Below are 57,671 nucleotides of genomic sequence, written 5' to 3' on the forward strand. Positions count from 1 at the left end.
TCACTAACTCGCAGCGGAGTCAGGCTAACCGTCCCTGGATAGGAGAACCTATCCATTTAGGCTAAACGAATCGCACATCAGAGATAATATCGAATCCGCGATCGACTCCTAAGACAAAAGTGTCGTTGCCCAAACCTCCGATGAGGCTGTCATTCCCTAAATCTCCCGACAAGAAATCATCGCCAACGCAGCCGAGTAAGGTATCATTATCTTCACCGCCGTCAATTGTATCGTTTCCTTCGCAGCCGTCAATTAAGTCCTTATTCTCGTTGCCGCTTAGGAAGTCATCTCCTGCACCGCCGCACAAAGTATCGTCTTCGAGTTGTCCGAAGAGAGTATCATTGCCTTCGCTGCCTAGAATTAAATCCTGAGCTTTTCCGCCGAATAGGATATCGTTTCCTTTGCCACCGTCGAGAAAATCATTACCTCGATTGCCAAAGATTAAGTCATCATCTTCTTTGCCGTTAATTGAATCGTTGCCCTCATTCCCAAAGATAATATCTTCACCAAAACCACCAATAAGGATGTCGTTTCCTTTGCCACCAAATAAGAGGTCGTCTCCCTTGTTGCCATCAATGAAGTCATTGTCTTCATTGCCGTTGAAGATATCGTTAAATTCGCCACCAAATAGGTTGTCGTTGCCAGTTAAAGCATCAAAGATATTGGGACTGTTGCTGCCAAAATATGCGTCGTTTCTGGGAGTGCCAATTAGAAGACCGGGAAGACCATTGATAATATTATCAATTTGTTCGTTGGGTTTGTTGAGATTGGGATACTCAATTTGATCGCAAATGCACTCTGTATCGGGAATGTTAACAGGTGTTGGTGTGGGTACGGGTTCCGGTGTTGGTGTGGGTACGGGTTCCGGTGTTGGTGTGGGTACGGGTTCCGGTGTTGGTGTGGGTACGGGTTCCGGTGTTGGTGTGGTTACGGGTTCCGGTGTTGGTGTGGGTACGGGTTCCGGTGTTGGTGTGGGTACGGGTTCCGGTGTCGGCGTGGGTACGGGTTCCGGTGTCGGCGTGGGTACGGGTTCCGGTGTCGGCGTTGGAGTTAGAGTTGGAGTTGGTGCGGTTGTTACTGTAGCCGCTATGGGGAAATCAAAGGGATTTTCATCGCTATCATCATTGACAAATTGCAGCGTACCTGATTTATTTCCTGCTGCTGTGGTATCTACTTGAACTTGCAGGTTAGTTGTACCGCCAGCGGCGACAGTTGCAGGTAAGGTTCCGACAATGCTAAATCCAGTTGGTAGGGTAAGGTTGCTGAGGTTTAAAACTGCTGTACCGAGATTTTTGACGGTAAAGGTTTTGTTGAGAGTGGTGCCAACTATGACGCTGCCAAAGTCGATCGCACTTGTAGTACCATCAACTATATCTGTTGTTCCGTCTAATACTTGGATTTCTGGTACAGGAGTTGCTGTGACTGATGCTGAAATCGGGAAATTGAAGGGATTTTCATCGCTGTCATTATTGACAAACTGCAACGTACCTGTTTTATTTCCGGCTGCTGTCGTATCTACTTGAACTTGCACATTTGCACTCGCGCCGGCGGCTACAGTTGCAGGTAAATTTCCAACTAGGCTAAATCCAGTTGGTAGGGTAAGGTTGCTGAGGTTTAAAACTGCTGTACCGAGATTTTTGACGGTAAAGGTTTTGTTGAGAGTGGTGCCAACTATGACGCTGCCAAAGTCGATCGTACTTTCCGTACCATCTACTATATCTGTTGTTCCGTCTAATACTTGGATTTCCGGTAATGGTGTAGCAGTGACTGATGCTGAAATCGGGAAATCAAAGGGATTTTCGTCACTATCATTATTGACAAATTGCAACGTACCTGTTTTATTTCCGGCTGTGGCTGTATCTACTTGAACTTGCACATTTGCACTCGCGCCGGCGGCGACAGTTGCAGGTAAGGTTCCGACAATGCTAAATCCAGTTGGTAGGGTAAGGTTGCTGAGGTTTAAAACTGCTGTACCGAGATTTTTGACGGTAAAGTTTTTGTTGAGAGTTGTGCCGACTATGACGCTGCCAAAGTCGATCGTACTTTCCGTACCATCTACTATATCTGTTGTTCCGTCTAATACTTGGATTTCCGGTAATGGTGTAGCAGTGACTGATGCTGAAATCGGGAAATCAAAGGGATTTTCGTCACTATCATTATTGACAAATTGCAACGTACCTGTTTTATTTCCGGCTGTGGCTGTATCTACTTGAACTTGCACATTTGCACTCGCGCCGGCGGCGACAGTTGCAGGTAAGGTTCCGACAATGCTAAATCCGGTTGGTAAGGTAAGGTTGCTGAGGTTTAAAACTGCTGTACCAAGATTTTTGACGGTAAAGGTTTTGTTGAGGGTGCCGCCAATCGTTGCACTGCCAAAGTCGATCGTACTTGCAGTACCATCAACTATATCTGTTGTTCCGTCTAATACTTGGATTTCCGGTAATGGTGTAGCAGTGACTGATGCTGAAATCGGGAAATCAAAGGGATTTTCATCGCTATCATCATTGACAAATTGCAGCGTACCTGTTTTATTTCCGGCGGTGGCTGTATCTACTTGAACTTGCACATTTGCACTCGCGCCGGCGGCTACAGTTGCAGGTAAGGTTCCGACAATGCTAAATCCGGTTGGTAAGGTAAGGTTGCTGAGGTTTAAAACTGCTGTACCAAGATTTTTGACGGTAAAGGTTTTGTTGAGGGTGCCGCCAATCGTTGCACTGCCAAAGTCGATCGTACTTGCAGTACCATCAACTATATCTGTTGTTCCGTCTAATACTTGGATTTCCGGTAATGGTGTAGCAGTGACTGATGCTGAAATCGGGAAATCAAAGGGATTTTCATCGCTATCATCATTGACAAATTGCAGCGTACCTGTTTTATTTCCGGCGGTGGCTGTATCTACTTGAACTTGCAGGTTAGTTGTACCGCCAGCGGCGACAGTTGCAGGTAAGGTTCCAACTAGGCTAAATCCAGTTGGTAGGGTAAGGTTGCTGAGGTTTAAAACTGCTGTACCGAGATTTTTGACGGTAAAGTTTTTGTTGAGAGTTGTGCCGACTATGACGCTGCCAAAGTCGATCGCACTTGTAGTACCATCAACTATATCTGTTGTTCCGTCTAAAACTTGAATTTCTGGTAATGGTGCGGTTGTGACACTGGCCGCTATGGGGAAATCAAAGGGATTTTCGTCACTATCATTATTGACAAATTGCAGCGTACCTGTTTTATTTCCGGCGGTGGCTGTATCTACTTGAACTTGCAGGTTAGCACTTGCACCTGCTGCGAGAGTTGTCGGTAAGTTTCCAACTAAGCTAAATCCGGTTGGTAGGGTAGGGTTGCTGAGGTTTAAAACTGCTGTACCGAGATTTTTGACGGTAAAGGTTTTGTTGAGAGTGCCGCCGACTGTCACGTTACCAAAATCAATTGTACTTTCCGTACCATCAACTATGTCTGTTGCACCGTCTAATACTTGAATTTCTGGTACAGGAGTTGCTGTGACTGATGCTGAAATCGGGAAATTGAAGGGATTTTCATCGCTGTCATTATTGACAAATTGCAACGTACCTGTTTTATTTCCGGCTGCTGTCGTATCTACTTGAACTTGCACATTTGCACTCGCGTCGGCGGCGAGAGTTGCAGGTAAATTTCCAACTAGGCTAAATCCGGTTGGTAAAGTCAGGTTGCTGAGGTTTAAAACTGCTGTACCGAGATTTTTAACGGTAAAGGTTTTGTTGAGAGTCGCACCGACTGTGACACTACCAAAGTCGATCGCACTTGTTGTACCATCAACTATATCTGTTGTGCCGTCTAATACTTGGATTTCTGGTGCAGGTGCGTTGTATGTGACACTATTATCCGTACTGGTACTAACAAAATTCTGATTGCCTGCTGTATCAGTAACGCCGTTAGCTTTGATGCTAGCAATGACGTTTCCGCTACCTGTGATACCGTTGACTGCAACTGTGTAAACGGGGCCGCTACCTGTGATGGTTGGCGTTAATGTTCCACTTGCTGTACTCGCAGTTAAGTCGATATCGGTAGCGTCAAAACCTGTGACTGGTTCGCTAAATGTGACGGTAAAGTTAATAGGTGAAGTTGTAGTTGGATCGGTTTGTGCTGTTGCTTGGTCGATCGTGACGGTGGGTGCCGTAGTATCAATTACTATGGCTTTATTCGCACCTAATGAATTGGCCGTAGCGGGAGTTGGTAGAGTTAGTGTGGCATTGTTGGTAGCAGCATCTTGAATTGTGCCACCGTTTAGTGCGAGGGCAGCAGTTGAGAGATAATCTAAGTCTGCACTTGTATGACCGGTGGCTACGGTGTAATTAAAAGTGAGGGTGTTAGTACCGCTACCGCTGGCATAGTTGATGGGTGTTCCTGCGCCTCCTGTGGCTAGGGTTAGCTGTGGGATGCCTGTGACGGTGACGGGTTCGCTGAATTGTACGGTGATCGGGATAATCTGACCGACAGTATAGCTGCCGTTGGTTGTATTTGAGGTGATGCTAGTGACTGTGGGTAGAACGCCATCGACCAATACACCAGTGGTTGCACCGACGCTGTTGAGTGTCAAGATGGCGTTGGCAGTGGCAGCATTTTGAATGGTTGCACCGCCGCTGAGGGTTAGGGCTGTGCCGACTGCGATGCCGTTAGTGTCTAGGTTGCCGGATGCAACTGTGTAGCGGAAGGTTTGAGTGGTGTTGCTGGTGCCTGTACCGACGAGGGTGGCGTTGACTGTGCCGCCGGTGTCGAGGGTGATGGGGAGGATTGCACTACCTGTGCCTTGGGTGATGGTGACTGCTTGGCTGAAGGTAACGGTGAAGTCGAGGTTTTGTCCCACTCCGTAGGTGCCGTTGGCGACAGGCGTGACGCTGGTGATGGTGGGTGGGACGTTAACTGTGATATTTGCGGTTTCGGTGGCACTGCTGAAAACGCTGGATGTGGTGTTGGTAGCTAAATCTGCGGTGTAGTTGGCGGTACTGCCATTTGTGCCAACTATTTGATCCCAAGCAGCAAAGGTGATGGCGTTAGCAACGGTTCCGTTATAGGTGGCGTTGGGTACGAAGCGGATGCGGGTGTTGGCATTACTAGCTAATAGTAAGGCGTTGGTGGCAGAAACGGCTGGGGTGTTTGTCCAGGTGGTGCCGCCATTGATGGTGTATTGCCAACTGCCGTTAGCTGTGTCTAAACCGGTGATGGCGATACCTTGGGAGGCGGCGGTGTTGGGATCGGTGATTTTTGTGCCGCCGAGGTTGGCGATGATGGTGCTGACAAGTGTGCCTGTACTGGCGCTGTCGCCTTGGTTTTGGGCAGTGAGGGTGGGTGTGCCGCTGGTGTCTAAAACGGGGGAGTTGTTGACGAGGACGGTGACGGTGATCGGGGTGCTGGGGCCGGTGCTGTCATTGGCGGTGTAGGTGAAGGTGTCGATGCCGTTGAAGTTGGCGTTTGGGGTATAGAGGATCTCTCTACCCGAGTCAAAAGTGATCGCACGGACTGGATTGTTCGCATTTGGGTTGAAGGTAGCATCGGCTGCACCAGTTGTGGGGTTTAATTTGGCGATACGGTTGCGGGTTTGTCCGCCGATGGTGGTGAAACCGCCGCCCACTATGGGGTTGCCGCTGCTGTCTAGGGCGAGCACGAAGACTACACTGTTCGCATTTGGGTTGAAGGTAGCATCGGCTGCACCAGTTGTGGGGTCTAATTTGGCGATACCGTTGCGGGGTTGTCCGCCGATGGTGCTGAAATAGCCGCCTACTATGGGGTTGCCACTGCTGTCTAGGACGATCGCATTGACCTCATTATTCGCATTCGGGTTGAAGGTGCCATCGGCGACACCAGTTGTGGGGTTTAATTTGGCGATATAGTTGCGGGGCTGCCCGCTAATGGTGTCGAAACTGCCGCCCACTATGAGGTTGCCACTGCTGTCTATCGCGATCGCATTGACTCTAGCACTCACACTTGGGTTGAATGTAGCATTTGGGTTGAAGGTGGCATCGGCGACACCAGTTGTAGGATCTAATTTGGCGATCTTGTTGCGGGGTTGTCCACCTATGATCCCGAAACTGCCGCCCACTATGAGGTTGCCACTGCTGTCTATGGCGATCTCCCCGACTTGGGCCTCCGGGGTGAAGGTGGCATCGGCGACACCAGTTGTGGGGTCTAATTTGGCGATACCGTTACGGGTTTGTCCGCCGATGGTGCTGAAAAAGCCGCCCACTATGGGGTTGCCACTGCTGTCTATGGCGATCTCATAGACAGGACCACTCGAATCCGGGTTGAAAGTAGCATCAGCGGCACCAGTTGTGGGGTTTAATTTGGCGATACGGTTGCGGGGTTGCCCGCCGATGCCGATGGTCCTGAAATCGCCGCCCACTATGGGGTTGCCACTACTGTCTATGGCGATCGCCCAGACAGAGAAATCCGGATTTGGGTTGAAGGTGTTATCTACCGTCCCATCGCTATTCAACCGAGCAATATAGTTGCGTGCAAGTCCACCAATGTTGGTGAAATTGCCGCCGACATAAATCCAGTCATTAATAATCGCAGTGCCGTTGGTAGGGGCGGTAACGATGCTTTGGACGTTCAGTCTTCCGATACCGATATCGTTGGCTAAAACATCTATTTTTGTCGAAGTTGGGGTTCCGCTGACGAGTAGGGCTTTGTTATCTGCCGCCCCTGTTGGTGCTAAAGTGTAGCTGTAATTGGGAACGTTAAGGGATTGGATTTCTATTTCCCCTAGTTTTACTTCTAATTCCCAGTCTCCGCCTAATGCTTTATTCCCAGTTTTGTTATTAGAGGCTGCGATATTTGCACCCGTTAATAGATGCAAATTTTCGATGAATTGTAATCCGGTTTCTCCGGCGGCGACTTCGCAGCCGTAGAGGAGGATATCGGCATTTTTAGTTAACGCTTTCCCCCACTGTTGAATTTCGTTGCTAAATTGGGTTAGATTTTGATTGTTTATGGTGTCTGAGCCGAGGCTTAGACTGCCAGGGCTACCGTGAGATAGGATATGAATTGCTTCAATATCACTTTGATTAGCCAAGGCTTGACTAATTTGTTCGATGGCGCTGAAATTTTCATTTTAAATGAAAATTTCAGCGCCATCCGCCCTTTCGATCAGGCTTTGATAATCTTGTACAGAAGAGTCTACGAAAATAATTTGCTTATTCATGGTTGATTACCCGTTGATTTTTGTTCGGTCTTGTCAAGATTAATCAGTTTGCTGTTGCTAGTTTGTAATAAAAATGCTCACAAATTGAGTTAAAGTATCTTTAAGTTTTGTAAGTAGTCTGCATCTGAAAAGAAGAAGGCGATCGCTTTTGCGGTTGCTCGTTGCTGCAATATAGCACCCGATCGACATTTAAATAATCTGTGGAAACAAAACATTGCATCCAGCAGCTACAGTGTCAGATGCTGGAAGCTTGATGTTGGATAACTTTACGGAATTACCGCCTAGTTTTTGGCAAAATCTATCTTGCGATAGATGGCAGTCAACTGATGGCTATGATTACACTGTGGCGAGTTAGATAATAGTGCGTGAAGCGAAGCTATCCCGTAGGGAATCGCGGCGGATAATTATTACCTCGGTCGTTGCTTGTTGTAGCGAAATGTGATCTGAGAATATACAGAAACCAAGGCTGCGTTAAATATAAGGTCGATCGACAATCAGTGCGATCGAACCTATGATAATTTGATATTCCTGCAATTCTCACTTACCGGCCAAACAATCTAATTGTTCTTGCATTTGGGCGGTAACTCGATCGAAACAAGCATCAACATAATCGCGATCGCGCGCCGCCTCCGAACCATACCTCTCAAATACAATCGGTTCGCACACGCGAGTCCGAATTTGCACAGGTAAAGGTAGGTTTGGCAAAGGCCCAATACTCAATCCCCAAGGCAATCCCAAATACACCGGCAATACCACCGGATCGATGCCAAATAGCCACGGCATTCCCAATTCATGCAATTGCTTTGCTTGTTCGTACAAATCTGCCAAAACTATCAAAGTATCGTGAGCACCATGCGATATAATTGGTAAAATTGGCACTTCTTCTCGCAATGCTAATTTGATAAATCCCTTACGTCCCGCAAAGTAGATTTTATCGCGCAAGTGGTGGGGACGAAAAACATCTTGGGCGCCGCCCGGATAGACGAGAACTGGGGCATTTTTGCGTAAAGCTGCGATCGCCATTTTCGGATGCGCCTTGAGGGCTCCACACTGAACCGCCATGCTAGCAACATCAGGAGAAACTTGCCAAACCGTGGGGTGCATCAATCCGTAGGCCAAGCGTTCCGTACCGTACCTGCGGAACCATTCGTATAGGAACATAAACATATCTGGAGCAGCGAGTCCCCCGTTGTGAGAACCGACAACGAGCATTTTTCCGCTCGCCGGGACGTGGTGCCAGCCGTCGCTTTGTACGCGAAAATAGTAGCGGTACAGCCATTCCCAAACTGGCAACAAAAGCTGAATGAATTCGGGATTGCGATCGTCTAAAGATAGACCGTCAAAGGGATATTTAGAGGATTTGCCGTCTTTTTTGTTAGTAGTTTTTGTCACTGGAGAAATATTTAACGCTTTGGTCATTATATAGCAGAAGGAAGAAAGCTTTAACTCTCGAAGAGAGAAGGCTTTAGTTATTTGGGACAGCAGGAAGAAGGGAGGAGATTAGTTGGGCTTTTCCTCTCCTTGTGCGTGCGCTCATCCCGATCGCCCTGCGAAAAAAAGATTTTTCCTATTATCATTAATATGATCCCATTCCGAAGGAATCTACCGCATTAGTTTTAGCAAGTGAAAACATCATAAACATCGAGCGCGGTTGCTATAGCAATATAATTAAATCAGAATTGGCGCAAAAATTTGGTTTCTGATTTGAGCGGGCTGCTTTTGTTCGGAGGTTTTGTGCTGGTTGTCTCCACAGGAACAAAACCGTTTGGAAACAGCTACAGCAACTGTCGCTGATGGCGGGGCGGCTTTAGCCACAAAAACACAACTGTGCCTCAAGCCGATAAGTTTCCGTTTTGGAAGATTTTATCAAGTTGATGCCCGCCATCGGGTCAATGCTAGCGATTGGCGCTGTTTACTTTTCCCCTCTGCCATTCCCAGACTCGGACACTTCCACCTTCTCCCCCTCCCCCACTGTGGCATAATGAGCAATTTATAGGCGTAGCAGCTTTATGTGTCTTCGCTCAACTCACCAAACATTAAATTATATAAATTAAACTTGACTTGCGGTAAAAAAAAGTTACATAAAGCTTTTTTGTGGAAGACAAATCGATTTTTTTGCTATATTGACCTGCAATTAAGATAATGATTGTGGTTAAGTGAGGATTTGAACGGATGAAAAACTTGAATTGCTGGAATAAACCCGCTGCATTGCTGGGCGCGATCGCGATCGCAACCGGAAGTTTGCAAGCGAATGCGATCGTTGTTGCCGCCCCATCAACATCGACTGTCAGTCAAGATGCTGAAAATATTTCCTTTGAAGATAGCGCCACCTTTCAAATAGCCCAGGCTGGCAACCTTTGTCGCAAAGTCACTCCCAAAGAAGGTTTGACCGTTCGCCAGAGCCCAGACCCAAAATCCCCTAGAGTTGGCGGCGTAGGACTTAACACTCAGGTAACGCTGTCCCAAGGCGCTACTTCTGTTAAAGCCTCCGACGGTCGCCTCTGGATTCAAATTACCGCTCCCGTCACAGGGTATGTAGCTAGCGGATATCCCAACGACGAAAGTAATTTAGGTTCGTGCACAATTAGTCAAACTCCTGCACCTGCACCCGCACCTGCACCCGCACCAGCGCCAGCGCCAGCACCCGCACCCGCACCAGCACCCGCACCCGCACCAGCACCCGCACCCGCACCAGCACCAGCGCCAGCGCCAGCACCAGCGCCAGCACCAGCACCAGCACCAGCACCAGCGCCAGCACCCGCACCAGCACCAGCACCAGCACCAGCACCAGCGCCAGCACCAGCGCCAGCACCTGCGCCTGCGCCTGCGCCTGCACCAGCGCCAGCACCTGCGCCTGCGCCTGCGCCTGCACCAGCACCTGCAACGGGCCCCGTAAGTCTGTGCCGCCAAGTAGAACCTCGCGTAGCGCCGAGGGGTCTAGCTATCCGTACTGAGCCTTCAAGGACTGCTGCGGTTAAAGGTGGTGTACCGGCTAACGGTCAAGTAACGCTTGTACCGAATTTCCAGTTAGTGAAAGATAAGAATGGAGAAAACCGGAATTGGGTTGAGATTTCAGCTCCTGCGGCGGGATTCATCTCTGCTGGAAATTTGATCATGTGCAAGTAAACTTGTGAGTTCGATCGCTCTTTTAGTCAAAAAGAGCGATCGACACCGAAAATAGTTTTAAGATTGTCGCGCAGCAAGCGAACAACGCGGAACCCAGATTGCTTCGATGACTTACCCAGGAATAACTTATTTCTGTCGCGAGTCAGAGTTTTGCTGCGATATCTTTGGGGTTGGAGACGGTAATTTTGCGATCGCCCAGGAACTGTTTGACGTTAATTGATTCGTAGTTCGATCGGGCTGTGGGCTGCCCAATTGCTGCGATGGGAATTTGGATGCAGGCGAAAACAGCTAGGAAAAAGAGCGATCGCTTGACAATTGATTGGTTCATGAGACTTCAGTTTCTGCGAGAAATTTTTGTCTCCGAGATGCGAAAGCCGTCAAATCTGCCTCGGTGAATTGAGTTTGCTGCCATGAGGGGCGGGCTAGCAGTCGATCGCACCAAGCTTGAATTTTAGGATAGCCGTCTAGGGACACATCAACCCAAGATAGCAAGGGCACGACGGTGCCGGCAACGCACTCGGCAAAGGTGACAGTGTTGCTAGCGAAAAAAGGGCGATCGTCCAACAAACCTTCAAAAAATGCCAGCACAGTATTGACTTTTTCCTTCGCCTTTGCAATTTCCTGCGGTTGGGGAGTTCCCCATCCCATTTTTTCACTGCTGAGGGGGTAAAGTGCCGGCGCAAGTTCGTTAACCGTGACCAATTCTACCATTTTCACAACTGCCAAATCTTGCGGATCTTTCGGCAGCATTGCCGGTTCTGGATACTTCGCTTCTAGATAGTCAAGAATTGCCAGAGACTCGACGACAGTGAAGTCATTATCGACCAAAACAGGGATGCGATGAAAAGGATTCATTGCGACAAACTCAGGCTGCAAGTGATCGCCGTCCAAGTGGATTTCTACTAATTCAAAGTCGAGGTTTTTTTCGATGAGGGCGATCCAGACGCGGCGGGAGTTAGGGGAAATTGGGGTGTGATAAAGTTTCATAAATGGTGGGGGTAATTATTGAAAGGTAATATAGCAATCCTAAATCAGTTTCAATAACTGGTTAACTGGTTCCCAGGCAGAGCCTGGTAACGAGTATAAAAATTGTCCCAAATTACTTCAGTCCTTAGAGCCGTCAACCCAGTTTAAGTCCCACTTAAAATCTTTATCCATCTCTGAGTGGCCTCTAAAATATTTCTCAATCTTGGTAACTTTAAAAGTCTTGTCATCAACATTCTGAAACAAGGCAATGGCACATCTCGTTATACCATCACTAGGATTCTCCAATTTCACTTCGATATCTGCCTGATAAATTACCCCTGGCAATTTGATTTTGACAACACCAGTAGCATCAGACCATTTAGCTATGCCCTGATAGATCCAAGCGTAAACTAGAATCCGCTTAAATTCAGCAACCTTGTCGCCATTTATCCGCAAAGTCTCACCTTTATCACCCTTACGGTCATCTTCACCCAGATCAATATACGGAGTTTTAGAGAAATCACCAAACGATTCGCCCAGGGCTTGTATACAGCCCTTTTGTCGATCTTTTAGCTCATACAAGCAACCCAGATCAAGATCTATGGCAGTTTTGCTACCATCTTCTCCAGTTCCTTGACTCCAATTCAGTTGAACTATAATTTCACCCAGTCCGCCACTTTGCGTAATTATCGGGGGTTTTACAGCCTCTTCCTTTGGTTTATTAGAAACAGGAACATCTGGCTTTTTATCACTACTTGCTGTAGATGTTACCCCCAAATCATTGCCTACTTCTGACTGTATAGTTCTCTTTCTAGTTCTCCGATTTGAATTTAATTCAAGAGGAGGCGGAGTTGAATTATTAGTGGTAAAATCAGCGCTTTTTTCAGACTTAGTTCGCAACACAATAGACTCTTCGTTTCTCAGAGTAGTGACCGGTGGTGTTTGTGGAGGAGGAAGCTTAACCACAGTTTTCTGCTTGTTCTCAGCCACCCTTTTCTCAGCCTTCTCAATAATTTTTTTCAAAACCTCAATTTCTATTGGTTGCTCTTCAAGGTCATATTCAAGGTCATAGGTGTCACCTTCACGACTTAAGTAATCAAGAGCCGCACTCTTATCGAAAGTAGATTCATCAAAACGATTGATTAATTTTTGGATGGTGTTGGTGTCTTCGATCAAAATTCCCACTTCAAACTCTGGGCTACTTTCCTTAGAGGTGAGAAAGTTATGACTTCCCAGCATGGCAAAGTTGTTATCACACACCAAAAACTTTTCATGGGTACCCAATTCCTTCAAAGAGAGGAACTTAGGATATTCATTTTCGAGTTCACGCAATGTGGGCAATGCTCCATACCAAAATGTATCTGTTTGATCTCTAGCCAGATCCTCCAATTTACCCCAACCAATATCAATCCGAACACCTCGCTTTATGAGTTCTTCGCACTTCTCAATCACTACAGCAGTAGCCCAATAGGTCAGCCAAGGACATACCAGAATCAATCGCTCTTGAACATTTTCCAGCGCATGACTAAGCACTTCTCGACTCTGACCACGGTTAAACACTAGCCGATCTTCATATTGCTTATCACTGGGTTCATCGACCTGACTTGTGATGATATCAGGTCGATTTTCTAACAGAGACTTTAAATCCTCTAGTTTTTGCTCTATTCTCTGGTTTTGCTCAAGCAGGCTGCCATGACTCTCACTCAATTTGTCTAATTGTTGCTGCAACTCTCTCAAGCGTTGATTTTGCCAAATTAGTTTGGGCTTCTGTTTCTGAGAATGGTATTTATTTTCATTAGACATAGACACATTACCTCAAATTTTTTTATACAGCGGTTCCCTAAAGTAGGAGTACCTAAGCTCCTTCTGAGTATATCAGTCAGCAAAAAAAAATAGCTGTCACCAGGTGACAGCTATTTTGTTTATCAAAAAGGCGGGCCCGAAAGCCCGCCCCATCAAACGATCGACTATCGATTAATAATCGAAGTCGCCGCCGCCCATGCCGCCGCCAGCGCCTGCAGCAGCGCCATCCTTCGGTTCAGGCTTGTCAACGACGATGCACTCGGTTGTCAGCACCATACCAGCAATAGATGCGGCATTTTGCAGAGCAGAACGAGTCACCTTCGCAGGGTCAACAATTCCAGCTTCAAACATATCGACAAACTCATTTGTCGCTGCGTTGAAACCAACGTTGAACGGCTTTTCTTTGACGCGCTCAGCAATCACAGCGCCGTTCAAACCAGCATTTTCAGCAATCCGCTTCAGAGGAGCAGCCAGAGCCCGTGCCACAATCAAAGCACCGGTCAATTCTTCGCCCTTCAGGCTGCTGTTAGCCCACTCTTCCAATTGAGGAGTCAGGTGAGCCAAAGTTGTACCGCCACCGGGGACAATTCCTTCTTCTACAGCAGCTTTGGTAGCGTTGATCGCATCTTCAAGACGCAGTTTGCGATCCTTCATTTCTGTTTCGGTAGCCGCGCCGACTTTGATCACTGCGACGCCGCCAGCCAATTTGGCCAAACGTTCTTGCAGCTTCTCTTTGTCGTAGGAAGACTCGGTTTCGTCCATTTGACGGCGAATTTGTTCGCAGCGGGACTTGACGGCGGCTTCGTTACCTTCGGCAACAATTGTGGTGCTGTCTTTGGTGATGGTGATGCGGCGGGCTTTGCCGATCATGTCGAGCTTGGTGTTTTCCAGTTTCAAACCGGCGTCTTCGGTGATTAGTTGACCGCCGGTCAATACGGCGATATCTTCTAACATGGCTTTGCGCCGATCGCCAAAACCGGGTGCTTTAACAGCAGTCACATTCAACACACCGCGCAGTTTGTTGACAACGAGGGTAGCTAGAGCTTCTTTCTCAATGTCTTCTGCAATGATCAACAGCGGGCGGCCGGAACGAGCTACTTGTTCGAGCACAGGTACTAAATCTTGTACCAGAGCAATTTTCTTGTCTGTCAGCAAGATGAACGGTTCTTCGAGAATCGCTTCCATCCGTTCAGTGTCGGTGACGAAGTAGGGAGAGATGTAGCCTTTGTCGAAGCGCATCCCTTCGGTGATTTCCAATTCGGTGGTCATAGACTTCCCTTCTTCCAGGGAAATCACGCCTTCTTTGCCCACCTTGTCCATTGCGTTGGCAATCATTTGGCCGACTTCATCGTCGTTACCAGCAGAGATGGAGCCGACTTGAGCGATGGCTTTGGAATCTTCTACTTGTTTGGCGTGTTCGGCAATTTTTTCTACCAAAAACGTGGTTGCTTTGTCAACACCGCGCTTGAGGGCGATCGCATTTGCGCCGGCTGCTACGTTACGCAGACCTTCTTTGACCATGGCGTGAGCCAAAACGGTAGCAGTTGTGGTACCGTCGCCTGCTGCGTCGTTGGTTTTGGAAGCTGCTTGACGGATCAGGGCAACGCCTGTATTTTCTACGTGGTCTTCTAGTTCGATTTCTTTGGCGATGGTAACACCGTCATTGACGATTTGAGGAGCTCCGAATTTCTTTTCGAGAACCACGTTGCGGCCTTTGGGGCCGAGGGTTACTGCCACTGCTTCGGCCAAAATGTCCATACCGCGTTCGAGGGCGCGACGTGCATTTTCGTTGTAGATGATACGCTTAGCCATAGTTTTTGGGGATGAGAGGGTTTGAGATTTTGGATTGGGGATGATGGATTTTAGTCATTTGTCCCGTGTCATTAGTTGTTTGGCGGCGTTCGCTTTAAACTAATGACTGATGACTAAGGACTGATGACTAATGATTAATTAGTTAACGATCGCCAGAATGTCTTTTTCTGCAAGCAAGACGTATTCGTCTGTGCCGAGTTTGATGTCGGTGCCGGCGTACTTCGAGTAGAGAACTTTGTCGCCGACTTTGACTTCCATTTCAATGCGGGTGCCATCGTCATTGCGCTTGCCGGGGCCCACGGCCGCGACTTCGCCTACTTGGGGCTTTTCCTTAGCTGTGTCGGGCAGAAGGATGCCGCCGGCGGTTTTTTCTTCGCTAGCGCTTACTTTTACGAACACGCGCTCGCCTAACGGTTTAACGGTAGAAACACTCAGTGATACTGCTGCCATAAATAAATCTCCAGATTACAGATTGTCGTGAGTCAGTCGTCAGGGGTCACGATGAAAGCAACAGCGGACTACTTACAACTGACATATTAGCACTCTCGACTCCTGAGTGCTAATTTAGCTCTAGAAAGGGGCGATCGCAACTTAGTTGTCAGTACGGGTTCCCGAACCGACAATGAGTTGGAGAGGGGGAGAGAGAGGGAGAGGGGGAGAGAGCCAGAAGCGAAAAATCCCGGATTTCGACTTGTTATGCCTTTAAAACTTGCCTCTTGTTTGCCCTCAATTTCTGAATTGTAAAAAACCTACCGTTGAGACGGGAGGGAGTGGGGGCTGTGGTGATGACTTTAGACCGCTAACCAATTACTGTTGACGAATGAATAAAATGACAGAAAATAACGAGGAATCTTGCAGCCAAGGCTTGAGCGCTTGCGTCAAAAGCCTGGGAATCGCTCAAATCGAGCGACATATTTTTATCTGTGCCGACCAAACCGTCCCCAAGTGCTGCGATCGGCAAACCAGTCTGGAGGCGTGGAATTACTTAAAAAAACGCTTGCAAGAATTGGGGTTGGACAAGCCAAGTGCCACTCGACCAACCTGCGTCTTTCGCACGAAAGCCAATTGCCTGCGAGTGTGCGCGTCTGGCCCGATTATGGTAGTCTATCCAGACGGAGTGTGGTATCGCGACGTTACTCCACCCGTGATTGAGAGAATTATTCAGGAACATCTCCTAAACTCAAAGGTGGTTCAAGAATACGCTTTCTTGACTCATCCTTTGCCTGTGCCTGCTGAGACCCAGCCAAACATTTAAGTGTAGCGCTGTTTAAAGTACAGGGTTATAGGTAAAGTGTTAAATTTAAGGTTAAGGGTGAAAAATTGAGACAGTTTCGCGTCCGGGCGATCGCACCTGCTACAGCTCAATAAAACTGTAGTTAGGTTCTTGTCTTGCTGGTGCCGCTTCCCGTGTTCCTTGTGTTTCTCAAAAGGTACAGTAAAAAAAATCGATCGCAGGAACTGAGAAATTTTGTGCAAAAAATTCTCAGTGGCAGACACTCAGGAGGTTGCCAAACTACACTAGAAACAGTTAAATACGTAAGTAGGGAGTCTGCTTAAATTTCTCTATATCAGAAGTATCATTTAAAACCGGGGCATTAACCTGAAATTGAACCATCGAGATTAAATATTTAACTTGCGCTCTGTTAGGGAATCTGCAATCAATCAAGGCTGATCTTGACAGGGCGATCGTCGATTACAGGTTTGGGCTGCGTTCGAGGTCGTAAGACACTCACAAACAGCCGTCGATTATAGGTTGGAAAGCGGTAATACCCGCCCCGCTTTCCCTCACCGCCATCCCTTCAGTCGATCGTCGTCCTCCACTCCCAGCCGGGTGGCGGGGGACTGACCGAAAAAACAGAAGTGAAAACAAGGAAGTGTGCGGGATACTTTAGCGGGAATAAACATGACAAAGGACAATAATTCAGGAGAACAAAAACGGCTGATGCTGGTTGACGACGACCCCAATTTGATCTTGCTGGTCAAAGACTACTTGGAGTTTCGGGGTTACAACGTCATTACAGCAGAAAACGGCAGAGACGCTCTGGAAAAACTAGAACAAGAAGTTCCCGACTTGATGATCTGCGACGTGATGATGCCGGAAATGGACGGCTACACTTTAGTCAAACACATCAGAGAAGACCCGCGCACGAGCTGGATTCCGGTTCTTTTCTTGTCCGCAAAAGGTCAAAGTTCAGACCGAGTAAAAGGCTTGAGCACGGGCGCTGACGTTTATATAGTCAAGCCTTTTGAACCAGAAGAACTGGTAGCCCAAGTGGAATCTTCTCTGAAAGCAGCATCCCGCTTGATTCGTCACTCAAATCCCGGTATGGAGAGTGGCCCAAAAATTAAGGCGCGCCGCAATGTCGAATTGACTCCCACTGAGTTAAAGGTGGTACAGTTGCTAGCGCAGGGTATGGCAAACCGCCAGATCGCAGACGTGATGAATGTCAGCCAGCGGACTATCGAAAGCCACGTCAGCAATATGCTGGGCAAAACAGGTCTGCACAACCGGACAGAGTTAGCTCGCTGGGCTCTTGAAAGCAAAAAGGCTTGAGCGGAGGTAGTCTGCGCTATGAAATCAGGGGAGCAACATCTACTGCTATGCGCTGGGCGTATGCCTGCTTGGCGGTAGGGCGGTGGGCGCGGTAGTTTGAAGACGCCCTTAACCTTGACACGGCAGTCGGTATTGAGTTACTAGGCGTATAGTTTGTGAGGGCCCCTCGCTCAAAAGCAAGCAGGGTTAAAAGAACCCTCTGGCGGTAGAGCCGAAAATATGAAATACTGGGGAGATGGAGTTTTCTGAAGTCTAATCTATTGCCTCAGTTAGCTCCATGTTGCTAAAATGTGATATTTAGATTAACTTCTTTCTACAATTATTAGGTCTAAGTTTCTATGACAAACTTAATGAACCGCCTTTCTATTTTTGTGGACGGGAACAATATGTTCTACGCTCAACAAAAGAACGGTTGGTTTTTTGATCCTCGCAGGGTGCTCGAATATTTCAAAACTTCGCAGCCGAATGTCATCTTGATCAATGCTTTCTGGTATACGGGTCTGAAAGACCCCCAAGATCAAAGGGGATTTCGAGATGCTTTGATCAGTCTAGGTTACACGGTTCGCACTAAAATTCTTAAGGAATATTACGACGATGCTTCGGGCAGATATTCTCAAAAGGCTAATTTAGACATAGAAATTGTGGTTGATATGTTTAATACCGTGGATCAATACGACCAAGTTGTGCTGTTTAGCGGGGATGGGGATTTTGAGCGGGCGATCGAGCTGCTCCGCTCGAAAAATACTCATATTACTGTGGTATCCACCGAAGGAATGATTGCTAGAGAGTTACGAAATGCTACAGATAGGTATATAGACCTAAATGAAATTAGGGAACATATCGAGAAGATGGATTATTAGTCAGTAGTTAGTAGTTATTAGTCATTAGTCATTAGTCATTAGTTAGTAGTTATTAGTCAGCAGTTATGGGTTATGGGTTATGGGTTATTAATTATTCGTTATTGGCGCGAAACACGGGACTGGTGCTCCCGCCAAAAAACGCATACTTGCTTTCCGATAGGAGCCACCAGTAGCCCAAAATTTTAGACTAAGGTTCAAGTTCCCAGATTCATCTGTGGAGTAAATCTCAAATCTAAAATCTAAAATCTCAAATCTAAAATCGACTGACTGGAGGCTAAAAATCCAGAAAAACGGACAAGTAAAAATCAGGAAAACACTTTTGTAGAGCTATGAAAACTCAACCAAGTCAAGACCGGATTATTATTTTCGATACGACTTTGCGGGACGGAGAACAATCTCCGGGTGCATCTCTGAATGTGGATGAAAAGCTGACGATCGCCCGCCAGTTAGCGAGATTGGGCGTAGATGTGATTGAAGCGGGTTTCCCTTTCACCAGCACGGGAGATTTCGAGGCAGTCCAAAAAATAGCCCGATCGGTTGGCACAGAAAATGGGCCGACAATTTGCGGTTTAGCGAGGGCGAGAAAGGAGGATATTAAAACAGCAGCCGAGGCTCTGAAACCCGCCGTAAATTCGCGAATTCATACGTTTCTGGCTACGTCCGATATTCACTTGGAGTATAAGCTGAAAAAGACGCGGGCTGAGGTTCTGGAAATAGTGCCGGAAATGGTGGCTTACGCTAAGTCTTTTGTGGATGATGTGGAGTTTTCGCCGGAAGATGCTTGTCGATCGGAACCGGAGTTTTTGTATCAGGTTCTAGAACGGGCGATCGCAGCGGGTGCGACTACTGTTAATATTCCCGATACTGTCGGCTATACGACTCCGAGCGAGTTTGGGGCTTTGATTCGCGGAATTAAGGAAAATGTGCCGAATATCGATCGCGCAATTATTTCGGTTCACGGTCACAATGACTTAGGATTGGCTGTTGCTAACTTTTTGGAAGCTGTGAAAAATGGCGCCAGACAGTTAGAATGCACGATTAACGGGATTGGCGAACGGGCGGGAAATGCAGCTCTCGAAGAGTTGGTAATGGCGCTTTACGTGCGGCGCCAATATTATAATCCGTTCTTGGGCCGGCCTGCGGATTCTGAGGAACCGCTGACAAATATTGACTCGCGCCAAATTTATAAAACCTCGCGGTTGGTTTCCAATTTGACGGGGATGTTGGTGCAGCCAAATAAGGCGATTGTGGGGGCAAATGCTTTCGCTCACGAGTCGGGAATTCACCAAGACGGAGTGCTGAAAAATAAGCGGACATACGAGATTATGGACGCTGAGTCGATCGGCTTGACTGAAAATCAAATCGTCTTGGGCAAATTATCCGGCCGTCACGCATTTCAGACTCGCTTGAAAGAGTTGGGTTTTGAAATGGCCGACGATGAGCTAAATAAGGCTTTTGTCAAGTTCAAAGATTTAGCTGACAAGAAAAAAGAGATTACTGATTGGGATTTAGAGGCGATCGCCAATAACGAAGTGCACCAAGCACCGGAACTATTCCGGTTAGAATTGGTGCAGGTTTCCTGCGGCGACAAATCTCGCCCGACAGCAACTGTCACTGTGCGGAATCCGGCGGGCGAAGAATTGACCGATGCTGCGATCGGCACTGGGCCTGTGGATGCGATTTACAGGGCAATTAACCGGGTGGTAAACGTACCCAACGAGTTGATCGAGTTTTCTGTACAATCGGTAACAGCAGGAATTGATGCGATCGGCGAAGTAACAATTCGCTTGCGCCACGAAGGCAAAGTATTTTCCGGTCACTCAGCAAATACCGACATTATCGTAGCCTCCGCAGAAGCATACATCAGCGCTTTAAATCGCCTGTATCAGGCATTGCAGCATAGTGCTGAAAAATCCTCGGAACAGCCAAATCTGATCAGAAATGAAGTTGTTGCAAAAGCACAGCGCTGATAAATTTATTGTCAGCCATTTTTCTTGAAACCAACCGCAGACGAACCCAGATCGAAGCAGATAAATCTCAATTAATCTGCCTTAATCCGGGTTTATCTGCGGTTTAAAATTACTTTTTTTACTAATAACCAAATCTTGAAAAATGCAAGACGAAACCTTAAAAAAAGAGCGGCAATTCCACGATGCTTGGGCATCCACAATCGATATTGACGGCATTCAAGTCAATGATTACTTTGAAGCTTGTACCGCCCCAGAAAATAGATTTATCGTCCAGCAAATGGGCGATATTACAGGCAAACGCCTGTTAGATTTAGGCTGCGGCGCGGGAGAAAACAGCGTTTATTTTGCTAAAAAAGGCGCGCATTGTGTGGCTGCCGACTATTCCCAGGGCATGGTAGACGTTGCTCTGAAATTGGCAGAGAAAAACGGCGTCAAAATAGAGGGCTGCACTGTAAATGCAATGGCGATGGATTTCCCGGACAAGAGTTTTGATATTGTTTACGCTTCTAATTTGCTGCACCATTTGCCGGAACCGGAAAAGGCAATTCGCGAAATGCACCGCGTGCTAAAACCGGGGGGAAAAGCTTGTTTTTGGGACCCGATGAAGCACAATCCCGTGATTAATGTTTACCGCAGAATGGCGACTGAGGTGCGGACGGAGGATGAAAGTCCTTTGGATATTAATATTGTGAAAATTGTTCAATCTTTGTTTTCCGAGACGGCTTACGATACGTTTTGGCTGACATCGCTGTGGATTTTTTTGCGCTTTTATTTGATAGAAAAAGTGCATCCAAATGAGGAGCGTTATTGGAAAAAGATTATCATTGAACAAGAGAGATTGAAACCGGAATACTCTCGATTGGAAGAGTGGGATAGCTTTTTGAAGAAGTTGCCTTTGATGAAGCGCTTGGCTTGGAATTTGGCTGTGGTGGCAACGAAGTAAGACGATTTTAGATTTTAGATTTTGGATTTTCGATTAAAGAATCGGGAATGACTGATGATATCAGTGGTAGGGTGCGTCAGTTTTGAGATTTTAAATCAGCGCCGAAAGTATTATTCTGACGCACCATTTGTTGTCAGGTGCGTCAGTTCCGAGATTGTTTGTTTGGAGCAAAAATAATCACAACTGACCAATAATTTCTTGATGGTACAAGCCCCCGCATTTATCCGTGGAATCAATCCAAAATCGAAAATCGAAAATCCTCAAGAAAGAGCATTTATCTCGCGCAAGTCAATTCTTTAATCTAAAATCTAAAATCTAAAATCGATTGACGCACCCTACTGAAAACTCTAAAAGAAGTACAATAAGTCAAAGCATTTAATTAAGAGGCTAATTATGCCAGAAACTATTACTGCTATCTACGAAAACGGGGTTTTGCGTCCCCTGATTCCTTTGTCATTGAATGATGGGGAAACTGTGCAAATCACAATTGTAGCGGAAGTTTCGCAGGAAGAACTCAAGGGCGATCGCGAAAAGTCGATGATTAAGATGCTTGTAGAGGGGGTGCGTTTGCCAAAGAAACAGGGTAAGCTCGATCGGGCAGAATTAATCAAGCGCGCGCAGCAGTGGCGCGAATTGATGCAAAAAATGGAACCGCTACCAGGTAAGCCTATTTCAGAAATCGTTATCGAGGATCGTGGCCCGTGGTAAATGCTTATTTTCTGGATACTAGCGCTTTAGTCAAACGATACGTGCCTGAAAAAGGCAGTGAGTGGATTTTATCGATTACCGATCCTGCTACAGATAACCATTTAGCTATTAGCCAGATTACTTGGGTGGAGGTACACAGCGCTTTTGCACGCCGTCTGCGGGATAGAAGTTTGTCTGCGGAGCGTTTTGATTTAATTGTGCAAAAAGTTAGGGAGGATTTTGAAAATGAATACCGAGTCATAGATGTCGATCAAACTTTGATAGAAACAGCCACCGAATTGGTGATGCAACATCCACTGCGGGCTTATGATGCTGTGCAATTGGCGGCTGCTTTGCGCGTTCAATATATTTTAACATCCATACCAGAAACTCAACTAATTTTTGTTTCGGCGGATAACAGATTGCTGGATATTGCTCGTTCGGCAGGGTTGGCGACGGACAATCCTAATAATTATCCGTAATCAAGCTGTTTGTAGTGAGGAATGCCAGTCCTCATACAGCGGATTCCAGGTTTATAAAGTACACCCCAGAAACCGGGTTTCTTCTGGATTTCTCGCCAGAAACCGGTTTTATTCAAGAAACCCGGTTTCTCTGTACTTCACTTACCTGGAAAGTGCTGTATCATAAAATTTTGAGGACTGGCATTCCTCACTACAAACTAATTTTAGTGCGATCGTTATTTAGAGAATTTCTTTCAAAGTTTTCACTAAGATTTGATTCTGTTCCTCAGTACCTACACTAATCCGCAATTTGTCTTCCAATCGCGGCTTATTGAAGTATCGAATCAATATTCCCCGTAATTTGAGTGTTTGATAAATTCTTTCTGCATCGCCTTTTGGTGGCCTAACTAACAAAAAGTTGGTTTGCGAGGGCCAAACGTCAAAGCCTAATTCCTTGAAGCTAACGGCTAGTTTTGCTCGCGAAGCCTTAATCTTTTCGGCGTTGGCTATTTTGTGATCTTGATCTGCGATCGCAGCCGCCCCCACTGCATAGGCTAAAGCATCCACATTATAGCTGTCTTTGATTTTATTTAATTCTGCCAGCAGCGCCGGATTTGCTATGCCAAAACCCAACCTCAATCCTGCCAGGGAATAACCTTTTGAAAGCGTTCTCAAAACTATAACATTACTGTATTTTTTTGTCAATTCCAAAGCATTTTCTTCGGCGAAATCTACATAAGCTTCGTCGATCACAAGAATGCCCGATAACTCTTTAGCCAGTTTCTCCAAATCTGCAACAGATATGGCGGTTCCCGATGGACTGTTTGGCGAAGCTATAAATGTCACTGCACCTTGGGCTGCTATTAGCAAATCGACTGGTAACTTGTAGTCGTCCGGATAAGGAACTTCCACAAATTCTGCATCTTGAATTGCTGCCAAAGTTCGGTACAATACATAGGTTGGCGCAGGACAAACAATCTGTTTCCCAGATTCGCCCACAGCGCGAACAATCAAGTTTAATAAATCGTCGCTGCCGTTACCTACAACAATCCAATCGTCAGCGACTCCCAAAACTTCACTAGCAGCAATGCGGAAACTTTTGCCAGTTGGATCGGGATAGCGCCGCAACATTTCTCCGTCTATTTCCCGAAGCACTTTTAACGCTTTGGGAGAAGGCGGATAGGGATTTTCATTAGAATTTAGTTTAATAATTTTTGTGCCTAGCGGTGGCTGTTCCCCCGGCACATAGCCAGACATTTCGTGGATGCTTTTGCGAAAGTAATTCATCTATTATCTGCGTTTATCTGCGTTTATCTGCCTTCATCTGCGGTTAAAAAGATCATATCAAACAATTAGTGACTATCCGCGTTATACCCAAATCAATTAACTTTTGCATATCCGCTCGATCGTCCACCGTCCAGGCCACAATGTCAACTCCCTGACTCCGGCTTTCTTGAATTAGTGCGGGGTTTTCCAGCAACACGCGATACAGACTGCTAATCAAATTATCCCGATGCGCCACAGCTTGAGCAAATTGAGTTTTGTATGCTTCTAGATTAGCAACAATGTGTCCGATCGCCAAATCGCCAGATAGCCGCCGCACTTGTTCTAGAAATCCAGCGTTAAAGGAAGTAATAACGCATTTTTGTTGGATTTCTTCGCCCTTCAAAGTATTGACAAAATCCGCGACATCTGCATCAGACCACTCGCAGTGAGGTTTGACATCAAAGTAAAGAAATTTGTCAACATTTTTGAGAATAGCTAATGATTCTTTTAAGGTAGGAATTTTTTCTTGTGAAAATTCATCGCTAAACCATTTTCCCGCATTAAGTGTTTGCAATTCAGACAGAGTTTTTTCCCTAACTTTGCCAGAAACTCCAGTGATTCTATCTAATGTGGCGTCGTGAAAAATCACTGGTACGTTGTCGGCGGATAGCTGGATGTCAAATTCGATCGAATGAGCTCCACGGGCGATCGCCAGTTCAAAAGCTGCTAAAGTATTCTCAGGGGCGATCGCCGAAAATCCCCGATGTGCGATAATTTCTACATTCACTGTCTTGTGTCCTCTAAAAAATCTGCCACAGTTTGATTAAAAGTTTCCGGTTGAGTCAAAAAAGACCAGTGATTCCCCGGTACTTTTGCAACAGTAAGATTTTTCAAGTATCTCTTGTATGGCTGCATTTGCCAAGCCATGCGATTTACGCCTTTTTCCGGCTGTACAAACAAAGTTGGTATCTCAATATTTTCAGTTAAACCGGCAACTTTCATCACTTCTGAAAATATCTGATTTCTGGCTGCAATCGCAAATTTACTGCCCCAATTTCCGTCGGATTTTGGTTCGATTTGCTGTTGGAATACCATTTGCTGCACATCACTCCAATCTGCGAATTCTCCCGATTGTTTAGCTGCTGCTTCTGCTTGGGATAAAGTCGCAAACGGGCCCACACATTTGAGACAGTCTAATTTTCGGTAAACAATTGGCAGGGTAAGTTTCATCGCCGCGGGCATTTTGGTGATGAAGATGGGGTCTACTAAAATCATACTGCAAAAGCGATCGGGATTTTGCCTCGCCCAAATCGGTGCTAGTTTGCCCGTCCAAGAATGTCCTAAAATGTGGGCGTCTGGCCAGTTGAGATGTGCCATCAAAGCTTCTAAATCTGCGATCGCACTTTCAAAAGTATAGCCTGTTTTCGGTTTGCTACTTTCTCCGTGACCGCGCATATCGGGCGCTACAATATGATAGCGGTTGGACAAGTAATCGCCCAAGCTACTCCAGACACACGCACTATCTGCTAAACCGTGTAACAGCAGCAAACGGGGAGATTTTTCTTTCCCTGTGTCTGGCTGCCATTCTAGGTAGGAAAGTTCAATGTCTGGTAAGTGCAAAGTATTACGAGTTGGCATAATTAGGGTATTTTATAGTTGGATAAATGTAATTTAAATTTTTTATGAACAGGCAAGATGCCTGTTCCACAAAGAGTGAATTTTTTTGTACGGTTTTCATCAACAGGCAAGATGCCTGTTCCACAAAGAATAAATTTTATTGTGGGGTGGGGTGGGCTTCTAGCCCGCCCTTCTGACTTAACCTTTGCCCTTCAAACTCAACAAGATAAACTGAGTTTTCTGCGCTTCATCAAAATTGTCATCGCTGACCAAAACTAAACTCTGGCTGCCATCTGGCAAGCGCGGGCCGAGGGTCATCCCCTCTAAATTGTACAGCGGAATTCCGAGTTGGCTTAAGTCTAGGAGCAACTTTTTCTTAACAGGTTCGACGGCCACTCGTCCTTTGAAACTCTGGATTCTCGAAGTATCTGTAGCCGCCCCAACCGCTACTTGATAAATCCTAGCGCTGTATCCCGACAGGCCAAAAGAACGTTCTAAACTCAGAATCTGACCGCCACCGATTGTCACTAATTCTGTTAAACCGTTCAAAATAGTCATGGGAACCTGGTCTAGTGTGTAAAGATTTTCTGAGACTAATTGCGGCGTTTTATCGACGATGATATAATGTAAAAGACGAAGTTTGCTTGCCTGTTCTGGGTCTAAATCTTGCATTAACGGGGCTTCCGTAGCTGCGAACAAACGAAACGGGTCTAGACCGCCTGGACTAAAGGTTTCTGGGTCGATAGTTAAAGATTCAAAACCTAAATTGTCCACCACTCCTTGCTGCTGTTTTTCATCGCTGGCATCGGGAATATAGCGCTTTGGTATCGGCAAATTTCCCCGCATTTGCCCGGTTTTGAGGTCAAATTCTCCGAGAAAAGGAGGGATGCCCACATGAGTAACGCCTTCGCTGGCGACAAATATTGAATTGCGGGGAGAAAGGGCGATGCCTTCGGGATTTATGGAACCCCAAGAGAAGGTTTCACCGTCTGATTTTTTGAGGGAGGTAACGCCGTCAACGGTAACTTTTTTCAGGCGAATATTTGCTGGGTCACTTGATGTGAGGTCGAGTCGGAGACTGTAAAATCTCGCTTCTCCGTTTTCGCTGGGGTCGTCGGAAAGAGCGTAAAAGCGATAAGCTTTGGAAGTGACTTCGCTAATACCTTTGGGATCGTAGGTAATTCCTGACAAACCGCCGACGGGTACTCCTTCAAAATTCATTTTTGGCAATTCGTACTCGCCCAAAAATTCTAGGGACAATTCTGGAAAAGAGCGGTCTTTTGCAACTGCGGGAGGGGGGGCGCAAGCTGTGCAAACAGTTAAGAGAATTAGGGCTAGACTAAATAAGCGTAAAATGCGTTGGCGAAGCCCGCCCCTACGGGGGCTACGCCAACGAAGAGGATCGCCCAGCGTCTTTAAATCCCAATAATTGCTCAGTGCGGTGACATTTATTTTGTTGCTCTTGTTGAACTGTTTGCTTTTGTGCCATCTTTGTGACATAATTTATACCGTTTTGTAGATATGCAAAACTTGATGTTTCCAGAAAAGATGCCGAATCGCGGCAACCAAATTTTAAGAATGAGAAGTTCTGTACCAATTGGGTGCTTGCTTTTCTTGTGGCTGTGTGCTGGTTCTATTGCTAGCGCCCAAACTAATCCACCAGCCCTCGATCAATTTTCTCCTAATCCTCTAGAAATTACCACACCCGATCCCCTAGCTCCTGCTAACGAATCTTTGAGCAGCACTCAGCGGGACGAACTGACAGCGGCTTTGGAAGAGTTAAACTTAGAAGCAGCGACTAAACTGCAAGCTGGAGACGGCGCGGGTGCTTTTGAAATTTGGTTCCGAGAATTGCGGCTGCGGAGGTATCTGGGCCCGGCGGCGGAAATTGCTGCTTTGAGTCGGGTGGGAAGTGTTGCTTGGAGTAATGGTAAAAACCTCGAACTACAGCTTATTACCAAACGGTTGCAAGCAATTCAAAAAGAAGTCAAATCCCAAGTACCACTTAATACTGAGTTGCTACCCGCCTTCGCTGCGGCTTTTCAGCAGGTGCGCGCTAAAGGGCCGACTGTAGAAGTTTACCAAGAAATTCTCGAAAATGCGCGCCAAAACCAAGATATATTGGCCCAAGGTCAGATTTTAAAGGCGATCGGGCTAATTCACATTAATTGGTTGAGTTACGATAAAGCTGCTCCCGTGTATGAGGAATTGGCAACTTTAATTCAGGAAAACCGCGATTTATTTGCTGCTAATTCTGCTGTGCAAACTTCTGCTGTTGTTGCGGGAAACGGCGCACCGCCACAGCCTGTAACTCCTCCAACTGAGGTAGATACTCTGAGACAGTTGGCCTATGTTTACCAGCAGTCGAAACAACCCCTAAAGGCGATCGCAGCAAGGGAAAAACTAGCCTCAGTGTATCTTAACTTACAAACTCCCAGCGCTATACCACCGCTCAAAATTGCGATCGCCAGTGATTACCAAACCATAGGTCAAATCAACTTAGCAGCTCAATACTATCAGGAAGCCTACAATTTAGCCGTCCCCATTCAACAGTATGCCCAAGCTAGCGAAGCTTTAGATAAATTAGCATTACTTTATCGATCGCAAAAGCAGTGGGAGCCGACTTTGCGGATTTATCAAATGCAGTTGCTGTTAGAAGAGCGGGCTTACAATTTCTACGGATTGATGAACACTTATGACAATATCGGTCAAGTTTATCAGGAGATGAAGGCTTACGATAAAGCTTTGGAATCCTATCAAAAAGGGTTGGACGTGGCTAAAAAATTGGGACACAGACAAGAGTATTTTGCTAAGAAAATTCAAAAAGTTAACAAGCAGTTGCAAAGGACTTCGTAGTTGTCAGCAGGAAATAATGACAAATTGCAATGTGAGTAATTTAAATGCAGTAAGGTGTGCAACGCACGCCTTACAAAACTACTTTTGCCTGGTAACTTTCTCGCGATATAGAATAATATAGTACATCAGTTTCGTAATAACGAGCATTTTTTTCATATTTCATGCCAACTTTCTGTATTACCCGCTGGGAGGCGATATTTTCTGGGCGGGCGATCGCAACTATTCTCTCCAACTTTAATATTTTAAATCCATAGTTGAGACTAGCAAAAGATGCTTCAGTCGCCAATCCTTGATTCCAATAAAGTTTGTCTAGCGCATAGCCCAGCTCAACTTCCGGTGTCTGATCCAGAAAAGCCAGTCCGCAGCGACCAATCATTTTATGGTCTATTTTATGTACTAAAGCCCACATTCCGAAGTTGTTTTCTGCCCAACGTTTGAGCATAGTATGAATGGCGATTTCTGTTTCTTCTATAGTTTTAACTCCTCTCAAGTATTTCATTATTTCTGCATCACTGTAGATGCGGTACAGCTCATCTAAGTCGTCTGGCGTAAATTGTCTCAGATACAATCGGGCTGTCTCTATTTCTTGCATAAGTTATACCCAAAAAGGCTAATACACTTTCATTGGGACGACGGTGAAATGTAAAATCAATTTCTTCAATGCAGTGAACTGCATTTTGAAAACCCAGCATTTGACACAGTAACTAAAACCAGTGGTCAACTCTATGTCTAAAGGCATAAAGTGGCAAGTAGCGGATATCCGCAATTGTAATAAATATGGGTGACTGAGCGCTGTCAGGTTTGATAATTTGCTGGATCTGTACAATATTTCCTAATTTGACTGACTCTATTTGCTACAATTATTAGTTGGATATATTGTACAGCTTTTTTGCTCAAAGCTGAGCGAACTGATCTCGCCCGCGGGCCCTACAAGCCGCGCAGCGAAAAAAAAGCTCGATATCCTCACAAAAAGCCGCCGAATTTAGCAGCATAATAGCTTCTGCAATCTAAAATCTAAAATCTAAAATCTAAAATCGGATGACTCTTTCCTCACCAGTAGCAGACACCAAAAACAAATCCGGCCAGGAAACAGACTGGCGGTTATTCATGAGGTTGGCATCTTACGCAACCCGCAGCAAACGCTTGCTGATTATTTCGATCGTACTATTAGTACCGCTAGCAGTCTCAGGAGCAATTCAACCCATTCTCATCGGACAGGCAATTTCGGTAATTCGCTCGGAACCTACCTACGAATTCTTGCGGGGAGTGCCTTTATCTGGTGCATTGAATATTTTGGCTATTTTGCTCATGCTAACTATAACACTTAGATTAGCACTGCAATCACTTCAAGGGTATTTAGTCACGAAAGTAGGGCAAATAATTACTACAGATATTAGAAATGATTTGTTCGCCCACGTCACATCGCTAGCAGTGAGATTTTTCGATCGCACTCCTGTCGGTAAATTGATGACTCGCCTCACCAGCGATGTAGAAGCTTTGGGAGAGGTTTTCTCTTCAGGGGCGATCGGCATTGTCAGCGATTTATTTTCAATTTTAGTAATTGCCATTTTCATGTTTACTATGCAGTGGCAACTAGCTTTAATGTTGGTGCTGATGATGATACCAATTACCGCTGTCATAGTTTATTTTCAGTACCAATATCGCATAGCAAATTACAATACCAGAGAAGAACTTTCCGAACTCAACGCCCAACTGCAAGAAAACTTGACTGGTATTGGCGTAGTGCAGCTATTCCGCCGCGAAAGATTCAACTCCGAATTGTTTCGTGTCACCAATAAACGGTACATTAAAGCAGTTGACAAAACTATATTTTACGACTCAGCCGTATCTGCGACATTAGAATGGATTGCTTTAGTGGCGATTGCAGCAGTTTTGTGGATGGGCGGCCAAAGGGTTTTAGCGGGTAATCTTAACTTCGGTACTCTCTCGGCATTCATTTTATTTGCTCAGCGTCTCTTCGATCCGCTGCGGCAATTTGCGGAGAAATTTACCGCGATTCAAGCAGGATTTACCGCTGTCGAACGGATTAGCGATATTCTCAACGAACCGATCGAAATTAAAGATCCAACTAGCGGGAAGAAGGAAGGGCACAACACGGATTTTGACACGGATACACGGATGTTTGAAGCCAGAGGGAAGAGGGAAGAAGGAAGAAGGGCAGGTTATTCACCGTTGTTGATAACTGGACATCCAGAGTCAACGGCTTACAACTTGTCTCCGTTCGATCGAGAATTGCCAGATAATCATCAAAATCCAGCAAGTTCCGAATATCGTTTAGTGCCTAACAATCCCAACCCCCCGAAGCTTAGGGGAGGAGAAAATGCCAAATGGCATAATTCAGAATCGGGAGAAATCCAATTTGACAACGTGTGGTTTGCTTACAAACAAGACGAATATGTCTTGCAAAATCTCAATTTCACCATCAAATCCGGCGAAAAAGTAGCATTAGTTGGCCCCACCGGTGCGGGCAAAAGTTCGATTATCCGTCTCCTGTGCCGCCTTTACGAACCTAGCCGAGGACGGATTCTGGTTAATCATGTGGATATTCGGGATTTGCCTCAAGCAGAGTTACGCAGGCACATAGGCGTGATTATCCAAGATGGCTTCCTATTTGCTGGTGACGTGAAGAGCAATATCAGCCTGGGAGAAAGTTACTCGATTGAGGAAATTCAAGCAGCAGCAGAAAAGACAAATGTTGCCCGTTTAATCGAACAGTTGCCTCAAGGTTATGATACGCAATTGCGGGAACGGGGAACCAATCTTTCGGGGGGACAAAAGCAATTATTAGCCTTTGCTCGCGCGGCTATTCGCAATCCCAGTATTTTAGTTCTAGACGAGGCAACTGCTAGTTTGGATGTGGGGACGGAAGCTTTAATTCAAGAAGCTCTAGAGCGTTTGATGGCTGACAGAACGGCGATAATTATTGCCCACAGGCTCTCGACTATCCGAAATGTCGATCGTATTTTAGTGCTCAAACGCGGGCAGTTAGTAGAGTCGGGCAGCCACGAAGAGTTGTTGCAGCTAGAAGGGTTGTATGCCAGTTTGTACAAGTTGCAAATGCTGGGAAGTTAATATACTGAGATGTTGCACCCTTCTCAATAAGCTTTTTATGAACAGGCTTTTCGGCCTGTTCCACAAGACAATTCACTCTTTGTGGAACAGGCCGAAAAGCCTGTTCTTGAGAATGGTGCAAGATGTGAGTATATGAAGGAGGGCACGACACGGATTTTGACACGGATACACGGATGAATTATCGATAAGAGGGAAAATTATCCGAATACCCAGATACCCGACTTCTTGAAGAAGTCGGGTATCTAAAAGAATCTAAAATCTAAAATCTAAAATCTAAAATCGGCTCACTTGCCTGAAATTATTTTCCCCAGGGTTTCCGGCAAGTGAATTATATGTTGGAAAAGCTGGTTTGGGCCGATGCCAAACAATAACTGCATCGCCAGCACAATTGCTGCTAAACCAATCGCTGTCCCGATGCTGGCTTTCAATACTTTAAAAGCCCAATTAAAGACTAGCCAAGATACAAGTAAGGAAGCAATTAAGATAATTATTTCTATTGGCATATAACATTTTTAACTCTATTTTAACTCTACATAAATTACGTATCAATACCAAAGAAAGCGGGTTTTTTCTCTGTGTTAAAAGCTCAATTTCAGTATTTCCGTAAAAAACCCGCTTTCTGCGGCCAGGACTGTACTTATTACTTTAAGCAATACTGCCGCGCTTCCGTGTTTCCTTATAAGAAATTCCGACATTTTTTAAGCCGGCTTTAATCATTTGCTGCTCTAACAAAGCGAAAAAGCGAGTTCGATCGCCCCCCGTGACTACCGCTTGATTGTGAGCTTCTGCTAGCGTCACCGGATACCCGCCGCCTTTATGTACTTGAGCCAGCATCATTCCTAATGCTAAATCTAGCTGTGCTGTATCTTGTGCTACCCATTCCGGCACTTCTATTCTAGCAATTTCTGTGCCAACGTGAACGTAACAGAAATAGACGGAATTAATGCCGTACAAATCTAAAATTCGAGCTTGGGATTTCCACAAAGGGCTTCTTTGTCCCGGTGACAGGATTGTTGCCCACAATATGGCATCCCGCAAGGGTTCAAATTCTTGACAAGGTGCTTTGTCGGCGAAAGAAATTGTGGCGGCAAATCCGACGTTCGGGCAATTTGTCATGCAGTCTGGTACTTCGTGGGTGCAAGCTTCAAACCGCAAAAAAGATAAACTTTCGCTGCTGCGAGAAGCGCTTAAGTATCCTAACAGCGGAATTCCTGCTAAACGCAACTTGTCCCAAGATTCTAAAATTGGCAGCAAAATTTGATCGCGCGCTTCGGTGGGTAACTGTTCCAAAAACCAATAAATCAGGGAACCGTCTACCATTGCTAAAGCTGGCGCGGGCAATTTATTGTCGTTAACTTTTGCCCAATTGCAGCCCATTTCTGCTAAGGCAATTGCTTCGGAAACTGCTCGCCGATATCCCATCCATTCTTCGGTTCTAATTCCCCACTGTCGCGAACCGTACAAGTCTTCGGGTTTGTAGAAAACCTCGGGTACGCTGTCTAAAACTGGGTGGCGACTTTGGCCGTAGTGTAGCATGACTGTGCCGACGTTTAGCAGGTAGCAGTAGGCTATTTCGTGATGGTTGGGGGAAATTTGCGATCCGTCTGTGGCAAAGACTGTGTGAGAGGCGGGGGGTGCGGTGATGTAGGTGCGATCGTCTAAGGGCTCGATCGGCGTGGCAGCATTGAATAAAGTGCGATCGCGCCAATTCTCTTGCAATTCCACCAATTTTTCCTGTTCCGCTGCAGCCTTTACCAGCAAATTCTGAGCCACTTCCAAACGTTGGCGAGCGGCAGCCGCTTCCACATTCAAATGTTGGCTCATTCCCTGCATTGCCTTGGCTGCTTTAGTTAAATCGAGCATGGGTTTTAAGTCTCAATATTAGAAAGCTTTCAAGCTGATAAATTATCAAAACACTTTTCAATTTTTTGGTTCCGAATCTGGTTTTTTTGTGATAGACGCGGTTTAATTAACTAAAACACTTCGTGCGTGCGCGCCCCCAGAAATAGTAAAAAAACCAGGTTTTTGAGGTCAAGAGTACCTGCAATAGTCTAAAAAAAAACCTTTTTTTTTTGTCGATCGGCTTGCTTTTTTGAGAAATTTCTGTTATATTTATCTTATAATGGGATGGTGGCAAAAATAATATTTTTGCCACCATCCCATTATATTAAAATACCATGTCTACGCCGCAAAAGTCAACCAAAAAAATGTAAATTTTTGTGATTTTTTTTAAAATCTGAAAAGCGAAAAAAATCACCACTGTGAACAAATCTAACATCAACAGTCGATCGGCAGCCAATCGGCAAAATCTCCGGCAAACTGCGACAGAGAAAGCAATTGAACTGGTGGATTTTGAGCCACAGATTCCCGTTCTGGCAAAGTATTGTAACCCCAATCAGCCAAAAATAACCTCACCTGAGATAAATCCGGCTGCTGCTTCACCGACAGCAAAGTTTTTAACCTGTCTTCCACAAACCAAATAGTCGAATCTTTGCCAGACGCAGCCAAAAATTCCCGCAAAATTTGGTGTTTCGGCTTGTTGTATTCCTTACCAAAAATTAACTCCTGCGGCATTTGTACGCCTGCTAGCTGCAAAAGTTCCCGCACAAAACGGCCTTCCTTTGTAGTGACGATCGCCACTTTCACAGAACTCCCTTGCAACGAATGCAAGCGATCGGCAACCCCTGGATAAAAGCGGTGCAAAGACAGCCACCCAGATAAATCCTCAGCAATCCAATTATCGCGCAATCCGTCTAACATAGCACCGACAGATTGCGCTTTTAAATTATTTTCGGTCAACAAATACGGTACTATATTGGGCCACTCTAGCAAAATTTGCTCTGGAGAAATTCCTGTCAGCAGTGCGCGGATTAGCAGTGGCATTTCCCAACCGGTTTCGATGGCGGGCCGCACTCGGTAAAAACTCAAAGCTAAATCTGGATCGGGCACTGTTTCGACTGGTTTCCAGATTTGACAGTAGGTACGCCAAGCGGTTTGGAAATATTCGATTAGTCCGTCACAAATCACACCGTCAAAATCAAGAGCTAGAATTGTCGGAAAGTTATTAGCCATCAATCGATTTTAGATTTTAGATTTTGGATTTTGGATTGAAGAATTGAAGAATTGGAGAATTGAAGAAAGCGATATCACTGATGAATCCGGGGACTGGTTATCGGATAGTATTTTTGGGTTGTACCAGGATAAGAACGGGGGCTTGTACCCTGGCTGCTTTCGGTCACTGGATTGAATAATTGAAGAATTGACTATGCAAACACTCAGCAATGATTGGTCAAGAGTCGTTATTAAAAAGACTGAACTAGCGGTTGATCTGCGATCGATTCTAGTCCTTGGGACTGCAACAATTGCGTCCACTCGGTCGTCAGCCGCGAATCATTGGGTGCGAGGCGTCGCATTTCGGCTAGAGTAGCAAGAGTCTCGTACCAAATCCCATTTCTAGCATAAGCAATCACCTTAGCCATAGGGTCGGGATTTGCCAAATCGTTCTTGAGATTTGCCTGGGGTTCAATTCGCTGCATCCATCCTTTAACAATATAATCTCCAGAACGCTCCAGAGGATCGCAGGCTAGCGCAAACGACCACACATATCGCTTACCAACCTCAATTTTTTTTGTCTTGTCTTTCTCAGAAAGGTTAACTCCAACTATTCCGGCTTTGTCATTTTTTAAAGTAGTTTCGTAAACTACTTCGGATTCATCTGCGTTTAGCAAAATAAACTCTACTTGAGCCGCCGGTTGAGAAACATATACAAAAAATGTTGGCGACTCTGTTAGCGTTAAACCAATATTGCTTTTAGGTATTAAGGGAGTAATGGATAAACCTTCCCGCAACTGACAGCCTCGATGCGTCCCGCCTTGCCGGTTGTCGGGGGCTGTTACATCGGGAGGTGTGAAATTAACATTCTGACTCAGCAGGATTGGTGCGGGTCCAGCCTGCATCGGTGTCAGCAAACTGGGGAGAGTAACGGCGATCGCCAATACAGTCATCACCAGTGCAGTAAAATTTATAAAACGTTTCATTTTTCCACCAACTTGTAGAAATATTTATAGAGTACATCTCTAATGTTAACCCGGAGTTTTAGCTCCGGGCGCGATCGAGTAAATTTGTCAATCGATTTTAGATTTTAGATTTTAGATTTTAGAGGCGACCCTACGGATAAATGCTCTTTCTTGAGGATTTTCGATTTTGGATTTTGGATTCATTCCACGGATAAATCACGTGGCGGGTACCACATGAAGAAATTCGTGGTCAATTTTCACATCGCCATCGGCCGATCGACAAAACTTCAAGAAATAGCGAGATTTAAAGAGGCGCAACCAGTGGTTGAGCTGCAACTGATTCCAGTCCTTGGGACTGCAATAATTGCGTCCACTTGGCTGTCAGCTTCACATCCCCCGGTGTCTGGCGCCGCATTTGGGCTAAAGTAGCGATAGTTTCGTACCAAATCCCATTTTGAGCATAAACGTTGAGCCTAGTCATGGGGTCGGGATTTGCCAACTCGCTCTTGAGATTTGCCTGCGGTTCAATTCGCTGCACGAACCCTTTAACAACTAAATCCGCAGATCGGTCTTCGGGGTCGCAAACTAGCGAAAATGACCACACGTATCGCTTACCAACTTCAAGGGATTTGTTGTTGTCCACGGTAGCAGGAATAGTAACTCCAACAATCCCAGATTTGTCTAGTTTAAATGTTTTTTCGTAGACGACTTCCTCTTCCTTGTCGTTGAGCACAGTAAACTCTATTTTTGCAGAGGTTTGAGGAACATAGACAAAAATTGTGGGAGAATCCGTTAGGGTTAAACCGATATTAGTTGGAGGTACTAAAGGAGTAATAGATAAACCCGCTGGACAAAGCTTGTTGCCGCGATGTGTTCCTCCTTGTCGGTTGGCGGGGGCTGTTACATCGGGAGGCTTGAAATTAACATTTTGACTCAGCAGAAGCGGCTGGGATTGTGCGCGCATCGGTGCAAGTGAACTGGGTAGGGTAGCTGCGATCGCAGATACGGCGACGGCAAGTGTAGCCCGATGTAGAAAACATTTCATTTTGTTGTACCTTTCACTATAATTGCAAACACAGGCATTCGCTGATGGCGATAAATATTTTTGAGATGCTAGTCGAGGGCGCAGATACACAATTTATACCTTGACATATCATCAATAACATTAATTAATTCGAGCGGCAAGTGGATTCTCTGTCGGAAAAATCCGGTTGCCTAGGTCGCAAGTATCATTGGATACAGTTGGTCGCTACGTAAGGTAAATTTTTGTAACAAAGCGGTCGGAGTTTCCGAGTGTTCTAAGATGGAGGAAGTCTCCGGCAGGTGGGGAATGTGAAACAACTGCTGTTCCAGAAACGAGTCAAACTTTTATGCTGGGATAATGAGTAAAATATCTAACAAAATTCGATCGGCAGTGGCTCAAGTGAGTCAAAGGTATAAACCATCACTCTTCTTGGCTAAGTCTGTATTAATTGCCAGCGCGGCAGTAACATTATCCTTGATGGGAGCCAGACAGCTAGGAATACTCGAACCAGTAGAATTAAGCGCTTACGACCAAATGGTGAGGTGGCGTCCCGATGAACAGCCAGACTCGCGTTTGCTAGTTGTGGGGATTACCGAAGCAGACATTCAGAAACTGAATCAGTGGCCAATATCCGATCGCAAAATAGCTGAAATCTTACAAAAACTGGAAAAAATGCAGCCGGCAGTCATCGGTTTAGATGTACTGCGAGACGTACCTTTAGGAGACGGGCGCGAGGAATTGACTAAATTTTTACAAAAAAGCGATCGAACGATCGGGGTATGTTTAGTCACCGACGGAAGCCCGGACAATCCCGGTTCTCCGCCTGCGCCGGGGCTGCCACAAAACCGGGTGGGATTTGCAGATTTCGGAGTCGATCCCGGTGGCATACTCCGCAGAGCTTTATTATTTATGAAACCGCCGAAAATTGAGGGCAACTCTTCTGCCCAAAAACATCTTTGCAATGACAATTCTCAAGTTTTATATTCCTTCAACCTCCAGCTAGCACTCCGCTACCTGCAAGGGCAAAAAATCTATCCCAAACTGGCACCAGATCAATCTTTATGGCTGGGAGAAACTCAATTAAAACAACTAGCAAGCAATGACGGAGGATACAAAAATGCCGATGTCAGGGGATATCAAATATTAATTAACTATCGTTCCCGGCGGCCAGTCGCAAACCAAGTCAGAATTACCGATGTTTTAGAAGGGAAAGTTGACCCGAATTTAGTTAAAGATAAAATAGTTCTCATCGGTTACACCACAGAAACCGTTAAAGATTTATTTTATACTCCTTACAGTGGGCGACAGCAAAAAAACCAATTCATGCCGGGGATCGTGGCACACGCACAAGTAGTCAGCCAAATTCTGAGTGCAGTTTTAGACAACAGACCGATGTTTTGGTTTTGGCCGGAATGGGCAGAAATCATGTGGATTTCGGCATGGTCAATTGTGGGAGGAACCTTGGCATCCCGGATGGCTCACCCAGCGAAGTTGACGGTGACATTTGGAGCACTGCTGTCCGGGTGCTGCGCGATCGGCTTTGGGATTTTTCTGTTGGGAGGGTGGGTGCCTGTGGCAGCGCCAGCCTTAGCATTAATCGTAACTGGCGGTAGCATTGTATCAGCAGAGAGATTTAATAAAGCCGGATACGGGAAAGCAATTAGCGATCGAGTAAAACAAGTCTTCAAAATCGAAATAGACCAAGCCAAAAAAGAACAGCAAGTCGCAGAAATCACAGAATCTGATTTCTTTAAAGAATTGCAGCAAAAGAAAGATAAACTGAGGATTGGCAAACAAGAAACCTCTGAAAAAAAACTTTCCGAACCCCAAGAAATAATTGCCATTACCCCAGAGCTTCCCAAGGTCGAAAGTCAGACAGACGATTACTTAGCTCAGTTGCAGGAAAAAGCCAAACAGCATCAGCAGCGGGCCGCCGTGAGTGAATCGGAAAGCGGCTCTCAAACGGGTGTCCCGATAGATACCGGTTGTCGTGCTAGTTCAGCCGAAACTAAACCTGATGACGAGTTCAGCGATTTGCAAACCAAAGCCAAACAGATGCGGCAGCGCAGGGGCGGCCAAAAGATGATAAAAGATGAAAAAATTGATAGTTTAGCAGACAAGGAGGATTTGGGGGACAAGGAAGAATGACCGACAACTCGACTGTATCATCGAGAATTGCATCATAATGGGTTCTCCCCGTTTCTTACCCTCATACGCAGATCATGTCCAAAATCATCTCTGTCCACTCTTACCGGGGCGGAACTGGCAAATCGAACACGACAGCAAACCTGGCATCTATTATCGCTCGCGGCGGAAATCGGGTCGCCATTGTGGACACAGACATTCAATCACCGGGGATTCACGTGCTGTTCGGTTTCAGCGAGAGCAATATGGATCGCTGCTTGAACGATTACCTGTGGGGCCGATGTCCGATCGCGGATACGGCCTACAATGTGAGTTCGCTGCTGCCAAAATTAGCCAGTAACGGCAGCCTCTACCTGATTCCTTCGAGCATTAAAGCAGGCGAGATAGCGCGAGTTTTGCGGGAAGGCTACGACGTGGGACTGCTTACCGACGGCTTTCAAGAACTGATCGAGGTTTTGAACTTAGACTACCTATTTATAGACACGCACCCGGGGCTCAACGAAGAAACCCTCCTCAGCATCACCATTTCCGACATCCTGCTGCTGATTCTGCGTCCGGATCAGCAAGATTTTCAGGGAACGGCTGTCACGGTAGATGTGGCCCGCAAATTAGAAGTTCCCAAGATTTTGATGACGATTAACAAAGCCCCAGAATCGCTGGATTTCGAGGATTTGAAGCAGCAAGTAGAGAGTATTTACGACATCCCAGTGGCAGGGGTACTGCCCCACAGCGACCAGATGATGCTGCTCGCCAGCAAGGGGGTGTTTGCGCTGCACTTCCCTAACGACCCTCTAACTAAGGTTGTGGAAGGGATTGCCAAACAGATTGTGGGATAATTGGTGCAGCGAATGCCGAGATCCGCCCAGGAGTTTCGCTTTCGCTCTCAATTCTTGGGGAGCGATGTCCTCCTGCGTATCCCGAATATTTGCTTAGAGAGTCAGGAGAATGGCGACAAAATGAGATACAAATAGATTATGAGAATTTGTTAAAAAACTTTAGGAGGAGAACTCATGGATTTTGACTTCCGCATACTAATAGTATTGATGCCCGTATTGTTGGCGGGCGGCTGGGCGGCTTACAACGTCGGCGCTATAGCTCTCAAACAAGTGCAGAAATTGTTGAACAAGCAAGCATGAACTAAGCATTATCACCAGTAATTTCGCAGCCGGCTGTTTTTAAAGATACAAAACAGCCGGCTGATTTGTGCATGGGCTCTGCTTAAGTGATGGCTGATTTTTTGTGGGCAATTTACGACTGCAGAGAGATGGGGCAAAACCCAAAAAAAGTTAAGTTTAAAGGTTAGGCAGAAACCGGCTAGGCTCAAGCAACATACTTTGTTGCAGCAAACGAGCCTGGGTAAAAAAACCTAGCTGTGAAAGTAGGGCGATCGTGTAAGTTCGGATTTTGATGTGTTGAACTCTACTGAGGATTTATGAGTAGAGTTATAAAAATATGGGGTCAGCACGCGATCGCAGAAAATATGAGACAATCACAAAAGTATTTGCCCTAACAATCCCCCTAAAAACTACGAAGTTTAACTGGTAGGGAATATCGGTCAAATTGTCAATGTTAAATTCCTATATCTTTAGATAGATTATGCTTTTTCCCCGATCGAGCGGCATATTACTCCACCCCACATCCTTTCCCAGTCGATTTGGCATTGGGGACTTGGGAATGGAAGCATATCGCTTTATTGACTTTTTAGTAGAGAGCGACCAGCTATACTGGCAGCTATTGCCGCTGGGCCCGACAGGATACGGCAATTCTCCTTATTCGTGCTATTCAGCAATGGCGGGAAATCCGCTGCTGATCAACCCAGAACTGCTGCGGGACCAGCAATTGCTCGCAGATGAAGACTTCGCTAATTTACCAGAATTTCCGCTGGATTATGTAGACTTCGATCGAGCGATCGCCCTGAAAGTGCCTTTGCTCAAAAAAGCTTGCGAAAACTTCAAAGCCAAAGCATCCCAGATCCAGCAAAAAGAATTCTCAGGTTTTTGCGAAAGCAAAGAGAATTGGCTGGAAGATTACGCCTTATTTATGGCACTAAAAGATCGCTTTGGCGGTGTTAGCTGGAACAATTGGGAACCAGAAATTGCCCGTAGAGAGCCAGAGTCGCTAGAGAAGTGGCGCCAGCAGCTAAATGCTGAGATTTATTACTACAAATACGTCCAGTTTGAGTTTTTTCGCCAGTGGACGGAGTTGAAACGCTATGCTAATATGCGGGACATTAAAATTATTGGCGATATTCCGATTTATGTAGCTCACGATAGCGCCGATGTATGGTCTCATCGCGAAATATTTTGCTTGGATGAAGCCAGCGGAGAACCAGCTTTAATGGCGGGAGTTCCCCCTGATTACTTCAGCAATACAGGTCAATTGTGGGGCAACCCCGTATACAATTGGGAGAAGTTGCAAGCAACTAATTTTGAGTGGTGGGTGCAGCGTTTTGAAGCGATTTTCTCTTATGTAGATGTGACTCGGATCGACCACTTTCGAGGATTTGACGCTTACTGGGCGGTGAAGCGCGGACAAGAAACTGCGATCGAGGGAGAGTGGATTAAAGCGCCGGGAACAGCTTTGTTGGATCTAATTAATAAGAAGTTTGGCAACTTGCCGATTATCGCTGAGGATTTAGGGGTAATTACTCCAGAAGTGGAAGCTTTGCGCGATCGATACGAGTTTCCAGGAATGAAGATTTTGCAGTTTGCTTTTGCCGGTGGTCCGGGCGATCCTTTTTTGCCTTTCAATTACGATCGCAACTCCGTAGTCTACACTGGTACCCACGACAACGACACGACTGTCGGCTGGTTCAATCAACTGCAAAACTACGAAAGAGATGAGGTTATGCGTTATTTGGGCTGCATCGATCCCCAAGGAATTCACTGGTCTTTAATCCGCATGGGTTGGATTTCTGTTGCTAATATGGCAATTGTGCCGTTTCAAGATTTGTTGGGTTTAGGTACTGACGCGCGGATGAATTTTCCGGGGAAACCAGAGGGAAATTGGGGCTGGCGGTATCGGCCAGAAGCTGTGAATTGGGAAGTGGGCGATCGGCTAAAAACTATGACTTACATCTCCGGGCGCGCTCCTAATAAACATTGATTGTCGGGAAGGGGTAATTGGTAATTGTTAATGGGTAATATCAAACCTGTTAACATCGGAATTATTCCTATCTCTCTTCTCTTTATCTGCGTGAATCAGCGTCAATCCCTTGTCCGGGGCGGTTCAGAAATTATCTTTTCTTGACCGCAGATACAGGCAGATGCAACACAGATTAACGCAGATGAATTCTATCAATTCCGGTTGCACCATCCGTGATTGTTAACCGAAAGCATCCAGGATACCCGCCACGTGATTCATCCGTCCAGAAATAAAAAACCTGTATCCCATGAAACTTGCCGAACGTATTTATCTCGCGCAAGTCAATGCTTCAATTCTAAAATCTAAAATCTAAAATCTAAAATCGATTGACTGTTGACTGGATTTGACTATTCCGATGCAACCGGGTTTGATAGAATGGGTAATTGGTAATTGGTAATGAGTGAATCAAGACGGACATTCTAATTAAACTCTGTGGACTGCCCGCTATTACCTATTACCCATTAACAATTACCCATTAACAGTCAACCTTGATTCTGGGGCGGTGCTGAAGGCTTAAGTTCGCTTGCTTTAAAAACAACTTCTTTAGCGACTCCAGGCTCTCCGAGTTGTTCGGCTTGTCCGTTATTAACAGCAACCATTACCCCGCCGGCGTTACCTGCTACCACTACCAATTGCTTTTGAGCCCCCCAGGTGCGAACAGTCCCGGTCGGCAAAGTTCCCTCAAACTCTGTTTTACCATCGACTTCAACCTGCATCCACGATTCTGCTTTAAAAGTGACGCTAACCATTACTGGTTTATTGCCAGATTTATTTAAATTTTGACCGGTTCTTACTGCTTCGACAGCCTCGTAACTATCCGGTTTCTGATTTTGTGAGGCTCTTGATGCCTCAGCAGCGGTGCGAGCTTGTTCTTGCTGCCCAAGCGCTAGTTCTTCGGCTCCCGCACCGTTTTTTGCGGTAACAGAACCGCTCATCAATTGAGATAAGACATTGACCGAACAGATAATTAGAAATGTGTAAAAGAGGTAGAGGTGCATCGGCCGCAACTGAGGCCCATCTTGCCAAGATAGCTTGGTTATCGATCGGGGCGGCGGTTCGATCGGAAAAAATTCGGCAAACTGAGTTCCGTCCAAACCCATTGCTTCAGCGTAGCGCTTGATCAAACCCTGAGTGTAGACGGGTTCGGGAAGTTGGTCGAGTTGACCGTCCTCGATTGCTTGTAGCAGATTCCGCCGAATCATTGTTACCACGGCTACTTTGTCCAAACAAATCGACTGCTGTTCGCGGTACTGACGGAGTTTAGCTCCTATTTCCGCTAGCTTCTTCTGAGCTGGTTCTGGCTCTTGGGAGTGCAGTTTCTGCTTAGTGGTTTTGAAGAATAAAAACAATAAATTCTTTGTCATATGCTGTGCTCCTGGGAATTTACTGGCACGCTTATTGATGTTAGGTTGACTAGATTCCATAAATAAATAATTTCCGCATCTTCTAGGGGTCGGCAGCAGCCTGGTGGCAATATTGGCGAACCGGGCCGCTGCAATTGAATCGGGCCAATGGCTGTGCGGTGCAGGCGCACCACGGGATATCCCAAGAGCTCGGCTGTTCGCCGAATCTGTCGGTTTCTGCCTTCTGATAGAATGACTTCTAACAGAGTTTGGTCTTGCGCGCGATCGAGAACTTTAACTTTCGCGGGCAAAGTTTTTCGGCCGGACAAGATGATGCCCTGACGCCACGTTTGTAGTATGGGTTCCGGGGGATCGCCGCTCACCCAAACCTGATAAGTTTTGGCGATCGAGTGACGCGGATGGGTCAAACAAAATGTCAGCTTACCATCATTGGTGAGCAAGAGGGCGCCGGTGGAATCTGCATCTAAGCGTCCTACGGGGTGGATGCCTTGACCCGAACGCAGTTGGGGTGGCAGCAAGTCGAGAACTTTCGATCGGGATCTTGGATCGCTGCAAGTAGAAACTACGCCTGCCGGTTTGTTGAGCAACAGATACACCTTTGCGGGTTTATCCGTTGGTTTCACCGGGACTCCATCGACTTGGATGAGATCGCGATCGGGATTCGCTTTTTCTCCTAAGTGAACAATATTGCCATTAACTCGGACTCGTCCAGCTACAATCATCTGTTCTGCAAGACGGCGAGAGGCAATGCCCCACTGGGCGAGGATTTTTTGCAGCCTTTCATCAGACATGACGGGAGTGTGGAAATCCCCAACGAGCCAGCGGTGGGGAGGAAACACGACACGGTTAATTGATTAACCGTACTAGCAATGCTCAATTCCTGGTTGGGAATAAATTATAATGCTGACCAATTATTACAGGACGTCCGGCAAGAGTGCAGATTGTCCTTGTGCCCGGTGCAGATTGTCCTGATGGCATTACCCTGAATGCTGTGCAAAAACTACGACGAAAAGACTCGCGGCAGGCACAGGTTTGCACCGTTGGTTTGCGGCTGGTTTGAAAGGTGTGGGTCTGACCCGACCATAAACCAACACTACCATAAATCCCGTACTCCTGGTTAAATTTATACGCTCGATCGCGAATTTTTCATCGGGATCGCACAACTCGTGAACTATCCAAATATCTCAAGGGGAGAAAGGTGAGAATTTTTCTGCTTCTGGCGTTGCTGATGCCAGATTTCTGCTTGATTTTGGAGTTAATCAGACTTGTGTTCATCAACCCGGTTTCTCAGGAAAATCAGAGGTTGACAGCGGTATATCTGTGCAGAAACCCGGTTTTTGAGGCCGGAGGTGCAAGTTCTAGTTAAATTTCTGTGCTTGAATATTAAGGTTTATATTCTGAAATTGTTTATGACTGTCGATCGAAACTCTCTTCAATTTGACAATAGAGATAGCGCTGCTGGCTCTGGTGGGACTATTAATCTCGGCGAGCAGCCGAGTCAAGGCAGCCGGATCGCGAGCGCGGTGCTGTCTCCGGCGGTGCAGTTGTGGCTGCGATCGCAAGTTCAGCAGGTGGACGACTTGAAGGTGAAAATTGAGGGGAGCGATCGACAAATCTTCAGCGGTGCGATCCCCAAAGTCACGGCTGCCGCGACAGGTGCTGTGTATAAAGGACTACACCTAACTGAAGTTGCCATAGAGGGCTGTGGCATTCGCATCAACCTCGGTCAAGCTCTCAAAGGCAAACCCCTGCGCCTCCTGGAATCCGTTCCCGTGACAGGCGTTTTGAGGCTCTGTCAGGCGGATTTGAATGCGTCGCTGAAAGCGCCTTTGCTGGCTGATGCTTTGAGCGAATTTTTGCTGCCTATGCTGCCGCTGACAGATAGGGAAAAGTCGCTGAAGTTGCAAAATTCGCAGATCGCAATTGAGGCGGGTGTGTTGACGCTTTCGGCGACAATTTTGCGCGCTGGCGGTAGGCAAATTCCTTTGGTATTGCGGACTGGTTTGCGGATAGCCAGCGGTCGCGAATTGATGTTTGAATCACCCGAAATCGAAATGGATGGAGAATTAAAGAGCAGTGATTTCAATGGTTTTAAAATTGATTTTGGGCCGGAAGTTGAGATAGAAGAGTTGATTTTGAGTCCGGGGGAGATTGTTTGTCGGGGGGGAATTAGAGTTTTACCTTAGTTAGTTGAGAGTTGACAGTTGAGAGTTGACAGTTGACAGTTGACAGTTGACTTTAACCTGGTTCCTCGCTAGAGCCTGGGAATACATACCCAATGCCCAATGCCCAATGCCCAATTCCCAATGCCCAATGCCCAATGCCCAATGCCCAATGCCCAATGCCCAATTCCCAATTCCCAATTACCGATTAACTGTTTGAGGGGGTTTGGGGGAGATATAAGTCCCACGCCATAATCTCCGATTTGGCGTTGGGATACATGGACTCACCCAAGCAAATTTTATCCGGTCAATCAGGCGTAAAATCTGCAATAGGTGAAGGTCTATAGACGGTCAATACCGTGTTATAATTATCTTCATGACACTGATTATGAACTACTGCTACCGAATTTATCCCGACGCCAGCCAAGAGCAGACCATGCTGCATTGGCTGGAAATTTCTCGCAAGGTCTATAATTACGCTTTGCGAGAAATCAAAGATTGGGTGAATTCGCGTAAGTGTAGTTTAGATTATTGTTCCCTGGAACGAGAATATATCATTCCAGCCGACAAGACATTTCCCACCTATTACGCACAACAGAACACACTCCCCAAGGCGAAGAAAGAGTTCCCATTGTTGGGAGAAGCCCCTTCTCAAGTTCTGCAAACTACTATTCGTAGATTGCATGATGCTTGGAATTATTTTCAGTCGCGGGGGTTTGGCTTTCCTCGCTTCAAGAAGTTTGGACAGATAAAGTCCATGCTGTTTCCTCAGTTCAAGACCAACCCGATTACATGGTGGCAGATTGCTCTCCCCAAGGTTGGGAAGATACCCATTAATGTGCATCGACCTATCCCACAGGGGTTTGTGGTCAAACAGGCAAGGGTATTGAGGAAAGCTGACAGATGGGAAGTGGTAATCACAATAGAATCTGACGTATCGATACCCGATGCACAACCTCATGGACACGCACTGGGTATTGACTTGGGATTGGAGAAATTTTTGACAACCTCGGATAAAGAGTTTATCGCTAGACCCCGATTCCTGGCATCCTTGTACCGCAAGCTGGAATTGCTGCAACGTAAGTATGCCAGAACGAAAAAGGGTTCTAAGAACAGTGAGAAAGCTCGAATTAAGGTTGCTAGACTCCACAACCACATCGCGAGTGTTCGGAAAGATTGGCAATTCAAGCTGGCTAATCATCTGTGTACCAAAGAAGATATTGGGATGGTGTTTGTTGAGAACTTGAATTTGAAAGCAATGTCGAGAGGGATGTTGAGAAAACATACCCTTGATGCCGCTTTTGGTCAGTTTCTCAACCTGCTGGAGTGGGTAGCAAAGAAACATCAAGTCTACTTCCTGCGGGTCGATCCAAATGGAACGTCTCAAACCTGTCCTAAGTGCGGAACGCATACGGGTAAAAAAGAACTTTCTGAACGAGTGCATCGATGTAGTGAGTGTGGATATGAGACAGATAGAGATCATGCAGCATCAGAAGTCATTAGGTTGCGTGGTCTAGAACTTAGTACGCTGGGACTCAGCGGAATAGAAAATGCCTATGCAGTCGGTCTGCCGGGGATTGATGAAAGTCAGTCGGCGTCAGAGGCGAAGTCCCGCAAGGGAAGAACTAGGAAAGCCAAATCGTGAGGTTTGGAAGCCTACACTGTAATTTTTGATTCAGTGTAGGAGGATGTCACTTAAAAAAGAGTCGATCGCGGGCAATAGTAAAGTGACAAAATAGTAGACTAAGGGCGCGGTAAAAACATAACTGTCGGTGCGATCTAGAATGCCGCCGTGACCGGGGATCAACTGTCCCGAATCCTTAACGCCGGCGTCTCGCTTCATCATCGACTCAGTTAAATCTCCCAACAGGCTAGCAACCCCAATCAACAGACCAAAAGCAGCCCCAGTATACAGCCACCCCGGCCAGTGTAAATACCAAGAACCAGCGACTGCCACGGCGATGCTGCCGCAAACTCCAAATACGGCACCTTCAACGGTTTTTTTGGGGCTGATGTGGGATAGGCTAGTGCGCCCGAAGAATTTGCCGACAAAATAAGCTCCAATGTCAGCGGCCCAGATGCAGAAGAAAGCCAGCAGCAGCGAAGTCAATCCTAAAGATATATGGCTAGAAGTTGTCCAAGACGGCGGCGAGTAAATGTTAACGGGCAAATTGCTTGCTACTGCTTGCGAAAATTGGGTTGTAGCAAGATTGGCTGGGTCGAGGCCGACTCGCAGCCGTACCCAATAGCTGGGCAAATAACCGCCGTAGAACAATCCTAAAACTGAGGAGGCAATATCGGCGATCGTCGATAATTTAGGTTGGAATAACAGGTAGAAACAGATTAAGGTTCCCGCTAGAGGGAACATGGCATCTACGAGTTCCGGTGCTAGGGCGGCAGTAATTAATAGCCCTTGACTGACGGCTAAGGTAGTTTTGGCAGCGGGTGCAATACCTTTCGCCCTGGCTAATTGAAAATATTCCAATTGGCCTAGGTAGACGATGACTCCAAAGCCGACGGTGAAGTACCATCCGCCCATAATAATCATTCCCAAAGCAAGGGCGATCGCAACTATTCCACTCAGGATACGAGACCAAGGCATAAAATGAATTTCTCTTGCAGACGGCGGTGGATCATTCGATTTTGGATTTTGGATTTTGGATTTTGGATTTGAGATTTGGGATTTTTCTAGAGCACGAGTTGATCCCTTGCACAACTAACCCCCATCCCCCATCGGTCATCCAATATCTCAAGTCAGGCGGTCAATCCAGCTATGGTGGCCCCTATTCTTAAGTATGAAGGTTAAGTGAACTTAAAAAAGATTAAGAATTACATTTAGGAATGGGCATAGGGCATAGGGCATGGGGCATTGGGTATGTATTCCCAGGCTCTGCCGAGGAACCAGGTTAAAGTTAACTGTCAACTGTCAAGTGTCAACTGTCAACTAACTTCTAATCCAGCTTTTCGCCGCTGAGAATAAATATGGGATTGACGGCGGCAAAGGTTTGACTGAGGCCGCGAGTCTCCAAGCGGTTGACGGCGGACTGGACTACTTCGATGTTGCGGACTTGTAACTCGGCGAAACCTTCGGAAAGGGCGTAAAGATTCTCTAAATTCGATGCTGTGGCGACAACTCTACCGTGGGGTTGCAAGTACCGCCAGACTTCTTGGAGAATGGCTTTAATGGGGCGACCTCCTTCGATGCAGACTCGGTGGGGGGGTTGGGGCAGGTTTTCCAGACATTCCGGGGCACTACCTTCTATGACTTCTACGTTGTCGAGCTCGAATCGATCGCAATTTCTGCGAATCAAGCTTGCTACTTCTTCGTCCCTTTCGACGGCAATAATCCGACCTTTGGGACACAGCAAACCTGTTTCTACGGCGATCGTACCAGTACCTGCACCGATGTCCCACACGACTGAATCTGCTTGCAGCCGCAGGTGGGAGATTAACAGCAGTCGGACTTCTCGCTTACTCATGGGAATTCCCGGTAAACGTTCAAATAAGTCATCCGGGATGCCTGGAGTGACGTAGGGCCAAAGCATAGTTATATTTTTGAATTTTGATTTTTGATTGAAGCAAGACCGAAGTTGGAACTCGCGGAAGAAGTAGAAATTCTGCCAATTTCCCCCAAGCCTTCATATTTACTGTCGCACAACCTTGAGAGTTTGGAGGCCGGGATCGCTACAACCTGTGATTTTTCCGCCGGCGGCCAGGATTTGTTGCAGGTAGTCAACGGCTGCTGGGGTAATGATTTCACCGGGCATTAGGACTGGTATTCCTGGGGGGTAGGGACAGATGAGTTCGGCACTGAGGCGATCGACTGCTTTGTCTGCGGGTACTGTTTCCGCTGGAAAAAAGAAAGCCTCGCGGGGGGAGAGGAGAGGGGGAGAGGGGGAGAGTGGGAGAGTGGGAGAGTGGGCAAATCTTCCATCGGACATCGGACTTCTTCTCTCGGACTTCTTCTTTCTTCCGACGGACATCGGACTGACATCCGTTACATCCGTTACATCCGTTACATCCGTTACATCCGTTGCCGAACTTCCTTCTTCCTGACATCCGTTACATCCGTTACAGAATACGTTGCCGAACTTCCTTCTTCCTTCTAAAAGAGTACAAGCTTTAACTAAATTGTCAATATCTAATTCTGTATTTCCCAAGCTGATAATAAATGTTAAATGTTGAGGCATGGGAAGTTCTGCGGTGACGCCGAGTTGAGAGTGCAAAATTTCATCGGCGGCAAATCCTGTGATTCCTAAATCTGATACTTTTACTGTTAGCCTGGTGCGGTCTAATGCTGCAAAACCCGGTGTATTTAAGGGTTCTAAAACTGATAAGCCGGGAATTAGACTGATTCGCGATCGCGCTTTTTCTGCTAGCTGTAAAGTTTGCGCTATTAATTCTTTGCCGTGGAGTGCGATTTGTTGGCGGGCGGCGTCTAGGGATGCTAATAGTATGTAACTCGGACTGGTAGATTGTACTAACTGCAATGCTCTATTTAATTTTTGGATATCTATGCGAGATCCCTTGACGTGCAGCATCGATGCTTGTGTCATTGCACCGAGGGTTTTGTGGATTGATTGTACTGTTAAATCGGCACCCGCTGATAGTGCCGGTTCTGGCAAGTTTGGATGAAAGTTAAAGTGCGCGCCGTGAGCTTCGTCTACTAATAACGGTATGTTGTATTGATGGGTAATTTGGGCGATCGCCCGCAAATCCCCGCAGACGCCGTGATAGGTTGGGTAAACCATCAATACTGCTTTGGCGTCGGGATGTTGTTCTAGGGCTGCGGCTGTAGCTTTTGGGGTGATGCTGTTGGCAATATCCCAATCCGGGTTGTACTCTGGATTGACAAAAATTGGAATTGCACCGGATAAAATTAAACCAGAAATCGCCGATGAGTGGATATTTCGAGGTAGGATAATTTTATCTCCTGGGCTGCAAGTCGCTAAGATGGCGGCGATAATTCCGCAAGTCGAACCGTTAGCCAAAAACCGAGTTGATTTTGCTCCAAATGCTGCGGAGGCTAAGTCTTGAGCTTCAGCAATTGCACCTTCTGGGTTAAAGAGATTGTCTAATTCCGGCAATTCCGGCAAATCCGCTCTAAATACTGCCGCACCGAATAAGTCAATTAGGGGTTGAGAGATTCCTTGTCCGCGTTTATGTCCGGGGGCGTAGAATGGGGCGTGCGGATGATTTGTGCGATCGCGCAAGGCATCTAATAGGGGAGTTTTTGTTTGAGAGTTTGCTGGTGACACGCTTAATCCTGATTGCTGTATTTGATATCTAAGTAGAGCGATATGAAAAAACCATAATATCTTCTAGGGACGGGTTGAGCTAGTACCTTTACTTTCAGGCAGTTTCTTGCTGTACTCACGCGATCTACCCATCTCATGTTTATTTGTAACCACCTACTTAGTTTAATGCTAAAGGCATAAATTTATGCGGAAGTAACAGTTAATTATAGCTATTTAGATAGATGTGTTCACTGCACTCTTGAGTTTAAAATTATGAGATAAAAGAGTACCACAACTCAGTTATTTTTGTTGAAAAATATAGCTAGAAGTGGCTAGCAAATGTTTTTGAAACATCTCTATTAGCGAGCAAAACACTAACATGATTTTTCCCAACCCTACTCCATTTCCCGGCCCGCAGATTCCCAGCACCGAACCGGGGCTGCCGACTATACCCGCATCGCCACCAGTGCCGGGCCCCGTTCCCGAACCGATTCCCGGCCTTGTACCGGAACCGGTACCTGCGCCAATTCCCCAGCCAATTCCCGAACCGGTGCCGGAAACTGTACCCTCTCCGATTCCTCAAACAGTGCCGGAGCCTATTCCTCAGACAATCCCTGAACCTGTTTAAATTATGTTTTAGTCGATCGCGAAATTTAAGATTGTTTGTCAGGCCGATCGCAAAAACCGGCTTTCTCCAAAGTCCCCAATCTTTTTGATGAATATCAGACTTGAAAAAACTCGGTTTTTGCGTAGATTATCGATTACTTGAAGTTGAGCACATTCTGTTCACAAAGGTTAACCCCACGCATATCAGTGTATTTGCCGTCAGAGTAGTCGACCCTGACATCAAAAACACAGCCCGCAGAATCCAAGCCCTCGTACTCAGCTCGATTCCACTCAAAAACTTCCTTTTCCCGATCTGGAATCGGGCCGTCTAACATGTTTTCTCCCCAATCATCCTCGACAGAAGACAGATAGAGGGCTGTCATCGTCTTGCCGCTGTTGTTAAACACCGAAATTTTGATCATCTGAGCGAAAACGCTAGCTGCTGTGAGCCCTAACAGAGGCAGCGACAGCCCCACAGCCATCGTTACTTTGCTTAACCATCGGTTAACCATTGAGCCATCTACCTCAAGTTGTATATTTATTCAAGCCTAGCAGTGGAAGTTAGAAAGCACAAGTCAGATATATTGCTATTGCTTATGATATTTTGATACAGTGATATGTTTCTAAATAGCTATGCTTACTGCCGGAATTGTCGGACTGCCTAATGTTGGCAAATCTACTTTGTTTAATGCTCTGGTTGCTAATGCCAAGGCGACTGCTGCTAATTTTCCTTTCTGTACGATCGAGCCAAATACGGGTATCGTGGCAGTGCCAGACGAACGGTTGAAGGTGCTGAGCAATATTGCCAATTCCGCGCAAACTGTGCCGACGCGGATGGAGTTTGTGGATATTGCGGGTTTGGTGAAGGGGGCGAGTCAGGGGGAAGGACTGGGAAATCAGTTTTTGTCTCACATTCGGGCCGTAGATGCGATCGTCCATGTTGTCCGCTGTTTTGACAATGATGATATTATTCACGTTGCCGGTTCTGTCGATCCCCAGCGAGATATTGACATTATCAATCTCGAATTAATTTTAGCAGACTTAGCTCAAATTGAACGCAGGCTCGATCGCACTCGCAAGCTGGCCCGCAACAACAAGGAAGCTCAGGCCGAAGTGGATGTACTCGAAAAATTAGTCGCTGTTTTGAATGCCGGGAAACCGGCGCGGCAGTACAATTTCACAGATGAAGAAGCTGAATTAGTTAAAGGTTTGGAATTACTGACCAACAAACCAATTATCTATGCTGCTAACGTATCTGATGACGATTTAGCAACGGGAAATAGCTATGTCGAACAAGTGCGGGAAGTAGCAGAAGCCGAAAATGCTAAGGTTGTCATAGTTTCGGCGCAAGTTGAGTCAGAATTGGTGGAGTTATCCGAGGAAGAACGAACGGATTTCCTAGAATCTCTGGGGGTCAAAGAAGGTGGCTTGAAATCTCTGATTCGAGCTACTTACGAATTATTGGGTTTGCGGACTTATTTTACTAGCGGCCCGAAAGAAACTCGCGCTTGGACGATTATCGCGGGAATGTTAGCACCCCAAGCTGCAGGGGTGATTCACTCTGATTTTGAACGGGGTTTCATCCGGGCAGAAACTGTAGCTTATGAAGATTTGGTTGCTACGGGCGCGATGAATGCGGCTAAGGAAAAAGGCTTAGTTCGCAGTGAAGGAAAAGAGTATGTTGTACAAGAGGGGGATGTGCTGTTGTTCCGATTTAATGTTTAGCTTTTTTAAGGAGATTGGCACATGGATATTATTTCGCTGGTAATTGCTTGGCTAGTTACTTCCGTGAGCTTTTTTATCATTTCCAAGTTGCCCATCGGGGTGGATATTGACACTTTTGGAAAAGCGATGATTTCGGCGGCGGTTTTTGGATTGCTGAATGCTTTGGTGCGGCCGCTTTTTGTGGTTTTGGGTTTTCCATTGCTGTTGGTAACTTTTGGTTTGTGGATAATTGTTATCAACGCTGCTATCTTTGGATTGGCGGCTTGGCTAGTGGATGGATTTCGCTTGCGGTGGGGAATTTGGAGTGCTTTGCTGGGTGCTATAGCCCTCGGTTTTATCAACTCTTTGCTCTATGAGCTGTTGCGGACTCTGCCTAGTGTAAGGTAAATCCGGGTAATGCGGGGGGCGGAAGGAAGGGGCGGGTTTATTCATCCTGTTAGTTATCGCCAATATTTCAGGTGAAACCTGCCCCGACGGCAAATATTTTAGGTGTAATTCTCCCATATCAGGTATTTGTTTTTTGGTATTGGTTGAGTTATTAGCCTTCGCAGTAGTCGATAAATTTGTCGGGAACTAGGCGCAATTCGCCCGATCGAAAGCGCTCGACGGGCATCCAAAATGCAGTATGTTCCCCATCTCCGTCTGCAAAATCCAGACTCTCCAATTCATAAAATTTGCGATCGACAAAATCGCACTGGTATAGTTGTATTAATTCGTGTCCGGCTTTGCCATTATAAACAAAGAAGTTTTCCAAACAAGTCAAATATTTGATATTTGTTAACTCGGCTTGAATTTCTTCTTGAAACTCTCTTTGCAAAGCGTCGGTGCTGTGCTCTCCGAATTCTACGCCGCCGCCCAAAGCGCGGTAAAATGTGTCTTTTGTGACCGGATCTTCGCATTCTGACACGAAGATGCGATCGCCCGATCGAATTAATCCTAAAACAATGACGCGAATTTTACCTTGCATAATATAGCCATCAGTCATCAGTCATTAGTCATTACGCATCAAAACCAAAGAAACCGGGTTTTTTGCCCTTCAAGCGTTGTAACAAAGTATTCAAGGAAAAAAACCCGGTTTCTGATTACCCGTGCGTCCAGGACTATATTATCCGTTTATCCGTGTCATCCGTGTCGTGCCAAGGTTTAATTATCGGCAGCAAAACCCTCTCTGCTCCTCCTATTTTCAATGGGCCAGTCTGTATTTTCCCCGCCAATAATTAGTTTTTCAATCGTTACGAATTCTTTGCTGAGTTGCTGGAAAACATTAATCAAAACATCGATTCCAATGGCATCGCTAGTGCCCAAATCAAACCAGCAGCGAGCCCAATAACCTTGATACTCCATTTCTCCCATATTGTGCATCAAAGCCATCATGCTTTGGTCGGCTAGATTAACATCGTAATTCATATCACTGATGTCTAAGCCTTCATCTTGAACTTGCAAATTTTCCGCATTAAATCCTCCAAGTTTTCCCAAGAAAAACCAAGAGTCAAACACTTCTTCAACATACTGTTTTTCACCGTTTGAAGGCACGTTGCTGAACTTCAGCCAAATCCAGAGGTCAAAGGGGTTAAACTCGCGAAACTCTACTTGCATAGTTTTTTGGTGTTTTTATAGTGGTGGTAAGGCTGCCGGCCCCCAGACTCCATCTGCATCTCTGATTTTATCGCGCATCGGGTCGCAGGCGCGAGATTGGCTGTCGAGACGGTTACGGGTTCTGCACTGCTGAAAGAAGATTTCGGCTACTAAACTGCGCGGAAGTTGGTCGGGTTTTGCTAAGGCTGCGTCGAAGTTTTTTCGGGCTTCCTCAAGTAAGGTTTTGTTGCCGTTGTTCCTCTGGGATTGGGAAAACAAGATTTGTGCTTTTAGATAGAGAACTTCGGGATTATTTGGCGTTTCTGCTAGGGATTTGTTCGCAAATTCTAAAGCGCGATCGTACTTTTTTAAGTCTCGATATCCTACTGCCATGCCGCGATAAGCTAAGTAGCGGGGAGAGGCTTTTTGTTCGAGTCTTTGAATTGCTTCGTTGGGGTTGGAAAAGGGTAGGTTTGTGGCTAGCATTAAGTCCATGTAGCCTTTGATCAGGTTTAGTTCTGGGTCGTTGGGCGCTATTTTATCGGCCGCTTCTAGGTATTGAAATACTACTCGCAATTTACTCAAAGCTTGGGGCGCGCCTTTGGCTGTTCCTTCTTTGGCTATAATGTTCGCCCCTTCTAGAAAGTGACCTGCTGCTGTGTAAATATTGCCGCGCAATGGATTAGTTTTCGCCAATTTTTCGCCGACTTCGCGGGTTTTTTGCGCGTAGGAATTCATCGAGTTTAAGTCCTGCTCGATGTAGGAGAGGGAGGCTGCCATTGCATAGGCTAGTGGCTCGTTTGGTTCGGCTGATAGTGCTTGTTGAACTTGTGCTTTTGCTTGTTTGTAGTTTCCTTGCTGAAACATTGTTTTGAAAGCGGTTTCGGTGTTGGGCCCGATCGCCTGCGGGTTGCTGCTGCGAAAGGGATCGCCCGCTAATGCTGAGTTAATGCAGATGCCCAGGGCGATCGCTCCTGCACAGGCGATCGCCCGCACTGTCTGTTGAGAACTTAACATTTGCTTGCCCACCGATGCTAAAGGAGTTTTCGTCATCGTCAATTCTCTCAATGTAATATACTGTAAACTAGAAACAAGAGAGTTAAATTTTCAGACTTTCGGGCCGCCACCAAAAAAAGAGTGAAATTTGCTTGATTTTTTGTGGTTGTTGAGGTATATTTTAATAATGGTAGTGTGACTTGTAATATATTGACGGACAGATTTCCATTATTAAACTATACCATGAAAAAACAGAAAAATCAAACGCCACTCCTGAAAAAAAAAGGAAATTTTTGTTAAGATTTATGTAAAATAATTGTGTGCGATCGACCCCTGCCAAAAACCGCCTTAACTATCAATAGCACAACCAGAAGTTCCCCCCTCCAACAATAACTATTTTTCTGATTGTTCACTGTTGAGTGTTAACAACTGCCAACTAGCAACTGCCAACTGCCAACTAACAACTGCCGTTAATGCTTTATCTAAAAAACTTAGTATATCATCCTACCGCCTGTCCGAATCCTATTCTGAAAAATATTAACTTAGAACTGCCATCGCAGCAAATGGGGCTGATTGTGGGTCGCAGCGGTTCTGGCAAAAGTACGCTATTAGAAATATTAGCAGGTTTAGCCGAAAAAACTAGCGGCGACATCCGCTGGCGGGAACAAGAATTAACACCGGAACACTTGCAACAGTTAGGAGGGTTAGTGTTCCAGTTTCCAGAAAGGCATTTTTGCGGAGGCACAATTTTAGAAGAATTGCGGTTGGGGCATCCTGAATTGGGACAAGAACAAATTAACTCAGCAATGGCAGAAGTGGGACTAGGACATTTGCCGCTGCGCGCTTCCCCCCACGCTTTGAGCGGCGGACAACAGCGCAGGGTAGCCCTGGCGGTGCAGCTAATTCGGCAGCCGCATTTGCTACTTTTGGACGAACCGACGGCGGGTTTGGATTGGTCGATGCGGCGGCAGTTGGTAAGCCTGTTGAGTAAGTTGAAAAGTCACTGGACTTTGTTGATTGTTACTCACGATGCTAGCGATTTGTTGAGTGTAGCCGATAAATTTTGGACTCTAAACCACGGGGATTTGCAAGAGGTCGATCGGGCTAAATTAGAAGCTAAGGAAACGAGTTTTGTTAGTCATTAGTCATTAGTCATTAGTCATTAGTTAGTGCGGGCGGGTATATCGCATTATGAAGCATTTTTAAGTGCAGAGAATTCGCAGAGCTTACAAAAGAGTGGGAATAGAAGATGAATCAGATTACAATGCCTGTGTTGCCCCAGATGAACGAGTTGTGGCAAAAAACGCTGAATTGGCAGCCGGATGAGTCGCAGCAGCAACAATTTCAGCGACTTTATGAGTTAATTGTCGAGGGAAATTGCTCCTTGAATTTAACTCGAATTACCGAACCGATGGAGTTTTGGGAAAAACATTTGTGGGATTCTCTGCGGGGAATTGCGAAACTGCTGCCAGCTAATCACAATTCGGCGGAAAATCCCGAATTTGTCGCCGATTCGGTGCAGAAAGCGATCGATATTGGGACTGGTGGGGGTTTTCCGGGGTTGCCGATCGCGATCGCCCTGCCGCAACTATCAGTTACTTTGCTCGATTCTACCCGCAAAAAAATTACTTTTTTGGAAACAGTTGTGCCGTCTTTAGGGATAGAAAATGCGGCAACTTTGTTGGGCAGAGCCGATGAAATTGCCCGACAGCCGCAGCACAAACAAGCTTACGATTTAGCATTTCTCCGAGCAGTGGGAGCCGCTCCTCTCTGCGCTAAATGTGCGCTGCCTCTGCTAAAAAATGGCGGTTTGGCGGTACTTTACCGTGGGAATTGGACGGTGGAGGAAGAGACGGAGTTGCAAAGGGCGATCGAGCATTTGGGCGGCACAGTTGAGTCAGTCGAAGCATTCACAACGCCCACGAGTCAGGGGGCGCGGCACTGCGTTTACTTGCGGAAAGTTGTACAGCAGTTCGATCGTCCCGTGCGCTAGTAGGGACACGGCACTGCCGTGTCGTGTATTTCATCGGCCGTGTCCTGTATTTCATCTAATTGAAAACTACCCGATCGCCTGTTCGTAGCGCTTGTTAATTTCCGCCCAATTAACAACATTCCACCAAGCTTTCAAATAGTCGCCGCGCAAGTTTTGGTACTTGAGATAATAAGCGTGTTCCCAAACATCGTTACCCATAATTGGATAATTTCCCTGCATGAAAGGAGTGTCTTGATTGGCAGTAGTTGTAATCTCAAGTTTGCCAGCTTTATTACGGACTAGCCACACCCAACCGCTGCCAAAACGCTTGGCGCCGGCATCGTTAAATTTTGTTTTAAAATCGTCCACACTGCCGAAATTTTGCTGGATTGCTGTTGCAATTGCCCCTGTCGGTTCGCCGCCGCCTTTGGGACTCATGATTTCCCAAAACATACTGTGATTTAGGTGTCCGCCGCCATTGTTACGCACGGTTGTGCGAATATCTTCCGGCACTTTGCTCAAATCT

General features: G+C 46.2%; 49 protein-coding genes (1 of these 49 running past the window's edge). 22 read left to right on the forward strand and 27 right to left on the reverse strand.

The features are described 5' to 3' along the window. Positions 1-61: 61 nt before the first annotated feature. A complete protein-coding gene (locus QT984_RS15670) occupies positions 62-7,057 on the reverse strand; it encodes a choice-of-anchor D domain-containing protein (RefSeq protein WP_333374411.1) in 6,996 nt (2,331 codons plus the stop codon). Between the two features lie 645 nt (positions 7,058-7,702). Further along, positions 7,703-8,584 (reverse strand): glycerol acyltransferase, encoded by an 882-nt coding sequence (locus tag QT984_RS15675; RefSeq protein WP_333374372.1) that lies wholly within the window; start codon positions 8,582-8,584, stop codon positions 7,703-7,705. A gap of 322 nt (positions 8,585-8,906) precedes the next feature. Here QT984_RS15675 and QT984_RS15680 point away from each other — a divergent pair, with 322 nt between their 5' ends. Both QT984_RS15680 and QT984_RS15685 read left to right on the forward strand, forming a co-directional pair. Beyond that, positions 8,907-9,161, forward strand: a complete 255-nt coding sequence (locus QT984_RS15680) for a hypothetical protein (RefSeq protein ID WP_333052997.1) — start codon at positions 8,907-8,909, stop codon at positions 9,159-9,161. 176 nt (positions 9,162-9,337) lie between these two features. Then, the gene (locus QT984_RS15685; RefSeq protein WP_333374374.1) at positions 9,338-10,291 is read left to right on the forward strand and encodes an SH3 domain-containing protein; all 954 of its coding nucleotides are present in this window, start codon (positions 9,338-9,340) and stop codon (positions 10,289-10,291) included. Between the two features lie 142 nt (positions 10,292-10,433). On the opposite strand, the gene QT984_RS15690 is transcribed toward QT984_RS15685, so the two are convergent. The 5 genes from QT984_RS15690 to groES all read right to left on the reverse strand — a co-directional run bounded on the left by QT984_RS15690 (position 10,434) and on the right by groES (position 15,322). Continuing rightward, a complete protein-coding gene (locus QT984_RS15690) occupies positions 10,434-10,619 on the reverse strand; it encodes a hypothetical protein (RefSeq protein WP_333374376.1) in 186 nt (61 codons plus the stop codon). After that, complete coding sequence (locus tag QT984_RS15695) at positions 10,616-11,278, reverse strand: glutathione S-transferase family protein (protein WP_333374378.1); 663 nt, start codon at positions 11,276-11,278, stop codon at positions 10,616-10,618. The genes QT984_RS15690 and QT984_RS15695 overlap by 4 nt, the downstream gene beginning before the upstream one ends. A 117-nt stretch (positions 11,279-11,395) precedes the next feature. Continuing rightward, positions 11,396-13,060: a phospholipase D-like domain-containing protein gene (locus QT984_RS15700; RefSeq protein WP_333260128.1), complete on the reverse strand. Its 1,665-nt coding sequence runs from the start codon at positions 13,058-13,060 to the stop codon at positions 11,396-11,398. 171 nt (positions 13,061-13,231) lie between these two features. Beyond that, positions 13,232-14,872 carry a chaperonin GroEL gene (gene groL / locus QT984_RS15705; protein ID WP_333046934.1) on the reverse strand — a complete coding sequence of 547 codons (1,641 nt, stop codon included), beginning with the start codon at positions 14,870-14,872 and terminating at the stop codon, positions 13,232-13,234. Between the two features lie 138 nt (positions 14,873-15,010). Continuing rightward, entirely contained in the window at positions 15,011-15,322 is a 312-nt protein-coding gene (gene groES, locus QT984_RS15710; RefSeq protein WP_332945088.1) for a co-chaperone GroES, read from the reverse strand. Between the two features lie 379 nt (positions 15,323-15,701). Here groES and QT984_RS15715 point away from each other — a divergent pair, with 379 nt between their 5' ends. The 7 genes from QT984_RS15715 (at position 15,702) to QT984_RS15745 (ending at position 22,368) form a co-directional block, all read left to right on the forward strand. Next, positions 15,702-16,127: a ferredoxin gene (locus QT984_RS15715; protein ID WP_333232039.1), complete on the forward strand. Its 426-nt coding sequence runs from the start codon at positions 15,702-15,704 to the stop codon at positions 16,125-16,127. Positions 16,128-16,775: 648 nt separating this feature from the next. Further along, entirely contained in the window at positions 16,776-17,426 is a 651-nt protein-coding gene (locus tag QT984_RS15720) for a response regulator transcription factor (protein ID WP_015174512.1), read from the forward strand. 338 nt (positions 17,427-17,764) lie between these two features. After that, complete coding sequence (locus tag QT984_RS15725) at positions 17,765-18,286, forward strand: LabA-like NYN domain-containing protein (RefSeq protein ID WP_006633075.1); 522 nt, start codon at positions 17,765-17,767, stop codon at positions 18,284-18,286. A 329-nt stretch (positions 18,287-18,615) separates the two neighbouring features. Further along, a complete protein-coding gene (locus tag QT984_RS15730) occupies positions 18,616-20,256 on the forward strand; it encodes a 2-isopropylmalate synthase (protein ID WP_333053009.1) in 1,641 nt (546 codons plus the stop codon). Positions 20,257-20,398: 142 nt separating this feature from the next. Continuing rightward, on the forward strand, positions 20,399-21,199 hold the full coding sequence (locus QT984_RS15735) for a class I SAM-dependent methyltransferase (RefSeq protein ID WP_333053011.1): 801 nt from the start codon (positions 20,399-20,401) through the stop codon (positions 21,197-21,199). A 393-nt stretch (positions 21,200-21,592) separates the two neighbouring features. After that, the gene (locus QT984_RS15740) at positions 21,593-21,907 is read left to right on the forward strand and encodes an antitoxin family protein (RefSeq protein WP_333053013.1); all 315 of its coding nucleotides are present in this window, start codon (positions 21,593-21,595) and stop codon (positions 21,905-21,907) included. Then, positions 21,901-22,368, forward strand: coding sequence for a type II toxin-antitoxin system VapC family toxin (locus QT984_RS15745; protein WP_333053015.1), 468 nt, complete (start codon positions 21,901-21,903; stop codon positions 22,366-22,368). Before QT984_RS15740 ends, QT984_RS15745 begins: the two co-directional genes overlap by 7 nt. A 219-nt stretch (positions 22,369-22,587) precedes the next feature. Here the strand turns inward: QT984_RS15745 and hisC are convergent, their stop codons facing one another. The 4 genes from hisC to QT984_RS15765 all read right to left on the reverse strand — a co-directional run bounded on the left by hisC (position 22,588) and on the right by QT984_RS15765 (position 26,730). Beyond that, entirely contained in the window at positions 22,588-23,634 is a 1,047-nt protein-coding gene (gene hisC, locus QT984_RS15750; protein WP_333374381.1) for a histidinol-phosphate transaminase, read from the reverse strand. Between the two features lie 52 nt (positions 23,635-23,686). Further along, positions 23,687-24,400 carry a glycerophosphodiester phosphodiesterase family protein gene (locus tag QT984_RS15755; protein WP_333374383.1) on the reverse strand — a complete coding sequence of 238 codons (714 nt, stop codon included), beginning with the start codon at positions 24,398-24,400 and terminating at the stop codon, positions 23,687-23,689. After that, complete coding sequence (locus tag QT984_RS15760; RefSeq protein ID WP_333374385.1) at positions 24,397-25,251, reverse strand: alpha/beta hydrolase; 855 nt, start codon at positions 25,249-25,251, stop codon at positions 24,397-24,399. The genes QT984_RS15755 and QT984_RS15760 overlap by 4 nt, the downstream gene beginning before the upstream one ends. 177 nt (positions 25,252-25,428) lie before the next feature. After that, entirely contained in the window at positions 25,429-26,730 is a 1,302-nt protein-coding gene (locus QT984_RS15765) for an esterase-like activity of phytase family protein (protein ID WP_333053023.1), read from the reverse strand. Positions 26,731-26,763: 33 nt separating this feature from the next. On the opposite strand from QT984_RS15765, the gene QT984_RS15770 reads away from it, so the two are divergent. Then, the gene (locus QT984_RS15770) at positions 26,764-28,086 is read left to right on the forward strand and encodes a tetratricopeptide repeat protein (RefSeq protein WP_333232037.1); all 1,323 of its coding nucleotides are present in this window, start codon (positions 26,764-26,766) and stop codon (positions 28,084-28,086) included. A 70-nt stretch (positions 28,087-28,156) separates the two neighbouring features. Here the strand turns inward: QT984_RS15770 and QT984_RS15775 are convergent, their stop codons facing one another. After that, positions 28,157-28,678: a GNAT family N-acetyltransferase gene (locus QT984_RS15775; protein ID WP_333053027.1), complete on the reverse strand. Its 522-nt coding sequence runs from the start codon at positions 28,676-28,678 to the stop codon at positions 28,157-28,159. 446 nt (positions 28,679-29,124) lie between these two features. Here QT984_RS15775 and QT984_RS15780 point away from each other — a divergent pair, with 446 nt between their 5' ends. Continuing rightward, positions 29,125-31,179 carry an ABC transporter ATP-binding protein gene (locus QT984_RS15780; protein ID WP_333374388.1) on the forward strand — a complete coding sequence of 685 codons (2,055 nt, stop codon included), beginning with the start codon at positions 29,125-29,127 and terminating at the stop codon, positions 31,177-31,179. A gap of 284 nt (positions 31,180-31,463) precedes the next feature. Here QT984_RS15780 and QT984_RS15785 read toward each other — a convergent pair whose 3' ends face one another. The 5 genes from QT984_RS15785 to QT984_RS15805 all read right to left on the reverse strand — a co-directional run bounded on the left by QT984_RS15785 (position 31,464) and on the right by QT984_RS15805 (position 36,240). Further along, positions 31,464-31,682 carry a hypothetical protein gene (locus tag QT984_RS15785; RefSeq protein WP_333053030.1) on the reverse strand — a complete coding sequence of 73 codons (219 nt, stop codon included), beginning with the start codon at positions 31,680-31,682 and terminating at the stop codon, positions 31,464-31,466. A 142-nt stretch (positions 31,683-31,824) separates the two neighbouring features. Further along, the gene (locus tag QT984_RS15790; protein ID WP_333053031.1) at positions 31,825-33,042 is read right to left on the reverse strand and encodes a DNA double-strand break repair nuclease NurA; all 1,218 of its coding nucleotides are present in this window, start codon (positions 33,040-33,042) and stop codon (positions 31,825-31,827) included. Positions 33,043-33,456: 414 nt separating this feature from the next. After that, positions 33,457-34,251: an HAD hydrolase-like protein gene (locus QT984_RS15795; RefSeq protein WP_333053032.1), complete on the reverse strand. Its 795-nt coding sequence runs from the start codon at positions 34,249-34,251 to the stop codon at positions 33,457-33,459. Between the two features lie 230 nt (positions 34,252-34,481). Then, the gene (locus tag QT984_RS15800) at positions 34,482-35,216 is read right to left on the reverse strand and encodes a DUF928 domain-containing protein (RefSeq protein WP_333053033.1); all 735 of its coding nucleotides are present in this window, start codon (positions 35,214-35,216) and stop codon (positions 34,482-34,484) included. A gap of 283 nt (positions 35,217-35,499) precedes the next feature. Beyond that, on the reverse strand, positions 35,500-36,240 hold the full coding sequence (locus QT984_RS15805; RefSeq protein ID WP_333053034.1) for a DUF928 domain-containing protein: 741 nt from the start codon (positions 36,238-36,240) through the stop codon (positions 35,500-35,502). A 336-nt stretch (positions 36,241-36,576) separates the two neighbouring features. Here QT984_RS15805 and QT984_RS15810 point away from each other — a divergent pair, with 336 nt between their 5' ends. From QT984_RS15810 to malQ, 4 genes are all read left to right on the forward strand, one after another. After that, the gene (locus QT984_RS15810; RefSeq protein ID WP_333232029.1) at positions 36,577-38,367 is read left to right on the forward strand and encodes a CHASE2 domain-containing protein; all 1,791 of its coding nucleotides are present in this window, start codon (positions 36,577-36,579) and stop codon (positions 38,365-38,367) included. Positions 38,368-38,441: 74 nt separating this feature from the next. Next, positions 38,442-39,200: a MinD/ParA family protein gene (locus QT984_RS15815; protein ID WP_333053036.1), complete on the forward strand. Its 759-nt coding sequence runs from the start codon at positions 38,442-38,444 to the stop codon at positions 39,198-39,200. Positions 39,201-39,374: 174 nt separating this feature from the next. Further along, positions 39,375-39,500, forward strand: a complete 126-nt coding sequence (locus QT984_RS15820; protein ID WP_333053037.1) for a photosystem II protein Y — start codon at positions 39,375-39,377, stop codon at positions 39,498-39,500. A gap of 460 nt (positions 39,501-39,960) precedes the next feature. Then, entirely contained in the window at positions 39,961-41,469 is a 1,509-nt protein-coding gene (malQ, locus tag QT984_RS15825) for a 4-alpha-glucanotransferase (protein ID WP_333053038.1), read from the forward strand. A 521-nt stretch (positions 41,470-41,990) separates the two neighbouring features. Here malQ and QT984_RS15830 read toward each other — a convergent pair. Then, positions 41,991-42,872, reverse strand: a complete 882-nt coding sequence (locus QT984_RS15830) for a RodZ domain-containing protein (RefSeq protein WP_333053039.1) — start codon at positions 42,870-42,872, stop codon at positions 41,991-41,993. Beyond that, on the reverse strand, positions 42,869-43,663 hold the full coding sequence (locus QT984_RS15835; protein WP_333053147.1) for a pseudouridine synthase: 795 nt from the start codon (positions 43,661-43,663) through the stop codon (positions 42,869-42,871). The genes QT984_RS15830 and QT984_RS15835 overlap by 4 nt, the downstream gene beginning before the upstream one ends. Before the next feature lie 618 nt (positions 43,664-44,281). On the opposite strand from QT984_RS15835, the gene QT984_RS15840 reads away from it, so the two are divergent. Next, on the forward strand, positions 44,282-45,058 hold the full coding sequence (locus tag QT984_RS15840; protein WP_333339435.1) for a DUF2993 domain-containing protein: 777 nt from the start codon (positions 44,282-44,284) through the stop codon (positions 45,056-45,058). A 352-nt stretch (positions 45,059-45,410) separates the two neighbouring features. Beyond that, positions 45,411-46,679 carry a transposase gene (locus tag QT984_RS15845; RefSeq protein ID WP_333209715.1) on the forward strand — a complete coding sequence of 423 codons (1,269 nt, stop codon included), beginning with the start codon at positions 45,411-45,413 and terminating at the stop codon, positions 46,677-46,679. 30 nt (positions 46,680-46,709) lie between these two features. Here the strand turns inward: QT984_RS15845 and QT984_RS15850 are convergent, their stop codons facing one another. From QT984_RS15850 to QT984_RS15860, 3 genes are all read right to left on the reverse strand, one after another. Next, the gene (locus QT984_RS15850) at positions 46,710-47,636 is read right to left on the reverse strand and encodes a phosphatidate cytidylyltransferase (RefSeq protein ID WP_333053043.1); all 927 of its coding nucleotides are present in this window, start codon (positions 47,634-47,636) and stop codon (positions 46,710-46,712) included. Positions 47,637-47,985: 349 nt separating this feature from the next. After that, on the reverse strand, positions 47,986-48,579 hold the full coding sequence (gene cbiT, locus QT984_RS15855; RefSeq protein WP_190659397.1) for a precorrin-6Y C5,15-methyltransferase subunit CbiT: 594 nt from the start codon (positions 48,577-48,579) through the stop codon (positions 47,986-47,988). 99 nt (positions 48,580-48,678) lie between these two features. Further along, positions 48,679-50,292, reverse strand: coding sequence for an aminotransferase class I/II-fold pyridoxal phosphate-dependent enzyme (locus QT984_RS15860; RefSeq protein ID WP_333053045.1), 1,614 nt, complete (start codon positions 50,290-50,292; stop codon positions 48,679-48,681). Positions 50,293-50,650: 358 nt separating this feature from the next. Here QT984_RS15860 and QT984_RS15865 point away from each other — a divergent pair, with 358 nt between their 5' ends. Continuing rightward, a complete protein-coding gene (locus tag QT984_RS15865) occupies positions 50,651-50,899 on the forward strand; it encodes a gamma-aminobutyric acid A receptor, epsilon-like protein (protein WP_333053047.1) in 249 nt (82 codons plus the stop codon). Between the two features lie 133 nt (positions 50,900-51,032). On the opposite strand, the gene QT984_RS15870 is transcribed toward QT984_RS15865, so the two are convergent. Then, on the reverse strand, positions 51,033-51,389 hold the full coding sequence (locus QT984_RS15870; protein ID WP_333053049.1) for a hypothetical protein: 357 nt from the start codon (positions 51,387-51,389) through the stop codon (positions 51,033-51,035). Positions 51,390-51,510: 121 nt separating this feature from the next. On the opposite strand from QT984_RS15870, the gene ychF reads away from it, so the two are divergent. Both ychF and QT984_RS15880 read left to right on the forward strand, forming a co-directional pair. Next, complete coding sequence (ychF, locus tag QT984_RS15875) at positions 51,511-52,602, forward strand: redox-regulated ATPase YchF (protein ID WP_333053051.1); 1,092 nt, start codon at positions 51,511-51,513, stop codon at positions 52,600-52,602. 21 nt (positions 52,603-52,623) lie between these two features. Beyond that, complete coding sequence (locus tag QT984_RS15880) at positions 52,624-52,989, forward strand: phage holin family protein (RefSeq protein ID WP_333209713.1); 366 nt, start codon at positions 52,624-52,626, stop codon at positions 52,987-52,989. A gap of 151 nt (positions 52,990-53,140) precedes the next feature. Here the strand turns inward: QT984_RS15880 and QT984_RS15885 are convergent, their stop codons facing one another. The 3 genes from QT984_RS15885 to QT984_RS15895 form a co-directional block, all read right to left on the reverse strand. Further along, entirely contained in the window at positions 53,141-53,587 is a 447-nt protein-coding gene (locus tag QT984_RS15885; protein WP_333053053.1) for an NUDIX hydrolase, read from the reverse strand. Positions 53,588-53,745: 158 nt separating this feature from the next. Next, positions 53,746-54,198: a DUF3531 family protein gene (locus tag QT984_RS15890; protein ID WP_333209711.1), complete on the reverse strand. Its 453-nt coding sequence runs from the start codon at positions 54,196-54,198 to the stop codon at positions 53,746-53,748. A gap of 15 nt (positions 54,199-54,213) precedes the next feature. Next, on the reverse strand, positions 54,214-55,230 hold the full coding sequence (locus QT984_RS15895) for a Sll0314/Alr1548 family TPR repeat-containing protein (protein ID WP_333053057.1): 1,017 nt from the start codon (positions 55,228-55,230) through the stop codon (positions 54,214-54,216). A gap of 416 nt (positions 55,231-55,646) precedes the next feature. On the opposite strand from QT984_RS15895, the gene QT984_RS15900 reads away from it, so the two are divergent. Continuing rightward, a complete protein-coding gene (locus QT984_RS15900; protein WP_333053058.1) occupies positions 55,647-56,318 on the forward strand; it encodes an energy-coupling factor ABC transporter ATP-binding protein in 672 nt (223 codons plus the stop codon). Positions 56,319-56,422: 104 nt separating this feature from the next. After that, positions 56,423-57,166, forward strand: coding sequence for a 16S rRNA (guanine(527)-N(7))-methyltransferase RsmG (rsmG, locus tag QT984_RS15905; protein ID WP_333053061.1), 744 nt, complete (start codon positions 56,423-56,425; stop codon positions 57,164-57,166). Positions 57,167-57,232: 66 nt separating this feature from the next. Here rsmG and QT984_RS15910 read toward each other — a convergent pair whose 3' ends face one another. Beyond that, positions 57,233-57,671: the 3' portion of a Fe-Mn family superoxide dismutase gene (locus QT984_RS15910; protein ID WP_333053062.1), read on the reverse strand. Its footprint extends 317 nt past the window's final position; the window shows 439 of its 756 coding nt (coding positions 318-756); the start codon falls outside the window, past its right edge — the gene reads right to left on this strand; it ends in the stop codon at positions 57,233-57,235.

Origin of the sequence: Microcoleus sp. Z1_B2 (genome assembly GCF_036700325.1) — a bacterium.
Taxonomy (GTDB): domain Bacteria; phylum Cyanobacteriota; class Cyanobacteriia; order Cyanobacteriales; family Microcoleaceae; genus Microcoleus.

Bases quoted from the DNA above. Each gene is read 5' to 3' on its own strand.
- groL (WP_333046934.1), bottom strand. From the start codon at position 14,872: ATGGCTAAGCGTATCATCTACAACGAAAATGCACGTCGCGCCCTCGAA.
- QT984_RS15720 (WP_015174512.1), top strand. From the start codon at position 16,776: ATGACAAAGGACAATAATTCAGGAGAACAAAAACGGCTGATGCTGGTT.
- QT984_RS15700 (WP_333260128.1), bottom strand. From the start codon at position 13,060: ATGTCTAATGAAAATAAATACCATTCTCAGAAACAGAAGCCCAAACTA.
- QT984_RS15695 (WP_333374378.1), bottom strand. From the start codon at position 11,278: ATGAAACTTTATCACACCCCAATTTCCCCTAACTCCCGCCGCGTCTGG.
- QT984_RS15715 (WP_333232039.1), top strand. From the start codon at position 15,702: ATGACAGAAAATAACGAGGAATCTTGCAGCCAAGGCTTGAGCGCTTGC.
- cbiT (WP_190659397.1), bottom strand. From the start codon at position 48,579: ATGCTTTGGCCCTACGTCACTCCAGGCATCCCGGATGACTTATTTGAA.
- QT984_RS15785 (WP_333053030.1), bottom strand. From the start codon at position 31,682: ATGCCAATAGAAATAATTATCTTAATTGCTTCCTTACTTGTATCTTGG.
- QT984_RS15815 (WP_333053036.1), top strand. From the start codon at position 38,442: ATGTCCAAAATCATCTCTGTCCACTCTTACCGGGGCGGAACTGGCAAA.
- ychF (WP_333053051.1), top strand. From the start codon at position 51,511: ATGCTTACTGCCGGAATTGTCGGACTGCCTAATGTTGGCAAATCTACT.
- QT984_RS15865 (WP_333053047.1), top strand. From the start codon at position 50,651: ATGATTTTTCCCAACCCTACTCCATTTCCCGGCCCGCAGATTCCCAGC.
- QT984_RS15850 (WP_333053043.1), bottom strand. From the start codon at position 47,636: ATGCCTTGGTCTCGTATCCTGAGTGGAATAGTTGCGATCGCCCTTGCT.
- QT984_RS15690 (WP_333374376.1), bottom strand. From the start codon at position 10,619: ATGAACCAATCAATTGTCAAGCGATCGCTCTTTTTCCTAGCTGTTTTC.
- QT984_RS15835 (WP_333053147.1), bottom strand. From the start codon at position 43,663: ATGTCTGATGAAAGGCTGCAAAAAATCCTCGCCCAGTGGGGCATTGCC.
- QT984_RS15830 (WP_333053039.1), bottom strand. From the start codon at position 42,872: ATGACAAAGAATTTATTGTTTTTATTCTTCAAAACCACTAAGCAGAAA.
- rsmG (WP_333053061.1), top strand. From the start codon at position 56,423: ATGAATCAGATTACAATGCCTGTGTTGCCCCAGATGAACGAGTTGTGG.
- hisC (WP_333374381.1), bottom strand. From the start codon at position 23,634: ATGAATTACTTTCGCAAAAGCATCCACGAAATGTCTGGCTATGTGCCG.
- QT984_RS15790 (WP_333053031.1), bottom strand. From the start codon at position 33,042: ATGCTCGATTTAACTAAAGCAGCCAAGGCAATGCAGGGAATGAGCCAA.
- QT984_RS15890 (WP_333209711.1), bottom strand. From the start codon at position 54,198: ATGCAAGTAGAGTTTCGCGAGTTTAACCCCTTTGACCTCTGGATTTGG.
- QT984_RS15820 (WP_333053037.1), top strand. From the start codon at position 39,375: ATGGATTTTGACTTCCGCATACTAATAGTATTGATGCCCGTATTGTTG.
- malQ (WP_333053038.1), top strand. From the start codon at position 39,961: ATGCTTTTTCCCCGATCGAGCGGCATATTACTCCACCCCACATCCTTT.
- QT984_RS15685 (WP_333374374.1), top strand. From the start codon at position 9,338: ATGAAAAACTTGAATTGCTGGAATAAACCCGCTGCATTGCTGGGCGCG.
- QT984_RS15870 (WP_333053049.1), bottom strand. From the start codon at position 51,389: ATGGTTAACCGATGGTTAAGCAAAGTAACGATGGCTGTGGGGCTGTCG.
- QT984_RS15730 (WP_333053009.1), top strand. From the start codon at position 18,616: ATGAAAACTCAACCAAGTCAAGACCGGATTATTATTTTCGATACGACT.
- QT984_RS15895 (WP_333053057.1), bottom strand. From the start codon at position 55,230: ATGACGAAAACTCCTTTAGCATCGGTGGGCAAGCAAATGTTAAGTTCT.
- QT984_RS15725 (WP_006633075.1), top strand. From the start codon at position 17,765: ATGACAAACTTAATGAACCGCCTTTCTATTTTTGTGGACGGGAACAAT.
- QT984_RS15900 (WP_333053058.1), top strand. From the start codon at position 55,647: ATGCTTTATCTAAAAAACTTAGTATATCATCCTACCGCCTGTCCGAAT.
- QT984_RS15810 (WP_333232029.1), top strand. From the start codon at position 36,577: ATGAGTAAAATATCTAACAAAATTCGATCGGCAGTGGCTCAAGTGAGT.
- QT984_RS15775 (WP_333053027.1), bottom strand. From the start codon at position 28,678: ATGCAAGAAATAGAGACAGCCCGATTGTATCTGAGACAATTTACGCCA.
- QT984_RS15880 (WP_333209713.1), top strand. From the start codon at position 52,624: ATGGATATTATTTCGCTGGTAATTGCTTGGCTAGTTACTTCCGTGAGC.
- QT984_RS15805 (WP_333053034.1), bottom strand. From the start codon at position 36,240: ATGAAATGTTTTCTACATCGGGCTACACTTGCCGTCGCCGTATCTGCG.
- QT984_RS15780 (WP_333374388.1), top strand. From the start codon at position 29,125: ATGACTCTTTCCTCACCAGTAGCAGACACCAAAAACAAATCCGGCCAG.
- QT984_RS15795 (WP_333053032.1), bottom strand. From the start codon at position 34,251: ATGGCTAATAACTTTCCGACAATTCTAGCTCTTGATTTTGACGGTGTG.
- QT984_RS15840 (WP_333339435.1), top strand. From the start codon at position 44,282: ATGACTGTCGATCGAAACTCTCTTCAATTTGACAATAGAGATAGCGCT.
- QT984_RS15845 (WP_333209715.1), top strand. From the start codon at position 45,411: ATGACACTGATTATGAACTACTGCTACCGAATTTATCCCGACGCCAGC.
- QT984_RS15800 (WP_333053033.1), bottom strand. From the start codon at position 35,216: ATGAAACGTTTTATAAATTTTACTGCACTGGTGATGACTGTATTGGCG.
- QT984_RS15765 (WP_333053023.1), bottom strand. From the start codon at position 26,730: ATGTCACAAAGATGGCACAAAAGCAAACAGTTCAACAAGAGCAACAAA.
- QT984_RS15760 (WP_333374385.1), bottom strand. From the start codon at position 25,251: ATGCCAACTCGTAATACTTTGCACTTACCAGACATTGAACTTTCCTAC.
- QT984_RS15740 (WP_333053013.1), top strand. From the start codon at position 21,593: ATGCCAGAAACTATTACTGCTATCTACGAAAACGGGGTTTTGCGTCCC.
- groES (WP_332945088.1), bottom strand. From the start codon at position 15,322: ATGGCAGCAGTATCACTGAGTGTTTCTACCGTTAAACCGTTAGGCGAG.
- QT984_RS15770 (WP_333232037.1), top strand. From the start codon at position 26,764: ATGTTTCCAGAAAAGATGCCGAATCGCGGCAACCAAATTTTAAGAATG.
- QT984_RS15735 (WP_333053011.1), top strand. From the start codon at position 20,399: ATGCAAGACGAAACCTTAAAAAAAGAGCGGCAATTCCACGATGCTTGG.
- QT984_RS15675 (WP_333374372.1), bottom strand. From the start codon at position 8,584: ATGACCAAAGCGTTAAATATTTCTCCAGTGACAAAAACTACTAACAAA.
- QT984_RS15885 (WP_333053053.1), bottom strand. From the start codon at position 53,587: ATGACTGATGGCTATATTATGCAAGGTAAAATTCGCGTCATTGTTTTA.